Here is a 57,671-nt window from a genome sequence, read left to right on the forward strand (position 1 = left end):
AATTGTTCCAATCACTACACCTCCTAAAATTATCGAGCATACTTACTTTTATTCTAAAGAACAAACTACATTAATTCCAATTTTCACGCTAGGTAATAATTAAAACACAAAAAATACTAGCTGAAAGGCTAACAGCTAGCATGGAATAATATTTTATTTAAATAACTCTGGATATACAGCTTTCGCTACTAATTCTACAGCTTCACCAATACGTGGACCAGGTCGATTAGAGATATCTGTATCAAGAGACAACACCGCTTTGTTTTGAATAGCTGTCACTGTATTCCAACCATCTCGTCCAAGAATTTCCCCTATAGGATCTTCTGTATAGTTTACTGTCGTTAAAATAACATCTGGATTTTTCGCAATAACATCTTCCTCATTCACTTTTGCCCAGCTATTCAGGTCAGAAAAAACATTATTAACATTAGCTGCATCCAATATTTCTTGTTGGAAAGTACTAGAGCCTGCTGTATAAATGTCTGGCTTAGGGCTAACCTCTAAATAAACATTTTTTGGCGTTTTTACGTCCTTCACCTTCGTTTGGACTTCAGCAATTTTCGCTTTAATCTCTTCGTTTAATTTATTTCCTTTATCAGGAACATCCATCACAGCAGCAATTTGTTCGATATCTCCATAAACATCGTCGAAAGTAGTCGCAGATTGAATAACAAACACTTTAATTCCTGCGTCCTCAAGCGGCTTTAGTGCATCCTTATCACCGATTGTATAAGCAATGACAACATCTGGCTTTAACGCTATAATTCTTTCACTATTAAAGTTCGTAGTATCAGAGACACGTTCAATTTTTTGTGCTTCCTCTGGGTAAGTATCGTACTCAGTTGCTCCTACAATTTTATTGCCAACACCTAAAGCAAACAAAATTTCAGTATTACTTGGTTGTAAAGATACAACTGTTTTTGGTACTTCATTAAACTCTATTTCCACTCCACGGTCATCTGTCACTTTATAGCTTGTTTTCTCTGCTTGTTGTGTATCTTGCGAAGCATCTTTATTTTTTGTATCTTCAGCAGTGCCACAGCCTGCTAATACCAGTGCAAGTAAGAGCACTGATAGCCATTGGAAATTAAATACTTTTTTCATTGTTATTCTCCTTTTTCTTTTTCATTGGGTAGGATTTACTAATAAACGGTATTTCCGCTATTCCAGCTTGCTGATTCATAAACACAGCCATAACAAAACATACATTAGCTAATAAGCCAAGGTAATCGAAAAGAATAGCAGGAACCTCTCGTTCTTCTGATACTTTGTGTAAGATACGATATGATTTTTTCGCTTCACTGCGGCAAAGATGTAGAGCAGCAGCGGCCTCTGTTCCTTGTGGTAAAACAAAACTTTGAATCTCTTCCTTCACATGGCGAACGTAAAAATCATACCGCTCACTTAACCAAGATAAATCCTCTTCAGTTACTGCTAATTTCCCACGAACTGAGCCATTTACATGATAAGCCATAGGTAAAATAAGCAATAAATCCTCAGCAACAACTTGAACATCCTCTTTTTTTACTGCAGCTAATGCAACTCCTAAATGTGTTGTAAGGCTATCTGTTCGAATTTCAAAATCTACCGTTGAAGCTTTCTCACGCATAAATGGATAACAAGAATAACGGGCATCTTTTTTCACTTGCTTCCCCCCTACTTTCTATAATGAAAAATTCTTACTTGAAAGGCATAAAAAAATCGCTCCTTTTGCAAAGGAACGACAAAAATAACATAATAAGTACCATCAAACTGGACATAGCCTATGTATTTGCCGTATATCCTCCTAGCTTCCGAGAAGTTTTTATACGTTCAAATAAAGGTCGGTCTCCTGGCTTGTACAGTTCATCACATGAAACAAATGAGTTATAAAGGACCTTCCCATCTTCTTTGAGACAGTGGTAAATCTTTATATTGGCTGTACTTACAGTTGCGGAAACAGCTCCGGTTTTTCACCGAATTCCCGATTATGCTAACTAGCACCTTTATTCTGCAAGAATATTTCATTTGTAAAGCAGTTTATCATATATGCTTCAGAAAAAATAGCTATACTTAGAATGGATAACTTTAAAATTACAGCAATATTGCTACTTTAAGAGAAAAATTAAAACTGTTTAATAAGTTTACTACAATAGTGTTTCAATTGCTTGTTCAATATCAAGCTGTGAATCTGTTGGTTCAAAGCGAGCAACGGTTTTACCATTAGCATCTACTAGAAATTTTGTAAAGTTCCAGCGAATATTACGACCATCTAAAAAGCTTGGAGCAAGTTGAACTATTGCTTCTGCCAGCATTTTCTCCTGCATACTTGCCTTCCCAAACTCTCGGTAATCCACTTCATGCTTTAAATAATTAAAGAGTGGATGTGTTGCCTCTCCATTTACCTGTACAAGCTCAAAAATCGGGAATGTGACTCCATAGTTTACCTTGCATAGATGCTTAGTTTCCTCTCCATTTTCAGGATTTTGATGACCAAATTGATCACAAGGGAATCCAAGAACTACAAAATTCTCTTTTCCATATTTATCATACATTTTCTGTAAGTCTTCAAATTGATATGTAAATCGGCATTGGTTTGCCGTGTTAACAATTAACATTGTTTTTCCACGATATGTTTCCATCGATAAAATTTCACCATTAGGCTTTCGTACTAGATAATTATAAATGCTCATGCCATAACCTCTTTTTTTCATTCATTATAGTTGACTATTCTACAGTTCATCAAAGAATTTGCACAAAAAAACACCATCTCGCTACTTTGAACGGATGGCTGACTTATACTTCTTTTTATATTTAGCATCTTGTTCCTCATTAATTAAACGATGGGCAATGTCTAATAATTTCGAGTCATTCGTTTGATCATATAGCTTTTTAAATGACATAATAATATCCTGGCGAATAAGAGATGGCTGTTTTTCATCTATACATGTTTGAAATCTTTTAGCTAGATACGACACAACCAAATCTCTTTGTACCTGACCCGCTTGTCCAATTTTCCAAATTGCTTGTAATGCATGCCTCGCTGTAGCATATTGATCATCGTAAGTCACAGCCCAAATCTTTAAAAAATCCTCCAAGACCCTTTCTTCTGGATCACTTTTTGCAGCTAAAGCACATAAAATTTGTGCAGCACGTGCACGAGAATAACCATTATTGTATGTAAGTGCTTTTATTAGCTGTTCCCAAACTGCATATGTCCAATCTACAGGTTCCTGCATAATTTTCATTAATTCCTCGTAAGATTCATATTGAATATCGCGATCATGCTCTGTTAGATTACTAAAAAGTTGCAAAATCTCTTTTTCCATAATTTATCCCTACCTTTATTGTTTCAGAACGTAATAAAACTTGATTTATGGTACACTTAACTTAATTTTTTTCGCAAAGAAGGTGAGTTTATGAATAAATTTCATGCTAGGAAATTGATTTTTCGGTTGATTGTGATTTTATCACTACTTATAGCTGCCTATTTTGTTATCCCCGTATCCATGCCTTTAATACTTGCTGGGATTAGTGCATTTTTCTTAGAACCGATTGTCATGTTCTTTAAACGGAAATGGAAAATGTCACGGAAAATAGCAGTTGCTTTTATTTACATAGTGAGTGTTATTGTTATATCTATTATTTGTTATCTTTCTATTACACAAATAATGACACAAATAATTTTACTATCTAAGCAAGCTCCCTATTATATTTCTAAGCTATCAGATATGTGGCTTCATATGCAAGAAAATATTTCTAAATACACAGAAGACTTTCCACCTGAAGTAAGTGCTTCGCTTCAAAAAACCACAATGGATTTCATAAAGAAAGTTGAAGAATCCTTTTTAAGCTTCTTTAATTATAGCAAAGTTTCTGCCTTCTTTTCAGAGATACCCAGCCTATTTATCAGTCTTCTCGTTTATATGATTGCGCTATTTCTATTTATGCTTGATTTGCCTAAGTTAAAGCAAATCACTTATAAATATTTAAAGCCCAATACAGCAAAGAAAATAAAAATTATTTTAAATCGCCTAAAAGATGCTACATTTGGCTATATGAAGGCTCACTTATTTGTAAGCTTTATTATTGGAGGCGTCACACTCATTGGACTGCTGTTAATCCAACCGAAATACGCAGTAACAATGACGATTATTATCTGGTTAATAGATATTGTACCATTCCTAGGCTCTATCATTATTCTAGCGCCCTGGGGACTCTACCACCTGTTAATGGGAAACACCTCTATAGCTGTAAAATTATTCATCTTAGCTGCTATTTTACTTATTATTCGTCGAGTAGTCGAGCCTAAATTAATGGGAGACCATATCGGTTTATCTACTTTGCCAACATTAATTTCCATGTTCATAGGTCTACAGTTATTTGGTATTATCGGTTTACTTGTCGGCCCATTCGTTATTATTTTCTTTATTGCCTTGAAAGAGACAGGTGTCATCAAAGTAAATTTTAAAATTTGATATTAATCTAGCTTACTAGAAAAATCTCTCTTCCAGGATAGAAGTAGCAGTCTTGTTTCTTTTGAAAGAAAAGCAAAATAAAAAGGTCATCTTTGTATATTTTTCTCTACAAAGATGACCTTTTTCTTATGTCAACCGTCTATATAATAGTGAGGCCTATTGAATACGTCCGAAGCCTACTAAGTATTGATTCCACCAATCAAGTGATTCAATTACGACACCATTGTTTTGAGCATCGATCATTGTGTTGTTACCTAAATAAATACCTACGTGTGCTACCCCTGAACCATAGCTGAAGAATACTAAATCCCCAACACGTGCTTCACCTGCTGAAATGCGTTGTGTTGCTAGATATTGCTGTGATGCTGTACGAGGTAAAGAAACACCCGCTTGCTTATATGACCATTGTACAAGACCTGAACAGTCAAAACCTGTTGATGGGTTGCTACCACCCCAAACATAAGGACGTCCTAGGAATTGTTTAGCCGTTGAAATGGCATCTCCTGAAGAAACAGTACCAGCTCCTGACCCAACAATAATTTTTTGTGGTTCGCCTCCACCATTATTTTGAGTTGCTTGTATAACTGGTGTAGCTGCTTGAAGTGCACGTAAACGAGCTGCCTCTTCTTCAGCTGCTTTACGCTCTGCCTCTAAACGTTCTTCTTCTTGTTTCGTTGCAATTTCAGCTTTTAGTGCAAGTGATTTCGCTTCGTTCTCAGCTTTCTTCACTTCCATTTCGCTTTCTTTTTGCTGAAGCTCTTGGAATTGTTTTTGAAGTTCCTTTTGCTTTTCATCTAATGTAGCTTTTTGTTGCTCTAAGCTTGCTTTATCTGCTTCCTGTTGATCCACTAATTCTTGGTCTGCATCCATTAATGTTTTTACCGCTACGACACGATCCATTAAATCTGCAAAGCTTTTTGCCTCAAGAACTACGTTTAAATAAACACCTACAGTGTTGTCTTGCGCTTGATATGCAGCCATACGTTCACTTAAAATTTTTGAACGTTGCTCGATGCGTTTTTGTGTTTCAGCAATACTAGCATCCACTTCTTTAATATCAGCTTGTACTTGTTTAAATACCTTTACTTTTTCGTCGATCTCTTGTTGTAGTTTCGTTAGTTCTTCTTGTAATTTTTTAATTTGTGCATCTATTTCAGCCTTTTTCTCAATCATTTGTTGAGAAGTTTCTTCGGCATGTACTTCTGTTGGTTGAATTGTATTAAATAATAAGCCGCCAGCTAGTGCTAATGCTAGCACCATCGACTTACGCCATTTGTTACGCTTAGCCACGTTACCTTCATTTCCCTTCGTCTATCAATTTCGCTCTCGATATTCTATGTAATCACTTGAACGATTTCTATTTTAATTAAATGTTCTTATATTTATTTTAGCCTTTTAAAGTTTAGCATTTTCTACATAACTTTTATACTATTTCATGTCTATTTAATACATTAGTAAAACTCGAAATATTTCTGTAACATTCACACTTAAACTACATTATTCTACAAAACGCGATTTTCTTCTACACAGTGAAACTATTAGCTAAATCGACATTAGACCCAAGAGATGTTTTGTAATGGTTTTGTAATATTTCATGGTATCAAAGAAAAAAGGTAGGGAAAAAATTCCCTACCTATTGCTTCATCGACCTTAGTGCTTGTATAGATAATCTCACTAACAAAATAGCACATAAAAATAAACCTAAATATGCCGCTGTGTTCAAATAAACCGCATAAGAATCATGGATAAATTGTGAAATTGCTAAAAGAGCGACAGATATAATACCAAAAGTTATACCCACCAGCAGCAATACAAATTGAGAAAACAAATGTGTAATAAAACGTGCATTATGTTCATCCGAAAAGACATCATGATGTAAAATGATTTTTCCACTTTCAACTCGCTGAATGAGCTGATCGACTCTTCTAGGCATTTTACGTAAAGTCGGTATAAGCATAGATAATTCTTCTTGCAGCCTCTCCTTTGTGGCCATTGGTTCTTTAAATGGCTTAAGGAAAGAGGCACGCATATATGTAGCAGAAAAATCCTTTGCCTCTGTAAAAATATCAAAACGTGGATCTATTACCCGTAGTGTGCCATCTAACGTCACTAAGGAACGGAGAGCCAATCCCACCGCTGGATAAAATGCAAGTCCAAAATCTCTTACCACTGTAAAGAGCGCGTGAATTAGTTCTTCAGTAGGTATACGGTCAACATAGGAAATTTTCAGTAATATTTGATCGATTGCCTGTTCCATTCTCGCACGTTCTGCATGATCAGCATTTTCCACTAATAGTGTTAAACCATCGTATAAAACGCTTGAATCATTTAGTTGAATACCCATCAAAAATAACTTCAAGCCTTCTTGCTGTGTTGCACCTAAACGTCCTACTGCGCCAAAGTCAAGCAACACTGGTGTGCCATCTGTTTCATCTATGTGGATATTTCCTGGATGGGGGTCTGCATGAAAAATACCAGAGAATAGCATCTGCTCAAAAAATGAATACAGTACGGTTCTTGCAAACTGCCTACGATCAATAGACAAACGATTAAATTCAGATGCCCCATCTGCCACACTTTGTCCACGAATATACTCCATCACAATAACATTTTCATTACTGTAAGGCGTAAATATTTTAGGAATTCGAACCTTGTAATCACTTTTCGCCAGTGCATTCTTCACCTGTAGCGTATTACGTACTTCAATATCTAAATGAATCTCCTCACGTAGTCCATCTGCAAATCCCCCAGCCAACTCTCGAAAGCCTAATGATTCTGCCCACGTCGATTTTGTAGATAGCCAATTAGCAAATTCCTCTAAAATTTCAAGGTCATCGCGCATAATTCCCTTTACTTCTGGACGCAATAGCTTGACTACCACTTCTTCATAATCTTTAAGCCTTGCTTTATGCACCTGGCCAATAGAGGCTGCTGCAATGGGTTCCATTTGAAATTGGCTAAATATTTCGCCCATAGATTGCGGAAGAGACCTCTCTAAAATTTGTTTCACTTGCTCCTCTGATAAAGGTTTTACTCGGTGTTGGAGTCTTTCTAATTCATCAATAAAAATAGGTGAAAAAAGCTCTTTTCGTGTGGAGAGTACCTGGCCAAATTTGATGAAAATCCCACCGCATTGTTCTAGTGTTGCCCGCAAAGCAATCGCAAGCTCTTTTTCATTTTCCCGTTGCCTCGCATATTTAATCGTTTGTACAACACCGTTTGTAACAGCAATTTTTAATACCTGACGCAGGCGTTTCTGCTGTCGCCAATAGCTACGCAATCGTAATAATAAAGATTTTTGGCCGTTACGGCGATCTCCATTTGTAATGCCACTTGGGTCAAAAAGCTCAAATACCAAATAAAGCAACATCGAAATTAGCAGCATACTACCGATCCAAATTAGTGTGCTTACCTCAGTTACTGTTTGCATCATCGTTTCTGATAAAAAATCTGTATGGCGCAGATAAGAATACCAGTAAACAAAAGAGGTTAATGTCACACTAATAACGACTGACAGCACTCTTCTCACGAAATTAATATTTGAGCCAATTAATCGTCCACTCACAATATAAATCAAACCCGAAACTACCAGTATTTGGATTAAAAATTTCAATATGATCAACAGTGTCACCCCCCTGTGCCATTTCCATTTCCTACTACCGCTAGTATAGCAAATTTATGCACCAACTTTCTTGAACGAGGAACACCACCGAAAATTTATTTACCTCGCACCTTGATAAAATACCCTTTAGGGTATATTATTTATTTGTAGTATTAAAACTACATAATTCACCTATTTTTAGAAACAAAACCTTTATTTAAAAGCTTTTAAATACCCCAATATGTATTTAACGAGAAAAGGAGTGTTTATAATTGAGTAAAAAATTTTTAGTAGTCGGTGGCGTTGCAGGTGGTGCATCCACAGCGGCACGTCTTCGTCGTCTCGATGAAAAGGCAGAAATTATTATGTTTGAAAAAGGGCCGAATGTTTCATTCTCTAATTGTTCTCTCCCCTTCCATTTAAGCGGGATTGTTGAAGATAGCGACAAATTAATTTTAATGACGCCCCAAGGCTTTCAAACAAAATACAATATAGAGGCTCGTGTTCTGCAAGAAGTTGTACGTATTAACAGAGAGCAAAAAACCATCACCATTAAGGATTTAAAAACGAATAGAGATTATGAGGAAAGTTACGATACGTTAATTCTATCCCCAGGAGCAAGTCCTATCGTACCTGACTTAGAGGGCATCCATTCTAAGCACGTCTTTACCATTAGAAACGTGGCTGATATTGACCGTTTGAATCGACATCTACAAACAGATAATGTACAGGATATTGCAGTGATCGGCGGAGGCTTTATTGGCGTAGAGGTAGCGGAAAATTTGAATCTAGCAGGCTATAATGTATCTCTAGTTGAATTCGGCCAACAAATTATGGCCCCTTTTGATTATGATATGGCTCAAATTTTACACAAGGAAATGTTCGATAAAGGGGTTCAAGTCATTGTCAATGACGGTCTGGCAAAAGTTACACTAGATAATGTGACGTTAAATTCTGGCAAACAATTGAAAGCACAGGCAGTAGTATTAGCGATTGGCGTTCGCCCCGAAATCCGCTTAGCTAAAGAGGCCGGGCTAACAATCGGTGAACTCGGAGGTATTCAAGTTGATGCAAATTACGTGACGTCCGATCCTTCCATATACGCCGTGGGAGATGCAATTGAAGTATTCCATCAGCTTACCCATAAACAGACGCGCCTTGCTTTAGCCGGACCCGCTCAACGACAAGCACGTGCTGTAGCTAATCATATGTATAACATCCCTCATCACAACAAGGGAGTCATTGGATCTTCAAGTGTACAAATTTTCGACCTCGCATGTGCGACAACAGGCTTAAACGAAAAAACAGCCCTGGCAAATGGTTTTCAAGCGAAAAGTGTTTATTTGATAGCTCCCGACAAAGTAGGACTAATGCCAAATAGTAATCCACTTCACTTTAAGCTCGTTTATGAAACACCCACGGGTAAAATACTAGGGGCTCAAGCAATAGGTAAAGGTAATGCAGATAAGAGGATTGATGTTATAGCTACCCTCATCACAATGGGCGGTACTTTAGAAGATTTAAAGGAGCTAGAGTTATCTTATTCTCCAATGTTTAGCACTGCCCGTGATATTGTCAATTTGGCAGCTCTTGTAGCTCAAAATCTATTACACGGACACTTTAAGCAGGTAAAAGTTGATGAAGTGAGGAAACTCATTGAAAATCAAGCCTATTTCTTAGACGTTCGTGAAAAAAATGAATTTGAATCTGGTCATCTCATCAATGCACACAATATTCCTCTTAGTGAACTTCGGGAAAGAATGAATGAAATCCCAAAGGATCAAGCAGTATATGTACATTGCCGATCCGGTCAACGTAGCTATAATGCTGTTATGGCCCTTCAAAATAGCGGTTTTTCTAACATCTTTAATGTAAGTGGGTCATTCCTTGGCATTAGCTTATATGAATATTTTACAGATATCACAACAAACAGAGATAAAATAGTAACTGCGTATAATTTTAAATAACTTAAAAGGGATGCCAATTATCAGCATCCCTTTTCTTCGTTAGTTTGTAGACAAAACTTTCTCCCAGTCAATCGTACCATTTTTAACTTGTTCACGTTTTTCCTTATTCATGATGTCATTTGGACGCCCGCCTTTTGGCCAGTCTTTTTCATGGTTTGCCCACTCTGGACGATCCTGCGATAAAATAAAGGCAGCTAAATCTGCAGCTTCTTGATCTGTTAATGTTCCTGCTGCACCTATTGGCATATTATTTTGAATATAGCCAGCCATTTTTGACATACGTGCCATGCCTGCGCCATCATTAAATGAATTATCTCCCCATAAAGCCGGGCCAGTATTAGCACCAGTTCCTGCGCCATCTGCTGCATGACAGGCTATACAGGACTGCGCGTAAAGCTCCTCACCATCTGCAACATTTGGGATCGGCACATTCTTCATATCACTAGTGCCCGCCCATTCACGTTTTGCTCCAATCGGAACACCTTCAGAAATATAAGCAAAATACGCCACCATAGCCTCTAGTTCATCACTATTCATTTCGAATTTTTTACCATTCATACTACGAACCATACAGCCATTAATACGCTCCTCTATTGTAACCACACCACCCGAGCGTCCAATATACTGTGGATAATTTGCCATTACACCTACTAATGAGGAGGCTTGCTCATCATAGCCAGCACCAGCATGACAGCTTGTGCAAGATAATTGGTTGCCCACATATTCATCTGCCGCAACATGCGTGTTATTTACAAGTTCATAGCCATATAATATTGCTTCTTTCATTGGACCTTCTGGTACTTCCTCAATACTCGGCGGAGCATAGACCACTGACTGAGCAGCTGCTGTTGTTGGTAATTGTGTTTGCACTGTCGCTTCTTTCTCACTCACATTCGAATCAACTGTAATTTTGTCACTGACAAACGTCCCAACAAAAATGGCGCCTGCTAACAGTACTGTTCCTGCTACTCCTGCTACTATAGGTTTCATCTATAATACCCCCCTTTGTATTCTCACTTATATTTTAGCAACATAACAATTTATTGGATGTGATTTTTCTCACACCACAATAAAATAGAACCATTGAGATGATAAAAATGGATATTTTATACATTTTATTTTGTTCTATAACACAGAAAACAAGACTTAATACCTCTTGCAGTATTCATCTACTTCCCAAACAAAAAAAGCGTCGAGTACAAATTCGCACTCGACACCTCTTACGTCTTATAGTTTACACTGTCCATCAGCACATGCCGATTCTCCATTACCATTTATCGTTACTGTTGGCTGAATACCAGCTATTCCCGCAGCTTGATGCAAAGTCCGCACAAACACTTCATTCGGCTCAGCCCCTTTAATACCATAACGGTTTTCAAATACAAAGAACGGTACACTTCGCACGCCAAGTTGCTGTGCTTCATAGCGATCCTTGTCTAGCTCTTCACTAAAATCAGTTGAAGCTAATATTCCCTCCGCAGCTTCTCTATCCAAATCTAATTGCGCAATAACTTTTAATAAGAATTCATCTTTATTTAAATCTTCACCATCTTTAAAATAACCAGCCATTAGTAATTCAGTATATGCTGTCGCTTTACCAAATTGCTGCGTCCATTTAGCTAAACGATGCGCCTTTTCTGTATGCGCTGTTTTCATCTTAGCAAAATCATAATGCAAACCAACTTCCGTTGCTCTCGTAGCTATACCCTCGACCATATCTTTCACTTCATCTAGCGTGACATCATACTTTTTAGCCAGCGCCTCATAAAAAGATGGTGCATTCACTTTCGGGGTATCTGGGCTTATTTGAAATGCTTTATATTCTATTTCCACTAATCCTGTATAGCCTGCGATGTCAATCGCCCGTTCAAGTTCTTGCTTACCAATATAACAAAATGGACATGTAAAATCAGAGAAGACTTCAATTTTCATTACCATATCCCCTTTATAATATATCCATCCAAATTTTAATAGCTGTTGCTAATATAAGAACCGCTAAAATAATTTGTAGGAATTTTGTATTTAACTTGCCCCCTATTCTCGCACCTAGAGGAGCAGCTATTAGACTAGATACAATCAAGATGAGCGCTGGATAATATTCTACTTGCCCAGTCATTAATTTACCAATGGTACCTCCTATTGAGGAGATAAACGTAATAGCAAGGCTTGACGCAATAGTCATACGAGTAGGAATTCCTAATACCACAAGCATGATTGGTACTAATAAAAATCCACCAGCTGCCCCCACAATCCCGGAACCGATACCAACAACGAAAGCTAATAGGACCGCCAATGGTTTATTAAATGTAACAGCCTGCATTGGTCTATCATCAATTTGCTTTTTCGGTATGAACATCATCACAGCTGCAATTAATGCAAGAATTCCATAGACAATGTTAATACCAGACTCTGATAAAAATTTCGAACCGAAGCTACCTACAAAGCTTCCCGTTAATATGGCGCTCCCCATATAGATAATGAGTGATTTATTTAAATACCCACCTTTGCGATAGACCCAAACACCTGAAAGAGCAGCAAAAAGCACCTGAATCGCACTTATCCCTGACACCTCATGTGCCGAAAAGGCCGCAAACCCTAGTAATGGCGGTATATACAGTAGCATTGGGAAATTAATGATGGCACCGCCAATACCTAACATCCCCGATACAAATGAACCGAGAAAACCAATAAGTAAAATGGTTAAGATCCATGCAATATCCATTTATTTTTCCTTCTTTCTGGCTGTATTCAATAAAAGGAAAGAAGGGTTGTTCTACTGTAATAGACAACCCTCAATCAGCCCTATGCTTTTTGAATGAAAAATGTAATGACGCCAGCCTCTTCAGATTGATCTAAAATGATATGACCTCCAGCTTTTGCCCAAGCAGGAATATCCGCTAAAGCTCCTTTATCTGTCACCTGAACTTCTAAAACTTCCCCAGGCTTTAGGGTATCTATTGCTTTTTTTGTCTTCACAATAGGCATTGGACAAGAAAGGCCTTTTGCATCTAGTTGTAAACTTGATTTCATCATAATCTCCTTCTACTCGGCAAAGGTTGTAAGCGATTTTGCCGGTTCATCTTGTTTTATATCTTCATGCGCCTTCAATTCCCGAAATTTACAGGCATACTCATTGCACTTTAGCATGTTTTATCGTACTGCACAGCGATTTGGTCCAATTTCCATTTCTGTTTGCTCATCTAACCCAGGTGTTATTTTCCCCATATTCACCTGACGAATTTCCTGATAAGCATTGGGCTGTGGAGGTAATTCATCCGTTACCACACGTCTAAATTCTTCTTCATCTTGAATATTTAATCCATGGTTTTGTACAAATAAATCCCCTAGTCGTTTCGCAACCGTTCCATCTTCATTTAGCTCATCAATAATCATAAAATGTGCCGGTAAGACAATAAGTTCATCAGACAATTCTCGATAACGCTTGTAAAGCGTGTCTCGTAAATCTCCAACCCAATCATCAGCAAGGCCAGCTAAATCAGGACGTCCGATTGAATCGATAAATAAAATATCTCCAGTTAATAAATATTTGCTGTCAACAACAAATGAAGTAGAGCCTATCGTATGACCAGGAGAATAGATAGCTCCTACATCTATTTTTGATGCACCAATTTGAACAGTCGTGCCATCAGCTAATGGTGTATAGTGGAACACAACTTCCTCAGCGTCCTTAGGTGGCAAATAATAGGTTGCGCCTGTCATCTCTGCGATATGGCGCCCACCTGAAATGTGATCAGCATGTAAGTGTGTATCAAAAACATATTTAATTTGGACATTTTTATGTTCTGCAAAGGTTATAAACATATCTGTAAAACGTACAGCATCAATAATAGCTGCTTCACCTTCAGAAAGGACCATATAAGACAGACAACCCTTTCCTAAACGAACAAACTGGTAAAGCTCACCACCGCCTGTTAAATCTCCTATTTTGACTGGCTCTAAATATTCGCTCCAGGATTTCATACCTCCTGCTAAATAGGCAACCTCAATACCTGCCTCTGCTAACATTTCAGCGACCATTAAAGATGATCCTTCTTTTGCACATACGACTAAAACTTCTTTATCAGTTGGGATATTCGGTAAAATATTATCAATACCATCTAACAGTTCAAAATACGGTACATTTAAATACTCAAAGCGATGTCCGTCGATTTTCCAATCTTCGAATGCATCCGCATTACGAACATCTAAAATAAATAATTCCTCATTATGAATAACCTTTTTAGCTACTTGTGACGCACTCCATTTTTGAATTGACATCTCTTTTACCCCCATTGGTATTATTTTTATGTTTTTTATAGCGGAGAAGGGTATCCTCTCCGCTTTTAGAACACTAGAATGTAAGTGACGGTGCTGCGTCTTTCGCGAATTCAAGGAACGTTACGGCTCCCCCCACTTCAATACCCTCAATGAAATCTTCAGTAGTTAAACTCATTACATCCATTGTCATCTGGCAAGCAATAAATTTCACACCTAATTCTTGTGCCATCTCTACTAGTTGAGGGATAGCTGGCACATTTGCTTTTGTAAAACCTTCAGCATAATGTTCTGCTCCAGCTGGCATTGGTAATGCATGCATACCTTGCTTATGAATTAGATTCAAACCTTCAAATGTAAAGAAGATCGCTACCTCTTTCTCAGAAGCTGCTGCTGCAGTTGCGATATTAAACACCTTATACGCATCAAATAAACCACCGTTACTTGCAATAATTGCTACTTTGTTCGACATAATAAAATTCCTCCAATTTAAATGTTTTTTGTTAAATCGCCTGACCAAGATGTCATACCTGGTAGTACGTTAAATATTTTCGTAAAACCATGTGAAGCCAGCTTTTGCGCAGCCATGTCACTGCGTTTTCCAGTACGACAAATAACATATATCTCCTGCTCTTTATCAAGCTCAGAAAGTCGCGTCTCCAGTTCGCCCATTGGTATCGATTTTGCTCCCGCAATATGCCCAAAAGCGAATTCTGTTTCCTCACGTACATCAAGAATTAATCCTTTACGACTTGTGATTTGCTCTAAATCAATTGTTTGATCAAACATCATTTCTTCTATTTGGTCGTTTGTACATTTACGAATATAATGTTTCAGTACACCATCATCTTCTAAAGTACCAATATACTGATGACCTACAGTTTCAGCCCATGCTGCAATATCAGCTTTTGACCCTTTATCTGTCGCAGCTACTTCTAAAATTTGACCATCTACTAAATCAGCCATCGCTTTTTTTGTTTTCACAATCGGCATTGGGCAAGAAAGACCCTTGGCATCTAGCTGAAAATCCGCCTTCATAATTTTCTCAACCTCCACATACCTACAAGGGTATTATTTTACTCAAAAAAATATAGCAATAATCTATAACTGTACTTTACCCTCCCAAGCTAACATACCACCAGTCATGTTAGTTACATTAAAACCATTACTTTCTAATATTTGAGTAGCTCGAGCACTTCGTCCACCTGATCGACAAACCATAATATACGACTCTCTCTTATTTAATTCATGTAGTCGAAACTCTAATAAACCTAGCGGGATATGAATAACGCCTGGGATGTGACCAGCCTCCACTTCATCTACCTCTCGCACATCAATAAGATTCAGCTTCCCTCCTTGCTCCATCGTTTGCTGAACTTCTTTGGCTGTGATTTCTTTCATTTTTTCTCCTCCTAGTATGCACTCATTCCACCACGAACATTGGAAACACGCTCAAAGCCTTGCTTTTTCAGTTGCTTACAAGCCTGACTACTTCGCATGCCACTCTGACAAATAACTATGATCTCTTTATCCTTCGGTAGGTTTTCAAAGCTCGATCCAAGCGGAACATTTTTAAATTGCGAGATATGCCGACCTTTATACTCAGCAGGCGTGCGTACATCGATAAATATCTTATCCTTATCATTCAGCATATCTTTTAATTGGGCTGTAGATATTGATCGAACGCCCTTCGCTGGCTTCATTCGCCAAAAGAAAAAGGCTGCGACAAGCACAATAATAATCCATATTTCCATAGGATCAGTCCTCCCTTATATACGATTATGGGTATATCTTAGTTATCGACTTTTCACGACCAAATCCATTGCCTCTTGGATAGCAACATTCATTTTTTCAGCATTACCTTCAGCAGTCGATACACAATCTAATAAATTTTCACTTACAATGACACCAATCGTCCGATCAACAGCAGAACGCACGGCAGACAGCTGTGTAATCACATCTTTACAGCTTTGACCTTCTTCCATCATGCGTAAAATACCGCGCATTTGACCTTCCATACGTTTCACACGATTTGCAGTGTTTGGGCCATATGCCATTCTGTTACGCCCCCTTTCAAAACGGTTGAGTGAACTTCCTTACGAGATTCATATTATACCCCTATAGGTATATTGTCAATATGAAAGCTTCAAACTTTTTTATAGGGCTAAAATTCAGGGGCACAATGTTCTCCTCATTTCTTTAACCCCATCCATCTGCTTCCTTATTATTTCAATAAAAAAACCCTGCTACGAGTTATTACTCATAGCAGGGAAATCATTTTTATTTAGCTAATTGCATGGCTGGTCCAAAGAATTCATAGTGAATCTTCTCATCTTTCACGCCAATTTCCTGTAAATTTTTAATAACCGCTTCCATAAAGCCTACAGGGCCACATACATAAACATCTGCATTATCAGCTACTTTTTCAGCTAATAATTCTTTTGTAATAAGCTTGTCTTCATCAGAGTATAAAGCTGTATAGGATGCATTTGGTAATACGTTTACTTTCTCTTGAATGTCATCACTAAACGCTACAACTTTCTCATTACGAGCACATTGGATAAAGTTCACTTCATTCACTGCATTATCATTTAAAGATTGCAGCATACTGTTTAAAGGTGTTACACCGATACCACCACTCACAAATGTAATTGGTGCATCCGTTTCTTCTAACACAAATAATCCAGCTGGGGCACTTACATCCACTAAATCTCCAACCTGTAAGTGATCGTGAATATAATTCGACACTTTACCATTTGGCGTATGATCGCTTTCTCGTTTCACCGAAATACGATAGCCATCTTCTGCACTTGCTTGAGAAAGTGTGTATTGGCGGTTCATTAAATACTCTTCTCCTGGCACTTTCACTCGGATAGAGATGTATTGACCTGGTTCATAAGTTGGTAGCGGTGATCCATCTTCGTTTACAAAATAAATAGAAGTTACTAAGTCACTTTCCACAACTTTTTTCGCCACTTTTAATGGTTTAAATAGACGCCATCCACCATTGTTCTCAGTTTTTTGGTATAACTCTTCTTCTACTTGAATGAAAATATCTGCGATAACGCCATATGCCTCAGCCCATGCACCAATAATATCATCTGTTGCTGCATCACCAAGTACTTCTTTAATCGCTTTTAATAAGTTTTCACCCACGATTGGGTAATGTTCAGGTAAAATTCCTAAACTACGGTGTTTATGTGCAATAAGCATTACTGCTGGTAAAATTGCTTCTAAGTTTTCAATATGAACTGCTGCAGCGTAAACAGTATTAGCTAATGCTGTTTGCTGACGACCTTGTTCTTGGTTCGTGTGATTAAAAATATTTAGTAATTCTGGATGAGCTTGAAACATATTTTTGTAAAACGTCTTTGTGATTTCAACACCGTGAACTTCTAATACAGGTACTGTTGCTTTAATAATTTGAATTGTTTCTTGTTTTAACATATCGCTTACCATCCTTTCGTGATTACAATATAACGCTTTCATTCTCTTAAAGCAATATATAAAATACATCTTTAACAAAATAGACATATTTGATGTATTCTAAATACATCTTTAAAAAAAGGTTGAAGATATTATACTTCAATGTAAAAATGCTATAATTATTATGAATTATAGAAAGTAGGGTGTTCGGATGCGCTTAACTTTATACACGGACTACTCTCTGCGCACACTTATTTATTTAGGCGCAAAGGAAGATGGTCAATTATCAACTATTCAAGAGATATCAGATGCTTATAATATATCGAAAAACCATTTAATGAAGGTAACACACCAGCTTGGCTTATTAGGCTATATTGAAACTATTCGTGGACGGGGTGGTGGTATTCGCCTAGCCATCGATCCAAAAACCATTACTATTGGTGAAATTGTTCGTCATACAGAAGAAGATTTTCATCTTGTAGAATGTTTCGATAAAGAAAATAACCTATGTAAAATAGCTCCTGAATGTCAGCTAAAAGGTGTGCTGTATGAAGCTTTGCAAGCCTATTTGAACGTGTTAGATCAATACACCTTGGACGATTTCCTTCATTCCAAGGAAAAATTAATGGCTCTACTGCTCGGTAAATAAAAATACCCGCTCCACCTTTGTTGAACGGGTATTTTTTTATGAAGTTTGCTTATAATTGCTTTGTAAAGAAAATCATATCCAATGCACGAATACCATTTTCATAAATTGGTTCTGGGTAATGACTGAAGAAATCCTTTTCAATAGCCTCCATGCGAAAGCCTGCTTTTTGATAAAAAGCGATATTATCAATACTAGAGTTCGCCGTTCCAACCAATACTACCTGATAGCCTTCCTTACGGCACTTTTCAGTAAGTTGTCGTAATATCTCTTTGCCTATTCCCTTCCCTTGATACTTGGTTTCAATAGCAATATTCTTCAATTCAATTGTAGTGTCAGATTGAGGAATGACCAATGCCACTCCCACTAGCAGTTCTCCACAATTAATTTTATATAATGTACCCTTATCTAAATATTTCCGAACCGCTACCTCACTTTCATCCGCTAATAAAAGCTGGGGTAAAAAAGCTTCTCGGTTTCCTTCTACCTTTTCTAGGGATGTTCGATAACGGACATAGTCTTCTCGTTCAAAAACATTTAACACACATGGTTGCTTTTCCTTCACTTCTAACCACGAATGCTCCTCAGGATAATCTTTTTCCACCCCTACTCGAACAAAAGGTAGTTTTTCTTGGGCTTTTTGTGAACGGATATTAACCTTCCGTGCTCCTGCAAATACACGTAATAATCCTAGTTCAAAAAAAGCAATATCTAAGATAGCCTTTTTTGCTTCAAGATTATAGCCCTTTCCCCAAAATTGATAGCCAAGCCAAGAGCCAATATGACAGCTCTTTTTATGACGATCAATAAACATTAATGATGTCACACCAATGACTTGCCCCTCCTCATCTAAAATCACACGAGGAACGGTCTTACCTTCTTCTTCATCTATACGTTCACGCTTAATAAAATGAATCGTGTCTTCTACCTTGCCAGCAGGTAAGCCAAGGGCATCTCGAACCTGTGGCATAGAAGACAACGCATGCATAGCCTCGGCATATTTGATATCGTGTCTCACTAAAGTTACCGTCATCTTCTATTCTCCTTTATTTCTGTTAACAATACATTTTCTTTATTGTAAAGCTTACGAAAAACTTTTTCATCGACTGGAACATACATAAAATGTAATCATCTTTGTAGCCTTACAAACTACTTTAAATAAAGGCAACAAAAACTACAACAAAACGTGTTATAAAAAAGTTTACTTTATTAATGCTTTCAATATTCTCTCTATTAAAAAGTTAACTTTATTTTATGTATTACTCACTTTGCTACATTTTGCTATAAAACATTTATTGGAATTTAAATCAAAAGAGGAAGTGAATCGAATAAATATTTTGGAAGTTAGCTTCTGTAGCCTTAGCTACAACTATTGTCGGTGGTGAATTTAATAGCAATGCTATCGCTTCTGAATTAGAAACAATTGCAGTAGGAAATACATACGAGGTTCCTGCATCAGCTTTAGAAGAATCAATCAACTCAACTGATGAGTTTAAAGTTACAGTTACTTTTGTGCCTGCGGATGGATCTATCAACACTCAAGATCAACATATTAACACATTTGTTGGCTCTAGCATCGCGTTGAAGGGTCGTCATTGGGCAATTTCGAAAGGAGAGAGTTGTCCGTCAATGTAGGGGACGCTGTAGTTCAAGCTTATAAATCTAGCGGTGCACTACTTTGTACTTTATTATTTTTAAATAGGAGGATAGTTTGAAGTACTAAAAAGTAAAGAAAGTGAGCTTTACCTCACTTTCCTTACTTTTTTATTCTTTTGAGTTAATTGGTATTGTTATTTCTAGCTCTGAAATGTATTGAATGATCGGGTCACCGTTTTCATTCTCTTGATATGTTCCTTTTGGGTAGTCATTATAAAGATGGATATATGGTTTGATCGTAATAGCTTTTGGTAAGGTTTCAAATGGATGTAACCGTAAATCCATAATGAGATCGCTATTTCCTTTATTTGTCTCACGTCTACCATTGCCATGAATTAGTTTTAGTTCATGCCCTTGTTCATCATAAACTTCGATACTTATTCCTTCCCGGAAATCTACAGAAGTTGATTTATCAAGCAAGGCTATTCTTGTCGTAATACTAGTTGTAATAGGAGTTAGCATAATTTGTTCAATAGTAAACTGATTATTCTTGTACTTTCTACTTATATTAGGTTGTAGGTTTACATAGTTACCAATATCACTCACTGGAATATCCATTTTAAAAGGTTCAGAGATCCCAGTTATTGTAGCAGATAATGTCAAATTAAATTGCTTTGGAAAAGGACTTCCACCTTGGTTTTTCAAATCTGCAAATTCAAGAATTACGGAATTCTTATCCTTACTTGGTTGTTCAAAAACACTACTAAAATTGGTGTGATTCAATGGTTCACCATTTAGTAAAAATTCAATATTACTGATTTGCTCTGATAAATTTTCTTTGGCATTTTCACCTTCTTTATCATGGCGTTCGATCCCAATTGCAACACGTGTACCATCATACACTACTTCTGTTACATTTAATGTAAAGCCTTCATGCGTAGCGCTTATATTCAATTTTGTTGAGAGTCCCTTTTCATCTGCGGCGTGTAAACCAAGATCCCCTGTAAATTTAAAAACAGATGATAATAAAGGCACTTCTTTCATCGTCGCAGCCATCGTTGGTGAAATTAAACCTGTAACAATAATCAAACTAAAAATCATTGCTGCGGAGACGGTAATCATCATGACTCTTGGACGTAAGTTCTTACGAGTTTTAAATTTTTTAGACGGCTTTGTGTCACGGCTGCTTTCATATTTGTTCATTGTCCGATTTACTAAATCCACTTCCACAGGTGTTTCCCGAATAAACCTTTCTATCTGAGTTAACTCCTTAACCTCCAATCTTGAACGAGTGTCCATAAATATCCCCTCCTAACATATTTTCCTTCATCAATTTTTTACGTAATCGTTCATACTTTTTTCTTACTGTGGCTGCTTTCATATCCATAATGGCAGCAATTTCATCAAAGCTATACTCTTCAATAGAACGAAGTAATAAAATCCTTTTTTCATCTACATGTAAGTTTTCCAATAGCCTATGCACCATTTCATCATATTCAGGTATCGGAGCTTGCGTCTGCTTCACCTGTTCTTGCTTCATATTTAGCCAAAATTTATAGCCCCTATTTTTGGCTTTTATGACATCAATACAATGATGATGGGCAATTTTATAAAGCCATGCCGATAAGGAAACCGTATAAGAAAAGTTATGAATATTTTCTAATCCTTTAATAAAAATATCTTGTGAGGCATCCTCCGCCTCCTCTTTGGTTCCTAGCATATAGTAACAATAAATATAAATTTGCTTTTGAAAACAACGAATGATTTCTGCATAGGCACGTGTGTTACCTGATTGAACTTGCTCCACAATGGATTGAATATCTATATCAGCTCGCTCTTTTGATTGATTTAGTGCAGTCAAAGTTGTTCCCCCCTTTCCAATCTATATAACTGAAATTAATAGAAGTTTGTGACACTAGATAAAAAATCTTAAAAATATTATTGAATGTCAACAAGTTACTTGGAGAAATGTTTTACATCTTCCCTTCCTCGCCTATATAACTGAAATCAACAACCATTTGTGACACACATTAAAAAATTTTTTCACAAAAATAAAACGCTTAAGGATATCCTAAGCGCTTGAGTTTCTATTTTATTTTGGAGCTTGTTATAAACCCTTTAATAATTGGGATCAATACAACTATCAATACAATGGGTAGGAACCACCAGCCTAATGAATTTACCTCACCAAGACCAATCCGAACCATCTGAATCGATATAAAGGCAAATAAAATGAGGCAGATATTTTTCACCTGATTTAGTATTTTTCTGCTATTCAAATAAAATGCTGTTACATTACTTTCATTCAAACGTGACGGATAATTATGCATATGAGGTGCTTTTTCTAGCAGCCCCATTACAATCCATAAAAATAAACCGATGAATGGAAGAATAAATAATTCAATTTTTGAACCCCAGCGATCAACCTCACCCATCCCATTAAAATGACCAGGTATTTCATCAGGCAACTTACCCCATGCCAATATAATATAAAAGATGGATAAAATAAATATACTACCACCAATATAGTCCCATATCTTTTCTGATTTCGTTTTAGGTAACTTTAAAATTGGCCTATACATTTTCTCCACCCCTGTTCTTTTCCTTTACTGCTTCTACGTTATGACTACTATTAAAGTTTCAAAATTTATGAAAATTGACTTAATATTCAACATGCACCATTAACTATCCCTATTATTAGTAGCATTATAGCGGTAAAATCTACTTTTTTTATTACTTCATATATAATTTATACCTATTTTCAAACTGCTAATTACTGTAGAAATACTCATAATACTTTGTAAAATTCATATAATCTGATATAAATGATATATATACATATTTCATTATTTTGTAACATTTCTACTAATTACTGAGAAAGGATATTTCAACTATGCGATTTACTATCTACAAGAAATTATTACTCGGTTTTTTTATAGTTATTTTGGTACTCGTTACAACAATCGGCTTAAATATAAAACAGCTTGATTCTGTAAATAAGACCTATCGTACATTATTGGAGGAACAAACTACTAAATCTATAAGTATTCAGGAATTAAGGGTGATTGCAAAACAGGAAATTGTCAGCATGCGAGGCTACCTACTACTTGGAGACAAACAAAACTTTCAAAGTAATCAAGCCTCACGCGAAGAATTCAAACAAAAATCAGAAGAATTAATGGCTACTTTAGATTCAGAAAAATCAATTAAGCTGCTTGAAGCTATTAATAAAAGTGAGCAAAATGTTCAAGAATTTGCAGATCGTATGTTTGAGTTAAAAGCTGCTGGCGAAACAGAGAAGTACGAAAAATTGGATAGTACTCAAGGACGCTTAATTATTAAACAATTCGATGAACGTGTTGAAAACCTTTCTAATTATCAAAATGAATATGTAGAAGGTAAAATGGCTGCTACATCCAATCAAATTCAAGATATCAAGCTCCAAATGATGCTTCTTGGGGTCTTTGCAGTTGTCATAAGTCTGATAATTGCTATGGTGGTTGGTAGTCTAATGTCTCGTCCAATTAACGGTATGGCTAAGGCTGCGAAAAAAATAGCTGAGGGTGACTTAACAGCTGAACAAATTCGTATAAAGAATCGTGATGAAGTGGGTGATTTAGCGCTTGCGTTTAATCAAATGGCTACAAATTTAAAGGATTTAATTACGAATGTTCGCCAAAACACTGTACAAGTAAGTGGTTCTGCTGCTGAGTTAACAGCTAGTGCAGAGCAAACTATCCAGGCTACAGAACAAATCACTTCTTCTATTCAAGAGGTTGCTAGTGGCTCAGAGGCTCAAGGGAAAAACGCAACTGAAAGCTCAGAAGCAATGAAAAACATGACAAAGGGTATCCAACAATTAGCTTCTACTACTGCTGCTGTTTCTGAACTGGCAATCGAAACAAATTCAGAGGCTAAGAAAGGGAATGATTCATTACATCGTGTTATCTCTCAGATGACAACAATCAACACGGCTGTTTTAGAGTCAGCAAGTGTTGTTAAAAATCTAGACGGGCACTCCATTGAAATTGGCAATATCATTGGTATTATTACTGATATTGCAGAACAAACAAACTTATTAGCACTTAATGCTGCAATTGAAGCGGCTCGTGCAGGCGATCATGGACGCGGTTTTGCAGTCGTTGCAGATGAAGTGAAAAAGCTAGCAGAGCAATCAAAAAAATCCGCTGAGCAAATCGCTACCTTGATTTCTGAAATACAGCAGGATACAAACCGTGCTGTAACGGTGATGGATACTGGAACTCAAGAGGTTCAAATTGGTATGCAAGTAGTGAAGGTAGCAGAAGAAGGTTTCTCTAAGATTGTTGAGCTGATTGAGCAAGTATCCATGCAAATCCAAGAAGCAACGACAGTGTCAGAGGAGATGTCCTCTAGCGCAGAGCAAATCTATGCTTCCTTTGATGAAATTGCAACTATTGCACAGATGTCCTCATCTAATTTACAAAATGTTGCTTCTGCTTCCGAAGAACAATTAGCTACTATCGAAGAAGTAGCCGCTTCAGCAGCAACACTTTCAAATATGGCAGAAGAACTTCACACGCAAGTCTCTCGTTTTAAGGTAGAATAAAAAACTGCTCGTTTTCTTTAGGTTTATAGAAAACGAGCAGTTTCTTCATACAAAGAAAAATAGCATGATTTTTCTACCTATCGTATGCTAACCCTACTCACCATTTTCCCCCAGTAAATACATTCTTCACTACTTTATTTTACACTTCACCAAATATCAAATCTTTAATAAAATAGACATTACTTAAGACAGAATTAAATAAATTTTTAGAATATTATTGACAGGCAGTTAATATCCAAGTAATATTGCTTTCAACAACACATTGCAGGCCAAGATTGGAAATAGTAAAAGTGTTTGTGTACTTGTAGAGAGCCGATGGTTGGTGTAAATCGGTAGGCACACATTTTGAACTCGTCCATGAGCTACTCCCTGAACTTTTTAGTAAGGGATGTCGGTTTCCCCCGTTAACAGGATAGACAGTGATAGCTGTCGATAAGGGGACTTTTTCTATAAAGAGAAGGTCAATTAGAGTGGTACCGCGAGCATAAACTCGTCTCTATTTTTAAATAGAGACGGGTTTTTTATTTTTTTAATGACTTATTGGCCTAAGTGTAGATTTTAGATACTAATCACTAAAAAGGAGTGTTTGAAAATGGGAAGAAAAATTTGGGTGTTTGATACAACTTTACGTGATGGCGAACAGGTGCCTGGAGCAAAGCTAAATCTTTATGAAAAAGTAGAGATCGCTCAGCAGCTGAAAAAATTAGGTGTCGATATTATTGAGGCTGGATTCCCCGCTTCCTCTCAAGGTGATTTTGATGCAGTCAAAGCTGTAGCTGAAAAGGTTGGCAATACAAACGACATTATGATTACAGCATTAGCACGTGCTGTAAAGGCTGACATTGATGCTGTCTATAATGCTGTGAAGTATGCTCAAAACCCGATGATTCACATGGTACTAGGAACCTCTGATATTCATGTGGAGAAAAAATTCAGCAAGTCAAAAGATCAAATTTTACAAATAGGCGTGGATGCTGTGAAATACGCTAAAACATTATTGCCGCAAGTTCAATATTCCACAGAGGATGCCTCTCGTTCTGACTTTGAATATCTTTGGAAAACAATTGAAGCTGTTATGAGAGCTGGCGCAACGATGATTAACGTTCCTGATACGGTTGGCTTTGCAGAGCCAGAGGAATTCGGAGAAATGATTTTTAAATTAAATGACCGTATGAAAAACTTAGATGATAGCGTTCTTTTAAGCGTTCATTGTCACAATGATCTTGGCATGGCAACGGCTAATACGCTAGCTGCAATTAAAAATGGTGCAGATAAGGTAGAGTGTACAATCAATGGTATCGGTGAACGCGCAGGTAATGCTGCATTAGAAGAAGTTGTCATGGCACTTAAAACTCGTAGCTCCGTCTACAATGCAGAAACACGTATTAATACAAAAGAAATTATGAATACTTCACGTCTTGTTTCTAGCTTTATGGGCTTAGATGTACAGGTCAATAAAGCCATTACAGGAGATAATGCATTTGCCCATTCTTCTGGTATTCATCAAGATGGTTTGTTAAAATCGCGTGATGCTTATGAAATCGTCCATCCTGAGGATGTAGGTCTTGATGATATGGAGCTAGTACTAACAGCTCGCTCTGGTCGCCATGCAGTGAAAAATGCTCTTGAAAAATTAGGATTTACTAATCTTTCAACAGAGGAATTTGAAGGTATTTTCGAAGGATTCTTAAAGCTAGCCGATGCAAAGAAAGAAGTATATGATCACGATTTATATGTTATTGTTGAAAGCTATTATGAAAAACATGATGCCAATAATAAAAATGCTACACATTATAGTGAGCAATTCTTTGATTTTGATGATCTACAAGTCGTCAGCAATACAAGCTTCCCTTCAGCAAGTGTTAAGGTTCGAAAAGGCGGCGAAGTATTTAAAGCTAGTGCAGTAGGCTCTGGTCCAATTGATGCCCTCTATTCAGCCATTGCAGAAATTACAAATATGGATGTAAAACTAGTGGAATATAATATCAATAGTGTTTCACGAGGCAAAGAGGCTTTAGGTAAAGTAAAAATTACGATTGAGCATGAAGGCGAAAAGTATATTGCAAAAGCAGCAGATACAGATATTCTTAAGGCAAGTGCATTAGCCTATATTAATGCGATCAATAGCATTGTAGTGACAAAATTAACACCTGTTATGAATTAAATGAAAATAGCAAAGCAGTATGGCACTTGTGCCATACTGCTTTTTCAATCCTAGTGACTATCCCTAACTAGTTTTTGATATTCCTCTTCGATTCGTTCGATATCAAGACGTTCAAATAATGGTGTCACCTCTCGAATGACTTTAGGGAGATCTACTTGCTCATGCCACATCATTTCATTTATACCTAACATATTTCTTACTTTCTTTGCTGAAAACGGTAAGAAAGGATGCAGCAGCTGTCCTAAATTCGCAATGATATAGACGCAAGTTGCTAATGTACGATTACCTGCCTCTACGTTTTCTTTTACCTGTAGCCATGGCTGTTGTTCATCAAAATAACGATTAGCACCGCGAATATACTCAAAAATCGATTCTAACGCCTGTTTGAAATGACCACCTTCGATAAGAACACCCGCTTCATTAAACAATTGTACGGTTTGTTTTCGAATGTCGCTATCCACCTCCGCTTGTGGCACCTGACAAGCAAATGATTTCTCAATAAACTTCAATGTACGGTTTACAAAATTGCCATAGGCTCCGAGTAGTTCGCCATTATGGCTATAAATAAATTCCCGCCATGAAAAATCAGTATCACGATTTTCTGGCGCATTCATCGTTAAGAAGTAACGAATAGAGTCCGCATCATAACGACTTAAAATATAAGGAACCCATACAGCCCAATTCTGACTAGTAGATAATTTGCGTTTTTCTAATGTTAAATACTCATTAGATACGATATGGGTAGGTAATGCCTTGGATCCAATTCCCATTAAAATGGCTGGCCAAATAACTGTATGGAATGGAATATTATCCTTCCCATGTACATAGTATGAAATGGTCTCTTCATTCCATAAATCTTCAATAGCTATTTGATGCTCTTTTGCCCATTCCAAGCTTGCTGTTAAGTACCCTGCTACAGCTTCAATCCATACATATATTTTTTTCCCTTCAAAACCTGGCACTGGAACATCTATGCCATTCGGTAAATCTCTTGTTACCGCTCGGTCAGGAACTCCCTCTGCCAAGTATCGCTCCGTTAACCCTAAAGCATTGTCACGCCAACGTTTCTCGGCTTTCGCTTGTGCTAAATAAGACTCCAACCTTCCTTGAAATTGACTAAAGGTAAAATAAAAGTGCTCAGTTTCCCGAATAACAGGTTCGTTCCCACAAATTTTGCAGCGCTTATCAATTAAATCCAATGGGTCTAAAATTTCTGAGCAGTTATCACATTGATCTCCCCTTGCTTTCGCTCCACAATTTGGACAGAGCCCCTCGACAAATCGATCTGGTAGAAATTGTTTATCCGTCTCACAGTAAGCCTGTTCAATTTTCTTTTTGTATAAGAAATTATTAGCCAGTAGCTGTAAGAAAAGGGCCTTAACGGATTCATGGTGGTGCTCCGCATCCGTTCTTGTGTACAAATCATAGGTAAATCCTAAATCATGAAAGCATCTAGTAAACTCCTCATGATAGTGATTAGCTATAGCTTCTGTCGTTGTATTCTCTTGTGCGGCCCGTATAGAAATGGGTGTACCATTACAATCACTGCCTGATACATATAAAACCTGCTCGCCTTTTTGTCGGTAATATCTAGCCAAAATATCACCTGGTAATAATGCGGCAACATGCCCTAAATGCAAAGAGCCATTTGCATACGGCCAAGCGCCTCCAATAACAATCGTCATTCTAAATTGCTCCCCTCACAGAAAAAATGGTAAAAAAAAATCGCCCTAATCAAATCTGATTAGGACGAGTATACCCGTGTTACCACCTATATTTACAAATAGCTTACACTATTTGCCTCTATCAGTACGTCTTCACTCAAAAAAGAGATACTGCTGCTGTTGTAACGAGTGCCCATCTCGTCGTAATCTACTGGCTAAAAAGCTTTCGGTACGAAGCTCAAAGGTCATTTTCAAAAGGGTTCATTTACCTCATTTCCACCAACAGAGGCTCTCTACAAAATGCTAATCCAATTTACTTTTCCTTCTCAATGCTTTTTCTATAGGATTGGCATTATTTTACGCCTTCTTGTGAGGAAATGCAATGATTGTTGTAAAAGCGTCTTTTTTTTGATTCATTTTCTCGAGTTAATCTAATGTAACCTTTAGCAAATCAGTTAAATCATCAATTACTATATCTGCTTTTTCTAACTCCTTATCTTGTGCAAAGTCAAAGCGAACACCTATTGATAGTAATTGATTGTCCTGTGCAGCTTGGATATCCGAAGAACGATCTCCTACCACTGCTCCATAATCAATTTTATTTTCATCTACAACTCTTTTGACCAGATCCGATTTATGCCCACTTGCAATTGCTTGAATGCTATAGATTCCCTTTATAAAACGCTCCAACTGATAGGTTTCGACGATTGCTTGTAAATAGTCAACCTGTCCATTACTCGCTATGTATAACGGATAATTCTCTGACAATGTTGCAAGGGTTTGTTCAGCGTTTGGATACAAAGCACCTTTATGTCCACGTATTTGCTCAATCAGCTTTACATGGAATAATACATTGCTCTCTTCTCGTATCTCTAAAGCATGCATAGGACATAATGTTTCCCACACAACAGGTAAAGGAACCCCCATTATTTCTCTATATTTTTCTATAGGTGTTTCTCCCTGCCACAAGCCGTTTGTCCGCAGCACATCAAATGTTGCATCGAGCGCAGGCTCTAAAATAAGATTGGTTTGAAATAATGTTCCGTCCATATCAAAAATAAACGCTTTATTCATAAAATCGCTCCTTAATTAGTTATCCAAAAACACCATATGCTGCTTTTCTTGCTTATAATAATCCAAACGATCCTGCAAAGTTCCTGTATGAAATTCAAATTTATGGCCATCAGGATCTGTAAAGTAAATCGATTTTTTATCCTTTTCATCTCTTTGCCGACCTGCTAAAATATTGACCTTTAGCTGCACCAATCTGTCATACATTTTATCAAAGTCATCCTCAGTGATTGTGAAGGCAATGTGTGTATAGGAATGATGGATGTCATTACGGGGTATATCCTTTTCTACATTCAGAGCTAGCCACAGCCCATTTACATCAAAATAGGCTGTGCTGTTCCCCTTTACTAGCAACTTGGCATCGAATACTTTTTCATAAAATGTGATGGATTCCTCTAAATTAGAAACTGAAAACAATAAATGATTGATGTTTTGAATTGTCATGGCTGTGCTCCTATTGATTATTTCTTTCCCTTTTTCATTCCCTTGGCTATTTGCTTCCACTTGCGCTGCTCCTCAAGTTTTGCTTGCGTATTTGTTTTGCGCTCCATATAAGCCAATTCTCTTTGCAGCTTAAAATAGCTTTGTAGACGATATTGGTCCAAGTCCCCATCTACTATAGCTTGCTGCACAGCACAATAAGGCTCTTTTTGATGTGTACAATCACGATAACGACAAGCTGTCGCTAGTTCCTCAATATCTTGAAAGCTAGAAGCTAAACTATCCCCTTGATCCCACAGTTGAAGCTCACGCATCCCTGGCGTATCAATTAGACAGCCACCAGCAGGCAATACTACTAGCTCTCGATGGGTTGTTGTATGTCGTCCCTTGGCATCATCCTCACGTATACCCGCTACTTTCATCAGTATCTCACCACATAAAGCATTTGTTAATGTGGACTTCCCTGCTCCTGAAGACCCCAATAGTGCCCCCGTGACCCCCTCTGTGAATAGCTTCTGAATTTCCTTTAGACCTTCGCCCGATAGAGCACTCGTTACGAAGATATCCACACCAAAGGCTACAGACTCCACTTCTTGTACTAAGCTCGAAACATCCTCGCATAAATCAGCTTTTGTCAGGACAATAATGGGCTTTGCACCTGAATCCCAAGCAGCCACTAAATATCTCTCCAAACGTCGAATATTAAAATCTGCGTTCAAGCTCATAACAAGTAACACAATATCGACATTTGATGCGACAATCTGTTCTTGAATTTCCGTTCCTGCAACTTTACGTGAAAATACAGATTTTCGTTGGAATAGCTGATGAATAATTGCTCGTTCCTCACCAGGCATTTTCTCCACTAGCACCCAATCACCAACTGCTGGATAGTCCTCCCGAGCTAAAGAGGTATACGCATAATGACCAGCAATTGTCGCAAGCCATTCTCCCTCTTCAGCTAACACCCGATAAGAATGCTTATGCTCTAAAGTAACCCTTGCAGGCACACAATTTTTTAATTTAGCCTGTTTTTTCATTTCTATCATTTGCTCTTCAAAATATGTTGTAAAACCTAATGTTGTTAAATTCAATTTATTTTCCTCCTAAACGTATGATGCCTCAGCGAAAATAGTTGTCATCCGCAAGAGGCCCTATCGCAATTCACCTTTTGGAACTACAATAAAAAACCTTGTAGCTGCAATTCGGCAGTTACAAGGTTTCACAGGCACGTTTAAAAGATACACAAATACCCCGAGTTATGGCACGGCGTCACTTTGTATATTTTAGGCGTGTGAAATTGAACAAACCGAATTGCAGTTCGCTAATTACAGATCTATTCATCATGTCACATCACCTACTTTCCATTTAGTTGTTATCAATATAGCTAAATTTTCAGAAATTGTCAATTACAATATTATAAGCATTTATTCCAATCATCCACGCATACAATGAACAAAACCATTAAATGCGAGGAGATGTTGGATTGCCTAAAATCATTTCAATTAGCACATATCAACCACCTTACACATTACAGCAAGATAACGCAGAGGAACTAACGAAAGAGCTTTTTTATGCAAAAATTCCAAAACTAGAGCGCTACTTAAAGGTTTTTGAAAATGGTGGCATCAACACACGCCATTTTTGTGTGCCAGCTGAATGGCATCGTACGAATCACTCCTTTGAAGAACGTAATAATTTATATATTGAGTTAGCTACACAATACAGCGTAAGTGTCATTCAAGCATGTTTAGCTAATACAGCTTTTTTATCCTCACCTATTCCTACTGAGGACATCGATGCCATCATTTTTGTTAGCAGTACAGGAATTTCAACACCTAGCATTGACGCACGTGTTATGAACAAAATTCCCTTTTCAGATCGACTTAAACGCATTCCTCTATGGGGTCTTGGTTGTGCAGGAGGAGCCGCTGGTATAAGCAGAGCCTATGATTTTTGTAAAGCCCATCCACATGCAAAGGTACTTGTCGTTTGTGTCGAGTTATGTAGCCTCACTTTTCAGCCAAATGATTTTTCTAAAAGTAATTTAATTGGTGCTTCTCTTTTTGCCGATGGTGCAGCATGCATACTTGTTTGTGGGGATGAAGTAGCTATCGCAACAAAAAGGCCAACCCCTAATATTCTAGCTACAGGTTCCAAATGGATGCCAGATTCGGAAAATGTAATGGGTTGGGATGTGAAAAACAACGGGCTTCATGTCGTTTTCCAAAAAAGTATTCCTTCTATTATTACCAATTGGCTTGGACCTTTCATGGAGCAATTTTTAATGGCACAAGGACTGTATAGCGAACAATTGACTCATTTTATTGCGCATCCTGGAGGAAAAAAGGTATTAAAAGCTTATGAAGATACACTTTATCTATCTCCCCAAAAAACCGACATTTCTCGGGAAATATTGAGACGACATGGTAATATGTCATCACCAACAGTGTTATACGTATTAGAGCAGTTTATGTTAAATGAAGGACAAGTGGAGGATACAGGCTTGCTCGTAGCTCTTGGCCCTGGTTTTTGTGCAGAAGCTGTATTATTAAACTGGAGGGAGTAACATGATCTTCTATTTTATTTTTATCCTTGTCGTTCTACAAAGATTGACAGAGGTTGTTATTGCCAAGCGCAATGAGAAGTGGATGCTTTCTCAAGGAGCCTATGAAGTAGGTGCTTCACACTACCCCTATATGGTAGCCATGCATATTAGCTTTTTTCTGTTTTTAATAGTGGAAATCGTCACAAACAACAATGGTATCTCGCCCTTATTTCCGTTATTTTTTATATTATTTTTAGCTGTGCAGGCTTTAAGAATCTGGTGTATTCGCTCTTTAGGCACTTTTTGGAATACAAAAATCCTCATTTTACCTGACGCACAAGTTGTTCGTAAAGGGCCATATGAATATATGCGCCATCCCAATTATGCGGTAGTTTGTTTAGAAATCCTTTTGCTACCACTCATGTTTCAGGCATACTTTACAGCATTTTGTTTTACATTACTCAATATTACAATGCTTTCTGTACGAATACCTATAGAAGAAAAAGCATTACGAGATGCTACTAATTATAATCGTGTATTTCAAAAGAAGATTTCGGAGTCTTAGCCGAAATCTTCTTTTCTTCTTTATTGCCATTCCCAGTTAAAGGGATCTTGTAGACGTTCCCAAGGGTTCTGAAACTCTTCATTTGTTAACAAACAGTTGTCCAACTGTTTAGTGATGTCTTCTCGATCTAGATCAATGCCAATAATCACAAGTTGTGTCATTCGATCTCCGTACTCTTCATCCCAATCTTCCAATACTTCAGGGCTTTGCTGGAATACATCCTGCTGCTGGGCTTGAGAAAGAGCTGCTACCCAATAAGAGACTGGTTCAATTTTTGCAGATGACCCCGCTTGCGATAATAATAGCGCAACTTCCTGATGTCTTGCACTCCAAATAATACCCTTCGCTCGTACTATTGAGTCTGGCATGTGATCACACCACTCAACAAAGCGCATCGGATGAAACGGTCTTTTGCGTTTATAGGTAAAGGAAGAGATACCGTACTCCTCAGTCTCTGGTGTATGGTTTTCGTGACCAAGCTCCAACTCCTTTAACCAACCAGCCGATTCAGAGACACGTTCAAAGTCAAAACGCCCTGTATTTAAAATTTCAACCGGATCGATAACACCATTTGTTGTACGTATAAGTTTTGCCTCAGGCTGTAATGCACGTAAAATACGCTCTAATCGCTCAAGCTCCTCTGCGGATACTAAATCGCACTTATTTAAAATAAGGACATCACAAAATTCAATTTGATCAATGAGAAGGTCTGCAACATCACGCTCATCTAATTCACCAACAGCTTCCTTGCGCTCCAATAAGCTTTCCCCAGACTGAAAATCATGCCAAAAACGATGGGCATCTACAACCGTAACCATTGTATCTAATCGACAAAACTTCGTTAAATCAATGCCAAGCTCCTCGTCTAAATAACTAAACGTTTGTGCAACTGGAATCGGCTCACTAATCCCTGTCGATTCAATCAAAATGTAATCAATATTGCCTAGCTTCGAAAGACGTTCCACCTCCTGCAATAGATCCTCTCGTAATGTACAGCAAATACAACCATTCGATAGCTCCACAAATTTCTCTTCTGTACGTGATATACCGCTACCATTTGCGATAAGCTCCGCATCAATATTAATTTCACTCATATCATTCACAATAATAGCGACACGTAAATCCTTTTTGTTTTGCAATACATGATTCATCATGGTTGTCTTACCAGAACCCAAATATCCACTCAATACTGTAACAGGAATTTTCTTTGTCATTATTACAACTCCTTAAATCGTAATCATTACTATTTATAATTTGTAATTAAATCATATTACTTTGGAAAATGCAAAGCTTTTTATTACTAGTGAAATTAAACTTGACAATATCCAGCGAGAAATATATTGTTTAAATCGTAATAATTACTATTTAAAAGGAGGCCCTTCAATGCGTGTACAAGTAACACTAGCCTGTACTGAAACAGGTGATAAAAACTATATTACTACTAAAAATAAACGTAATAATCCCGAAAGATTTGAGCTTAAAAAGTACTCTCCTCGCCTGAAACGTGTAACCCTGCATAGAGAAACAAAGTAATATTGGAATGGGGATCAAGATGATATCTTCTGGAGCGGATCTAACCTGTTTTGGCGCGGTGCCTTCTACTATGTGAGTGGCTAGAGAGTCTTCCTCTATGAGCGGTTTGACCCTTCTTAGAAGCTTCCTATTCGAAGCAATAAAAAATGACTGTTTCAAAGGCATACTTTTGAAACAGTCATGATGAAATTTCCCCAGCTAAAGCTGCTCACTATTGATTTCTAACGCTAGTTCATTCAATTTCTGATCTAATTCATCGAGCATACGTAATCTAAAATCTATTTGCTCATCAATATTAACCCCTTGTTTTATTGATGTGCCATTATCCTTAGATTGTTTTTTTACTGCATCTAATTCATTGGATAGTCTCTCAATTTCTAGATTTTTCGTCTCTAACTCCCTTAATAAATGTCGATGAAGGCTGTCCGAATCTACTTTCTCTCTATGGTATTTTTCTAGTTTCTCTATAATATTCTCCATTTGTTTACCTGCTATGATTGTATAGTCACTTAATTTTTTATCTATGCTTTCAATTATAGATCTTTCATTTGTATTGATCGTAGCTTCCTTTGATGCTTGAATATTGTCCATCAATGACTTATTTTCAGCTCGTAATTCTGCCAATTCCTTTAATAAAGCCTCAATGGATGCAATTTGTTTTTTTCTTTGCGCTTCTCTTTTCTGAATTTGTTCATCGTAAGCTTGTAATTCCTTATCAAAGTCTCTTTTCAACTTTAGTAGCTCCATCGAAAGATCTTTTTTATGCCTTGTTAATTGAACATTTTCTCGTTCAAGTCGAAGAACCAAAGCGTAATAATCACTATCTCTAAGTCTCTTCACCTCATTTTTGTACTTAGCTAACTCGGCCCTTAAAAAAATAATCATTTGTTGGAGCTGTATTGGATCATTGTTTTTCACAATCTCATTGTCCATCATCACACCCCCTAGCCTGAATATCTTTTTAGTAAATCGACCACCTCTTCAAACTGCTCTCTACTTTCCTCTAGTAATTCATCCAGCTGCTTCATCCACTTTCCTTCTAATTGTGGATTCTCTAGTTGTTCAACATGACTCTTTTCGCCTGTAACAAGATAGGCAATTAATAGCTGTAATGTGCTTTTTTCAAGAAATGCAAAGCTATTATCTTGTTCATTACGACGACTTAGCTGTTCCTTCACTAATTGCTGAATTACACTACCAAACTCTTGTTTTGAGTTGTCACCCATTGTCTTCCTCCTGTGTTTGGCCCATTCCATTTAGATTTATAGGATTTAAAACTACAACACCTTCTGTGAGCTGATCGCAATATGTAAAACCCATAATCGTCCCTGAATATGATAAATTATGGGACCACTTTATTTGAAAATTGGTAAATGAAATGGTTTCATTCGGTTCGATTGTTGATTTACCAACCGGTCTCAGCCAATATTCTTCTTTGCTTGATTTGTCATTAAAACGCTCCCACTGACTCTGCCCCTGTGTCTTAAAATTGGGCGTGAAATTTTCATGAACATATCTCCCCGAAAAGTAAAACGGTGACTCCTTGGGTATTGTTATACACAGAGATGGGTTCGTGATGGCTGCACTTCCAATATTACGAATATGATAAGAGCCTAAACATAAACTCTCTTGCTCAGGATCATAGGAAATATTTAACGAAGTTGTAAAATAACTGATGAGGTTAATCCTATTCGGAATTGCTAATCCCTCAACCAACCTTTTAATATCATGAACATAGGCATTTGTTTGTTCTTTTAGTGCCTGTATCTTGTCTTCAATACGATCTGTCACTTTAAACCTCCTTATTATTTCCATTAAAAAAAGAGAGGATTACCCTCTCTTCCATAGTATGACTTTCTTCTTTTTGTTATCACAATTAACCAACAGTTGGGAAAATAACTGGGCATTGTTGTGGACGAACCGCAGTTGGACATGAGAATGGTAAGTCTGCTCTTGGTTCGCAGAAAGTTGCTAAAAATTCCACTGTAACTGGGAATGTAGATTGAATACTTTGACAAACAGCAACAGTAATTGTTAACGCAGAGAACGTGATTGTACCTGCTGCAGCACCTGTTCCAACACTAAGTGTTCCTGTTGTACAAACGAAGCAATCTAAATCTGTGTATAAAATTTCAACGTCTGTTCCCTTAGGTGCACATAATGTCACTTGCTCACAGCGAGAAACTGGAATATTATTGCTTGTGAAAACAGTACCATTAGGTAAAGTAACGACAATTGTTAGAATGAAGTTCTTTTGAACATTTAGGTGTTGCAGACAAACAGTTGATCCATCAATAGAGAATTGGCGATTCTCACGGTTCAGAATCACAATTGGATTTGTAGTTGCTGGAATTACTCGACAAGTAACAATAGCACCTGTTAAGTCAGTAGTTGCTGTAACACCTGGGAATGTAATTGGTCCAGTAGGTGAAATATCAAACGACATTTCTTTTACAATCCAGTCGTATACCTTATCAACATTTATACAGATTAGTTCCTGCGCCTGGGATGGCATATGCTCTTGCATCCTTTTGACACCTCCATAAAATTTTTATCTTTCGTTTGTAGCATATGTTTTTCAGCTATAAGTGCATGGGCTAACAAATAGTTACATTGGATATTTATTAAAATCAATCAAGATTTGTTTTCATACACTTCTCTCATTAACGATACGAATCAAAATGTTGAAAGAACCGTTATATTTGTAACAGAAAGTCAATATTTTTAATAAACTAATAATGGACTGAAAGGGGTGAACTACAATGGAAGAGTCAAAATTGTATACCACTCAAGAAATTGAAAATTTAAAGCAAAAAATTGAATCTTATAGAGAATCGTTAACCTCGTTAAAAACGGGGAATTCAATTGAAGATTTCCTTTATATGAAGCAGGAGTTTGATGGACTAAAAACACAGATGGCCCATTTAGAAGGGATCACAGAGACATTGGATACTAAACAAAATTCATATATAAAAGGATACGACGATCAAATTAGGGTTCTTTCAACACAGCTTGAGTCTTTGAATCAAACCATTGAAGGAATGAACCAAGAGATTTTATCAATTTTAAATAAACTATTGCCAGTTAAAGGAAATGATACAAAAACCGTACCTCCCTCCATTGACATGCCTGCTCAAACTTATCCTAATCTTTTACCTAGACAACCTAGAATGACCCAAACCGCAGATCAAACTACAATTACATCAGCACAACCTTCTTATAGACTATTACAAAGTGTGGCAGGAAAAGCCAAAAACCACCAACCTAATGTAAACATCGGGGGTCCCTCTCCTCAGAATGGTCTACCGGAAACTAAACCTGAAGAACGGCATTTTAATCAGCAATATTTCCAATCAATCAATACACACCCCAGCCAAATATACAATGGTTTATACAGAAACACGACAGTTGAATCCACCTTCCATTTTAAAAATGCCATGGATGCAAAGGAAGTTCCAGTAAGTGTTTATGATCCATCTGCCGTACAGCCAGCTTCAAGCGAGGAAAACATCGAGAATGATACTTTACAATCTTCTATTGTTAATGAATCAGATAGCACTAAAACTGAAACATTCAATAATCCTGCGGAGGTTGTAAAAACTGAGAATGAGCATAACAATCTGGAGAAGCCCATTGTAATTAATGACTCGATAGAACAAGTTATCTTAGAGCAACCTAGCGAGCCTGTTAGTCAAGACATTGAAGCAATAGCTAGTGAGCCTCTCAACCAAATCATTGCAGAGACAGTAGCAGAACCTACAGATATAGATCATTCTCCTTCATTGGAAACAGAAGAAGAATATGTTGAAGTGTATCATGCTGATGCAACCTATGAGGTTCATCCGTCCTTTGATGAAGAGATCATGCAGCTTGAACCTGTAAACAAGCCGATTGAGGAAGAACCTAAAAAAGGAAAAAACTCATTTTTCGATTTCTTTAAAAGATGGAGTTAACATTTTCTTAAACATCCACTATGTCAAAACATACATAGTGGATGTCTTTATGTGTCAAATAAAAGCTGTCATTAAGAAATCATTGAATTTATAGGTGAAGTAGATAATTGCCCTTAACCCCTAATCTGAAATGAATAGAATAATGAAGAAAGGGGGTGTAAAAATGTGTTTGAATAACTCAATGTGTGGCTGTTCTGGTAACGGTCATGGTAACGGGGAGTGTACTGCACTGGGACCATTTGTTGCAATTGACGCTGCATGTATTACTCCACCAGTAGCTACTGGTTCTATTATCCCATTCTCATCAGGAATAACTCCTGTTGCTTTAGTGTCTCTTGCTACTGGATTAGTTGGTACTGTGAGTCTTGTTGGATTTGGTACATCTGTTCCAGGGGTTGCTCTAGCTGGCGTTAATATTGATTTAACATCTTCTGCTGCTACAGAAGCATTTACGGTTCCACGTCCAGGTACTATTACATCTATTTCTGCTACAATCTCAGCAACTGCTGCTTTAACTCTAACTGGAACAGCGACTGTCAGAGCACAGATTTACCGCGCAGTTCAAGGAAGCAATGTATTCAGCCCTACTGCAGCATTTGTTGATTTATTACCAGCTTTACCACTAATAGCATTAGCAGTAGGTACGATTGCAAGTGGTAATGCAAACGTTTCAGTACCTGTAAGTACTGGTGATCGTTTACTAATGGTATTCTCTATGACTACTACAGGAGTTGCTGCTACACTTGCTGGTAACGCAAGTGCTGGTATTACTATCGTATAAAATAAACTTAAATAAAAAATGAAAACAAGTGATTTCCTCATTAGCAGAAATCACTTGTTTTTTCACAAAATATTTATTTAACCAATGCATTCTGAATATGTGCCAAATGATGCTTGCCATGCCATGCATACAGACCGATTGCATGCTCAAGAGTCGTCCGCCCTGAATCAGGATGATTAAAGGCTCTTTGTAATTGTTCATGTGATAAGCTTGTCAGTAAATAAACCCACCGCTCATGTAAGCCTTCAATTAAATTATAAGAAGTTGCTACTGGCATTTCTGAATCTGGTAGCTGTGCCCATTCCGCCTCATTGTATGGCTTAATGGTTGGCGTATCCTCTGTTAACGCTAGTTTAAAACGGATATAGCTATTCATATGGCTATCGGCAATATGATGGACTAGCTGTGTCACGGTCCAGCCATTTTCACGATAAGATTTTGCAAGGTCTTGCTCGCTTGCACCATTTAACGCCTCTGCAAGTTGTTTTGGTAATAAACGAATTTCATCAATCCATGCTAGTACTTGCTGTGAATTCACTTCTTTTGGGAATTGGAATTGTCCAATTGGATATCGTAAATCAGTCATATTGCTCTCCTCCGTTTTACTTTTTATATTACCAATTTAATATTTTACTTGCTACAACCATGCACTATAATTTTCTTCGTTCGGTAGATAATTCGTTCATCTCTTGTAGTTTAGTAGCATGATTGGAAGCTTCGTTTGCACTCACACACCTTTCTTTTACATACTTATACAATTTAGAAACTACAAATGTATAAAACCCTTATTTTTAAGTATAGGTACTTACAAAATAAGGGTTCTTTATTATTCCTGGATATCGTATATCAACGTATCAAAATATTTTCCATTTGTATACAGTAAAATAGCCCATTCACCAGACTGAGGAATTTTCACATGAGAAGGTGTATGTGCATCTGCTCCATTAACAGGTCCGCCAAGCCCTATGCTCCAGCCATCCACTAAAATCGGTTGTACGACTTTAGAGTCTCTATGGTATCCAATAATCGTTAACTCCGTATCCCGTACTTCATCTATTCCCCATAGATGCCACATCCATTTTTGTGTGCTTAAACTTGGCATATTCGCACCGATGACACCTGATTTATCGGCATTACCAATAATACCTCTATCACCAAATTCCACTGCCTTTTTATCCCAATCAACGGATGCAAAATCATCTTCTTGCACAAATTCAGGTAGATCCTCAGGTATTGTTACCTTTGCTTCATCTTTACAACCCACTAAGAATAATAGCACTATACATAAAAATACAATTCGTTTCATAACATCCCCCTTTCCTATGAAACGTTTGTTTCAACGATATTGTTACAGATAATTCTGTAAATTACGAAACTATTACTTCATCGTACTCTTTACAATATTCACTAATGGCTTTAATGGATGAAGAATTTTAATCCTAGTGCGATCTTCAAATTGTTGTGCTGCATCCACCATCGATAGCTGGGCAACCGATATGGATTTTTGCTCAGCAGATAAAGTATGCAAAGTTCTTAAAATAACCTCGTCATAGGCTTCTTTTTTCCCCTGCATAATAAGATCAAATGTATGTTCAATAACTTTCACTACCACATCTACTGATATTCCTTGATGCTTAGCATATTGGTGAAGTCTTGCCATCGTTCCTTCTACAGTTGCTGGATTTGTGAAAAGTATCGTTTGAGGCTGATGCTTACTACATATACTTTCAAAATAGGGCTCATCAATCTTTATGATGGGGATCGGGAGATTGGACAAAGTTTCATCTTTTAATAAAGCTATATAATTTGTACACGTTATTAAGATTGCATCCACATCACAGCTAATTATCCATTCAATTTGCTCCTTAACTTTATGTACTAAATCATTACTCCCTTTAGACACATGCTTTATAACGCCAGGGTCTACAAAATGGATTATCTCTATATCTTCATCGCTTTGAAAAGCCTGCTCAATGTATTCTATATTGGAATAATGAGCATGCAAGCAGCCGACCTTTTTTCTCAATTAAACTCCTCCTCATTGGAAAGTCTCTTTTCCATTGTTACTATTGCTAGAGAGTTACCATTACGATTCTTCACCATTTCCTCTTTCGTTACAACATAACCTAATGAACGATATAACTCAATATTACGCGGAACACTCATACGTACTTTGCACTGACTAATTGTTACCCCTTTCGATAGTGCATATTGTTCGAGCTGACAGATCAGTACTTTTGCTAAACCTTGACCTTGTCTTTCTGGGATCACTGAAAGTCTATAAAAATAAATCCCCTTTGAACTGAGCGTAAACCTTGCAATGGCAACTGGTTGTTTATTGATATACCCAATAAATGCTTGTTCATTTTGCTGCATTGCCTGTTCTATTGAATCCACCGTTTCACTTAGTGCACTGGATGGTGGAGTAGCTTTTTCATATTCTTGAAACGCCCGTAGCATCACCTGATGTATAACTGGGGCATCCTTGCTCTGTGCTAAAACAATTTCCATCCTAAAGCACCTCTTATCGTTTTTTATTCATAATAGTGCATGTTAAAACAAAAAGAAACCGTATTATTTCGAATACGGCCTACTACTTAGTATGTTTATCTTTCACTTTTGCTTCCTTTTCAATATGCTTTCTCGCTATTTTCAAACGTTGGATATCCTTTTTCTTAAGAGGAATAATCTCTTCCTTCATCATCTTAATATAAGAAATCATTAATAAAAGTAACACCACTGTAAAGGGTAATGCAGCAATTAACGAGGCCGTTTGTAATGCTTCAAGACCTCCTGTATACAATAAAACACCTGAAATAGCTGCCATTAAAACACCCCATACTAGCTTTGATAAAATTGTGGGATTTAAAGAACCTTTTGTCGTCATACTCGCCATAATAAAGGTGGCCGAATCAGCAGAGGTAATTAAAAATATTATGATTAAAAGTATTCCAATGGTAGATGCAATTGTTGAAAGCGGTAAGTGTTCTAACAGCTGGAAAAGTGCAACCGTTACATCATTATGAACAGATTGAGCGATTTGTGCATCTTGATGTAAATCAAACCACATTGCGGTTCCACCAAAGGTCGCAATCCAAAAGCAGGCAATAAGGGGCGGGATAATTAAAACCCCTATAATAAATTCTCGAATAGTCCTGCCTTTAGATACACGAGCTATAAAGGAGCCTACAAATGGTGACCAAGCGATCGCCCATGCCCAGTAAAAGATCGTCCAATCCTTCACCCAAGTCCCACCAACGTATGGCTGCATCCTTAAACTATATTGAATAAAGTTTGAAATATAATCCCCAATAGCTAATGTAAAGGTTTCAAGTATAAAGATTGTTGGGCCTGTAATAAAAACAAATAAAAGTAAGACAATTGCTAAAGTCATATTGACATTACTCAGGATCTTCATCCCTTTTTGTAGACCTGTTGTGGCTGATAGCATATAGCCAATAAACATGATAAGAATAATGGCCACTTGCAAGATAAATGTATCTGGCAAACCAAAGACGAAAGTTAAACCGCCATTTGTTTGTAATACGCCTAGCCCTATAGACGTTGCTACCCCCATGACGGTAGCAATTACTGCGAGAATATCGATCGTTCCTTTAACGACTCGATTTGTTCCAGTGACAGGCTCTAAAGCAGTGGAGATGAGCATATTTCTTTTTTTATTGAATTGTACAAAGGCCATAACAAGGCCCAATATGGCATAAACAGACCACTGGCTTAATCCCCAATGAAAGAATGAATATCCCATCGCAAGTCGGGCTGCATCCGTTGATAGCGGTTTTGTGTCACTGAAGGGTGGTGAAAAATAATGACTCATTGGCTCAGCTACTCCCCAGAAGACCAAACCTACACCAAGTCCAGCTGAAAAGAGCATGGAAATCCATGTTAGAAAACTAAACTCAGGACGACCATCTTCTGATCCTAAGCGAATTGTTCCGTATTTACTAATTGCCAGACCGAATAAAAATAAAACGATAATAAAGACGGACATTAAATAAAACCAGCCGAAATAATCCGTTGTCATATGAAATACGCTGTTTGCTACGTTCTTAAATTTTTCCGGTATCGTTGCTCCGATAATGACTAAGAGAAAAATTGCTCCACTAGAAATAAGAAATACTGGGTTTTTTAAAATTTTATTTTGCATACAGCGCCTCCATTTATCCCAGACAGATGACCAAATTTCCTTTATTATGCGTACAATTCAGTTATTTTATTAATAAATAAAAAAAGAAACCGCATTATCAAAAGACATGCGGTCTACCTATTAATGTGTTTTATGCATAAAACGCAGGGCTCTACTCATAACAGTTGGTACAATCGAAGCATGATTTTCATCTAAAGCCTCGTAAAAATCTACCGCCATTATTTTTTTTAAAACTGCTGCCATTTGTCGCGCATCATCCACCATAAAGGTTTCAAGTTCACCTGCGCTCATAAACAAAGTTTCGTCCATGTCCTGATGCTCGTTCAGAAATACTGAAGCACATTGTACTAGCTCATGCTCATTCCACCAAATAGATGGGCTAATAGCTAGATAGCGTTGGAAGCTGGATTGGTGGTGAAATAGTTGCCAAAGCGCAAAGTATCCTCCTAGGGAATGACCAAATAGAGCTTGCTGTACTTTATTTACTGGATATTGTGACTCAATCGTTGGCTTTAACTCTTCTTCAATAAAGCGACTAAAATCCACTGCTCCTCCAAGCTTTTCATGACCTTTTCCTTTAAATCTTTCTGGATATATATATGTCTCTGCTGGCGCTGTAAAATCATAAAATCTTCTATCACGCATATCATCGCCATGACCAATTCCAATAACGATAGCTGGAAGGACACCTGTTTTTGGTGCATTACGACTTTGTAGACGCACCGCTTCCTTTACAAGGTTAAAATAGGATGAGCCATCGAGTACATACAAAACTGGGAAGCCATTTTGTGGCGCTTCCTCCTCTGGCACATAGATATTAATCGTGTACAAATAATTTGTCAATTTTGAAGTCATATGTTGTGTAATGTAGTCTACTTTAGTTGTATTCATTAGATATCCTCCTTCAAAATTTCATAGCCATAACATACAGGTGTATTTGTTACAGGATCTTCCATAATGCGTGCATCAATATTAAATACTTTACGCATTACCTCAGCACTTAAAATTTCCTGTGGCGTGCCAGTTTGCATAATAGTACCCTTACGCATTGCAATAAGATGATCTGAATATCTGGCCGCGTGGTTAATATCATGTAGAACCATCACTACTGTACAGCTGTGGTGCTCATTTAAACTTTTAACAATGTCCAATACCTCTAGCTGATGTGCCATATCTAAATAAGTAGTAGGTTCATCTAATAGCAAGATATTTGTTTCCTGCGCTAAGGCCATCGCTAGCCAAACACGTTGACGTTGTCCTCCTGAAAGCTGTGCAAGGTCTCTATTTCGGTATTCCATTGTATTGGTAACCGTTAAAGCCCATTCAATCATTTCCTCATCCTTATTTGTTAAGCGATTAACATTGTTGCGATGTGGATAGCGACCATACGCAATTAACTCCTCCACTTTTAATTGACCAGGAGCAACAGGTGTTTGAGATAATATTGCTAACTTCTTGGCAATATCTTTGGTCGATAAATTTTGCATATTTTGCTCCTGCAAATAAACCGTACCTTGTTGTTTTTTTAAAATACGTCCTATCGTTTTAAGAAGGGTAGATTTACCACAACCATTTGGACCGATAATTGTCGTCACTTTGCCCTCTTCTATCGTTAAATTTAACCCTTCAAAGACACGTACCTGCTCATAACCTGAAGCCAGATTTTCCATTCTAAATGCAGTTTGCACGCCATTTCCTCCTATGCCTTAGATTTCACCAGTAAATACAAGAAATATGGAATCCCAATAATTGAAACGACAATACCTACAGCCAGTTCCGATGGTGCAAAAACGGTTTTACCAATAAAATCAGCTAAGATTAACAGACCTGCACCAATTAACGCACTTACTGGCATAACATAACGGTGCTGAATACCAACAAGCTGCTTGGCGATATGGGGAGCCATTAAACCTATGAATCCAATACTCCCTGATACAGATACACAAGCGCTGACAAGACCTACACTGGCTAATAACAGCTTCATTTTCTCCTTTTCAACTGCTATTCCTAAACTTGTGATGCTATCCTCTTCAAGCTGGAAATAATCGAGTAAATATGATTTTCTGTGCACATATAGTCCTAAAATCAAAAGCCAAGGTAGCATCGTAAGCGCAAAGATCCAATTCGAATTATAAATAGAACCCGCCATCCAAATAGCCGCTGATTCAAAATCTTGTGCACTCATTTTTAAGGATAGGAATAAGGACAAAGCTCCAAATCCACTATTGATAGCAATACCTGTTAAGATTAATCGCTGCATATCCAGATGACCATTTTTTAAAGCAAATGAAAAAATCAAGATAGCTGCAATTGTTCCACCGATAAAACCAAATAATGGCATCATTAAAATTGACATCCAGCTACTCATATCGGCACTTACTAGCTTTAATTGCAAGAAGAACATGAATATGACGACTGCTGCACCAGCCCCTGCATTAATCCCTAATATACCTGGATCTGCTAGTCCATTGCGTGTAATCCCCTGTAATACAACTCCCGCCATACCTAAGCCAATACCGACAAGTCCAGCAATAACAATTCGAGGTAAACGGAATTCAAAAATAACAAGATCAAACTTTGAATTGGACTCAATCCGCAACAATGTTTTAATGACATCCATTACAGACATATCAAAAACACCATTTGTAATATGTAAATAGCTCGCAACGAAAATCAATAAAATAAGCATCGACATGGTTAAAAAGAATAAACTTGAGGTTTTTTTATGCACGTTTTTCACCTCCGTGCTTACGAACTAAATATAAGAAGAATGGTACACCGACCAATGCGGTTAAGACACCAATTGGCGTTTCAAATGGATAATTGACAACGCGGCTCAGGACATCACAAAGCGCTAAGAAAAAGGCTCCAATAACAGCTGCACAAGGAATAATATAGCGATAATCAACACCGACAAGGAAGCGTGTAATATGTGGTATGACTAACCCTACAAAAGCGATTTTCCCTACAAGGGCAACCGCTGTCCCTGTCAAACATACGACAGCTAGCATGCTAATAATACGTACTGTTTTTGTTTTCTGCCCAAGCCCCATGGCAATATCTTCACCTAGCGAAGTAATGGTAATCGCTTTTGCCGATAATAAAGCCAAGATCAACCCAGTTAAACCAAATGGAATAGAAAGGATCAGCATATCCATATTTACCATATGTACCTTTGTGTTATACCAAGCACTTACTGTTTGTGATACTTGGAAATACATCGCAATGGCAGTAGCAATACTACTTAAAAATGTGCCAATGACCGTTCCAATTATGGCTAGCCTTACTGGAGATAAGCCATTGCGGATTAACGAGCCAAAACCAAAGACAATACCAGCTCCCAATGCAGAACCAAGCATCGATAATAAAATCATTTGATAGTTTGGTAGCCCTGGAAAAAAAACAACGGCTAATGTAATGACAAATGCAGAGCCATCATTTACACCCATTAATGAAGGCGAGGCTAAATAGTTTCGTGTAATCCCCTGCATGACTGCACCGGCAACTGCTAAAAATGCTCCAACTAGTAATACCGCGGCAACTCTTGGAATACGGCCTGTTCTTATAATTTGATGATCGACATCCGATGGATCAAATGCTGTCATCGACTGCCATACTGTAATGGCACTAATATCTTTTGTCCCATACATAACAGAAATAAGTGCCACAAGGGCAATAAGGAAAGGAGATATCGCTAATATTGAAAACGACACTTTGTTTGTTTTTTTCAACTTTCACACCTTTTTCTTTATCCATTTTGCGGTACACAATATCAATCACTTAAGTGTATACCCTTAACAACTGCCTGCAATGAAAAATGCCACATCTTACAAAAGGCCGGTAATAGCCCGGTGATATCACCAAATCTACTACCAGCCCGTTTATACTATTTAAGTAATTTTTCAGCTGCGACATCTAAGAATTTCACTTTAGACCAAGCAGTACCACCTTGTGCTAATGGCTCAATTGTGTTGACAAAAACTTGATTATTTTGTGTTGCCTTTAAGCTAGTGAAAATTGGATTCTTTTGTAGCTCCTCTAAAGCTTTTGGCGTATCCTTATTCTCTGAATCCTCGAATTGCAGGAAAATCACATCTGGATTTACTTGTGCTAATGTTTCAAGTGATAGTTCCGCTTGCGCCTTAGCTGTTGTAACAACTTCTGGTACAGGTGCTCCTAAATCTTCATATAGAACAGGGTTTAAATAAACGCCTGCTGGATAGATGTACATCACTCCACCACGAACACGGATGATTAATACTTGCTTATCTGCTAATTGCTCCTTGGATTTTACTTGGGCATCAGCAACTTTGGCTTCATAGTCAGAGATGATTTTCTTTGCATCATCTTCCTTCCCAGCTAATTGTGCAAGCAATGTTAAATTTTCTTTCCAATTTGTTGAAATATGTGAGTATGGAATCATTGTTTGAATTTTGTTGAGCTTTTCAGCCGTTTCTTCAGGGAATTTCGAAGTACCCACAATTACATCAGGATCCAGATTAAGAATGGCTTCTGCATTTGGCTCCATTTTATTTCCTACAAGTGTAGCTCCTTCAAAATCTGTTGCTAGATAGGCAGGAACTTTTCCACCTACTTCTAGAACACCTACTGGCTTAATACCAAGCATTGCCGCATCTTCCATTGATTCAAGACTGGCAGCGACAATGTTCTTTACTTCGGCTGGTAGCTCATATTGCTCGCCTAAGTACGTGATGGTCTGCGTTGATTTAGCTTGCTCTGTCTGTGATTCTGTTGCACTTGTCTCTGCTGTATTAGCTGTTGATGTTGATTCCTCTGCTTTGTCTGTTCCACATGCGGCCAGTAATAATGCTAATAGTGCTGGTGCACACATTTTAAAATATTTATTCATAGATATTCTCCCCTAACGAGCTCATATTGATAATGATAATCGTTTTCATATATAAGTCAATATATAATTGATACTCATTATCATTTACGGATACTATCCTAACAAAGTGAAAAAAGATTGTGAATGGACGATTTCGAAAATGACATGGATTTTTGCCGATTTAAGCAATAAAAAAACTGCTTCTTTTTTATAAGAAACAGTCAATTATACATATCTGGCTTCCTCTATTTTTAACTTGCGATAGGCTGAGGGAGATAAACCCGTACACTTTTTAAATACTCTGCTAAAATAAAAACAATCTACATATCCAACACATTCTGCAATTTCAGCTACAGGTATTCCACCATATTCTAGTAAGTCTTTCGCACGTCGTATACGGTATTCTGTTATATATGTACTTGGATTCATACCTGTATGCTGCTCAAATAAATAAGCAAAACGACGACGCTCAATGCCCAATTCCATCGAGATATTTGATACTGAGATTTGCTGTGCATAATTTTCATGTATATACTGTAATGCCTGTTCCATTAATTCGCTGGCACTATCTAAAACCTGCATTTTTGCCACTACAAGGATATCTTCCAACAAATTCATAAATAATGTCTTAGACTTGAATACAGCCATATTACCAGGAAAGGAATAGCTTTCTACTAATTGCTGAACATGGCTAATAATTTGTGTGTTAAAGCCTGTATTGATTAGAAAATGTTGCTCGGCTAGTGGATATAGATTTATTTCTTCTGTAGGTAGGCTGTAATGAACAACTGCATACTCCCAACCTTTATGGCCAGTCGCTCTCACTTCTATCGGCATCTGGGGGCCAGCATGGGCAATCATTCCCGGCTCCATCATATAGGGGGTTCCATTAAAGCTAAAGATCGCACTCCCTGCAAGTGGCACTACTAAACCACACTTTTCTGGGGCCGTTGTTCTACCAACATCCACTTCACCTGGCTCCATTTTTTTAGTAAAAACATCTGTAAATTTTACAGAAGCATGTGCAAAGTAATCAATTAAATATTTGATATCCATATGCAAACTCCTATACATGTATTACATTCTGAATCTGTGAAAAATGATGTAAATCATGATTGATTAATCCTACAAAATAGTCGATTATAGTCATTTCTGACTGCCCAATTTTAAATGACTGTTGCCATTGCTCATCTGTCCATTGCTGAATGTCCTGCAATAATTGACGCCTTGTGGAAATAAAATCATTCAATGTTTCCTCCATTGTTTGTTCACGGCTTTTCTTAGCTGCCATCGTATTCAAATGTGCTACATCTGGCCCTTTCGGCAGACGCTCATCTGTAAAGAGAAAAGGAATTCGGTAATTTTGCACAAACTTGTCCCATGGAGGAAGATGCCCAATTACCTCTGCAACCGACCATTTCCCAGGTTCAATGGGCATACGCCATTGTGCCTCAGATAACCCTCGTAAATTATCTATCCAATCTAAAGATTTTATATAGTGTTTAATGACATAGGTTATATCTTGTTGCAATTGTTCCCCCTCTTTCTTTTTTTATTGAAGATGAATTTTCAATTCTGGCCAACATAAATGCCATTGTTTTTGCTGAATTCTTTGACGATAAATCGCATAGGCATACTTATTTTCTAGGTAAAACGATGTTGGCTCTACTATGCCTGCTCCTAAAAGATGAATACCGTACGGTGCTGCAATCTCTAGTACCCCATCTGATAATTTTACTCCAATTGCCGTTGGGATTTCTGGGAAATGAGAGATTCCATCAACAGCAGACTGATATGGTTTACTACCATTTAGGACATGCATTCGTGCTTGATTTTTCACGGACCAAGGCTCGTTTGGAGATAACTTTCTCAGTTCTCGCTCATACTGCTTCTCTACTTCTTCTGCTAAATTTTCTTTATCAAAATATATCACATCAATATCAGCAATTGGTGTTCTTTCCTCCTTATTATGAAGGTAATCCCATACCTTTGAGCGAATAATTCCTGCGCATATCCACCAATCTGGTAGTTGCAAGTTTTCTACTGTGGATAAAATGCTCATCACCCAGTCATCAGATGCAATTAAGTTCTTCAGCTCTTCCTCCGATTGAAGCAACCTCATTCTGTCAGCCTCCATTAATATAAATTAAATTTATAAATCACTAAAAATTATATATTAGATTTATACATTAACACCATTTACCCTAAAGCTAATAAAAGAAAGGGAGAAGCTTATGAATAAAATGATCATGCTGTTATTATTTGTACTACTTAGCTTAGTTGGACTTTTCTATACAAACATTTCTTTAACACTCATATGTATCGGAATGGTAGCTGCTTTTATTGGTACACTTGCGGGAGGTGGTGGACTAATTACACTTCCTGCCATGATGCTTGTCGGTATCCCTATTCAAACAAGTATTGCCACAAACAAATTTTCGACAGGCATTTCGTCTTTATCCAGTATTTTTTATCTACTCTATCAGAAGGAGCTACATCTCACATCTATCATCAAATATATAGCTCTTGCTATTGTTGGGGGGATTTGCGGCTCACTTTTAGCGGTTTCGCTGTCTGAGCAAACTATGAACTATATGGCCTGTGTACTACTTCTTTTGGCTTTAGTCGTAACTTTAAAAAATAAGGCGTGGACGGAAGTTCCTGATTCGCTAGAACATCAAGCACCTCATTTTTGGCAACCATTTTTCATCGCTATGTATGATGGTGGTTTCGGCCCTGGCTCTTCGACATTTAGCATCTTACACTATCTACGTACTCATCATACTTACATAAAGGCTGTACAGCTCACTCGAGTACTCCTCTTCGGGAGCTGTACAGGAGCATTTATTGTGTTTTATCACACTGGCTTTATTCAATGGCACTATGCAATTGCTATGGCAGTTGGCTCCATTATAGGCTCCCAATTAGGTCTTATAGTGCTCCCATACATTCCATTAAAAATAGCCAAAACACTACTAACATTGATTATTATATTGTTGCTTGTTCAAGTTACATTGAAAATAATTTAATGACCACTACTCAAATGCTCATGAATTACCTTCCATTGATCGTTAACTAATGTAAAAATATTAGTTGCTCTACCGCTACCTGATACAAATTTTTCGTTATGATAGCCTTCATAGTGATATGTATAAAGACAGGTAGCCGTCGTTTCATCAACGGTTAACCATTTTACATCAGTAGCTGAATAAACCTCTTCTTTAATGACATTCCATGCATGCTTGAAATAAGCCTCAATCTCCTCTGTTGTTGTGCATGTTTTATCAGAGAACCAATAAATTGCTTGTGGATGCAAAATAGCCTTTACTTGATTAAAATCATGGGTATTTGTTGCTTGAATATAATGTTCCAATGCTTGTTGATGTGTCATCTTCACCCCTCCTTTTTTAACAATTTTATCCTAAAATTGACTTCTTAGAAATGATAATTGTTGCATGACCTTCTGCTTGGACAGCTACTGAAGAACATCTATAATGAAGTCAAAACTATAAAGACGGAGGATGTCTATGCTAGCTACTATTGAAAAACAATCCAATCACCATATTGCTACATTCAAACGACCATTACCACATTTAAAAAATGCCGTTTGGGCCGCCATGACTAACAATGAAAACCTACAAAAATGGATGAGTAATTTAGAAATCATTGAGCTACGTAAGAACGGGAAAATACATTTTAATATGAATGATGGAACAGGTAATTTTGAGGAAATAACCATCACAGATTATGCCGAGAAAGAAGTACTAGCATTTGATTGGGGAACGGATACGGTGAGATTTGAACTATCTTCTACTGACAAGGGTTCTTTATTGGTATTAGTGGAGACACTTCAAGAGCTGACAGAGCATACTCCAAAGGATTTAGCAGGATGGCATATTTGCCTTGATATGTTAACAGATTTACTAAATGGCGTAGAACATCAACATTTCCCCATGGATGAATGGCAGCAACGATTCAGTGAATACAAAAAAATGCTAAGTACTGTGAAATAAAATAAGACAAAAAATCCTAGAGCATTATTACTCTAGGATTTCTATTATTAATAAAAAGCTGTGGCTATTGCTAGTGCTTTTAAAGGATCTTTGATTGAATCGAGTGTGTAAACAAGCTTTTCATCCTGCCACACAATTAAATTACCTGATTGATAGACATCTAGCTGAGCCATGCCATATTGCCTTGGGATAGGCAGCATGTGGTTTTCTAAATACGTTACTGCCTGCTTAGCCAGTTTAACACCTGCATCAGGATTATCAGTTCGTGTATGAGTGGCAATTGCCCATCGCCCTTCATTCCAACCAGTCCATAATGATCCGGCACCTGCATCTTGATAACCTTTTATATTGTAACCAAGATCAACCTCTTGCCCACCATTTTGATTAAAATTATCAAACGCTATCTGTGTGCTTGCACCTTCCGCACTTTTATATTTCTTGACCAGCAATCTTCCAATAACAGTCCCTGATTTTTTTAAACGAATATCATTAATTGGCATGTTCTCTTTGCTCTCATAAAAGATAACTTCAACCTGGTCGCCCTGTGTCCTTGTTGTAGCTGTTAAAAATGAACCCTCTCCAATAGGTAACGTTGATGGCATTTTTAATGGAACATCAAAATGAATCTGCTCCTTTATTTGTTGAAGAGCTTCAGTTTGTGCTTGAACTGTATCACTTTTATCATTATTTGATTGTGTTACAGATGTATTGATTTTATTGTCATGCTCTGGTACATTCTTATCCCGTTCAGCACAAGCACTTATGCTACAAATGCTTAACAATAAAAAGAGAAATACTACCTTTTTCACCATGTTAACCCCCATTTAAGAAATGCCTTCTCTCCATATTTTCCCCTGGAAAAGGTTAACTTAAACGCTTCAGCTATTGAAGTTCATTGATGCGCTTCGTCAGCTCATTAAACTTCTGGTCAAGCATTGCGTAGTCCTTATCTTTTACTGTTAGAAAGCTCAATTTGCCTAAGATCTCTTGCCTTTCCGTTTCAAGCTTTAAACGGATAGCCGCTGTATCATCCACTTTATTCGGTGCGACTTCTGTCCACTTTTTTTTGATGTGCTGATCGTGAAGCTCCCAAACACTATTCGTGACTTTTTCTAGAAAATATCGATCATGTGAGACGACAAGCAATGTCCCATTATATTGGGAAAGAGTGTGCTCTAACTGCTCACGAGAGGGTAAGTCAAGATGATTTGTCGGCTCATCTAAAATTAGTACATTTTTATCCTCTAAAATATAAGCCATCAGCTTACACTTTACGCGTTCTCCCATACTCATTTTGCCTATGGGAGATGTCCAATGTGTCAGTGTAAACCCTAAATTCTTCATCAAGTTGCGAACTTTACCACGTTCTTCAAATGTCTCCTGATAAAAGTATTGCTCTGGTGTTTGATCAAGTGGTAAATCAAATACTTCCTGTGTCAAATAACCAATGTTTGCAGCAGGTGATAGCCATACTTCACCCTCAGCTTCTAGCTTGCCTAAAAGTATTTTCAAAAAGCTTGTTTTCCCACTACCATTCTTCCCTGTAATAGCTATCTTATCTCCAAATTGAGCTGTAATATTAACATCGTTAAATAATGTGCGTTTATCAAATTTTAAAGATAAATGCTTGGTTTCCAGTAAGCGCTTGCCAACTCGTTGATTCGTGCCTAAAGAAAAACGAATCCCTGCTTCTGGCTTCACCGCTTCCACGCTTGCCTTCGAAAGTTCAGCTTCTAATCGCTTTTTCTTAGATTTCACCTGCGAGTCTAAGCGCTTTGCTTTCACACGATGGTACTCCTTAAAGCCTTCCAATTTTGTTGATTGAGCGTGGCCTTTTTGTGACCAAGACGTCAGTTCCGACATTTGAGCCTCAATCCGTTCAATATTTTTTTGTTGCTTCTCATAGGCTCGTTGTTGTGTTAATCTTCGGTGCTCCCTATCAGCCATATAGCTTGTATAATTGCCATCATGTTCAATAAGACTCTTATCCTCAATAGACCAGATTTTTGTGGCCACCTTATCTAAAAAATAGCGATCATGCGACACCACGATGATCGTTCCCTCATAGTTGTGTACTTGTTTGATAAGAAATGCGGTACTTTGTTCATCTAAATGATTCGTTGGTTCATCAAGTAATAAAATTTGAGCATTCTGGGAAAAACCTTCTGCAAGACGCATTTTCAGCTTTTCGCCCCCACTTAACGCTGCAAATGACACATTAGGTACCTGCCACTTAGCCAGCAGATCAGCTTCTCTTGCGGATACTTCTAGTTTGTCAAAATGAGCTAGCTCCTGTTCAACAAATGTAATTTTTAAAGCCTGTGCTCCCTGAATTACTCCCATAGTTGGTGATAATGTACCTTGAATCAATTGTAATAATGTCGATTTCCCAGCACCATTCCTCCCTATAATGCCGATGACTTCGCCTTGTTTTACTGTGCCTGTCACATGCTCAAATAACAACATATCCTTTATTTCATAACGTACATCCTGTAATTTTAAAAGTTCCTTCATACTATCCATCCTCTCCAGTTGGAGGGACAAAAAAATCCCTCCAATTCATTTGGAAGGATTAGTCGCTACAATATCATACACAAATAAGCTCCAAAATTATTGTGAAAACAAGCTTTGGAGTAGCTAAATATCGGCAGTGGTTTGCAAATATAAAGCAATTATTATGAAAAATGGGCAGACTAATCCTATTTTTGTTGTTCGTGAAATATAAAATTTCCTATTCAAAAATTAAGATTAGTTATTCATTAGCCACCCATCTTCCCTTCATTTATCGTTATCGCCATTGTAGCATCATTTTTTTGAAAATAAAACTCCCTACCTTGAGCGTCTATCTAAAACATTCGTAAGAGCGAATTTGATTTCTTGAAATGGTACGGAAATACCAGCCATATCTTCGGCTCCATCGGAAACCAGCAATGATTTCCCTTCCTATAGCTGTAGGGAAAAACCAAAAACTTCTACCACTATTCAGCCAAATATACGTATTTCTAAACAAACAGGAACGTATACCACTTGATCCTACTCGCCAATCGGTAATCGGTGGCGAAAAACCTGGTGGTGTGCTCATTGGCATTTGTCCTGCTGGAGTGGATCCGAAAGGAGTTGGCCCAAATGGCGTTGTTTCAAAATCATTATAATCTCCCCAACCAGGTCTTCTAAAATTATCTTCTCTAAATGGATTATTAGACACACAAACCCTCCTTTTACATTATTCAATATATGTAAAAGGGCGAATAACCGTTGAGCCATTGCCCATTTATCGAAGGTAATACATTTCCTATTAATGTATAATGGAAGGGATATTTTTCAAAAAGGAGCGCTTATGAAAAAATTATTGTTACTTTTATTAGCCACGCTCATCGCAGGGAGTATGTGGATACTGCTTGCTAAAAATCCAGTATCTTCTTCCACTAGTATCCAAGCAAAACTTGCTGATGTGAAAGATTACAAATACTATTTAGATAAAGGCAATGATGCCATTGGTAAGAGCATGACGAAATTAGATTTAGTGATTGTAGAACCTATTGAAATGCAGCAGAAGTATATCGTCAATGCTCAAAAAAGCGGTACTTTAGTGTACGGCTATATTAATGCGATGGAGGCAGACAAATGGAATACAGCACTCTATCATCAATTGAAACAAGAAGATTTTTATCGAGATAAACAGGGTGAAAGAATGTATTTTGCCGAATGGGATTCTTTTTTAATGAATTTGACTTCTACGCACTATCAAGACATTTTGCTAGCAGAAATAGAGAAGCAAATTGTTCAGAAAGGCTTAGATGGCGTGTTTTTAGATACGGTCGGTAATATCAATTCTTATTTACCTGAAGATGAACAAAAAAGGCAAAATGAAGCCATGTTATCTTTTATCCAACAAATTAAAAAACGTCATCCCGATTTATCTGTTGCTCAAAATTGGGGATTTCAAACACTTGCTGATTATACAGCGCCATATGTTGACTTTATTATGTGGGAGGATTTTTCTTATCCTGTGGTAGGAAAAGATGAATGGTCACTCGATATGATGCAAAAGCTTGTCCACATACGCAATAAATTTGGTACACAGGTGATGGCAATTGGTTTTGAAGAAGAATTAAAAAGCCGTGCTTTAGCGGAGAAGTATCATTTCAAATTCTTTTATAGCCCTGCTGGCTCTTACTATAATAGCTGGCAATAATCCTTACCTCCCCCTAACAAACGACTGTTTTGGAGGATGTTTGTTTAAGAGCTCTTCTCAGGGGTAGACTAAAGGAAAATCAGCTTGAGGTGATAGGATTGGATATGACAAATACGTATGAAAAGCAAAAACCTAAGCACGAAAACCGCTTTCAATATAAGAAGCAGAACATGTGGACTGGGATCTTATTTGGGCTTGGGGTTGTGGCATTTATAGATGAGGTAATTTTTCACCAATTATTACACTGGCATCATTTCTATGATAAGTCTACAGCTGCTATTGGACTAGTTTCAGATGGATTATTTCATGCATTCAGCTTTTTTGCTACGATTGGATCTGCTTTTTTATTGGCTGACCTACATAGAAAACATGGGTTTTGGCTAAAAAGATGGCTAGGCGGTATTTTTCTGGGAGCAGGCACATTCCAGCTTTACGATGGCATCATACAGCATAAATTCATGAAACTTCACCAAATTCGTTACAACGTTGAAATACTCCCCTATGATATCGTTTGGAACATATTTGCGGCGCTATTAATTATTATCGGTATTGTCTTACTGCTCCAAACAAATCAAAAAGGACGATAGGAGGTGGCGCATCTTGCATTCTCATGAAGCTCATGCTCAAAACTTTCCCATCATGGTTCAGCTACTTCTGGCTTTGCCATTTTTTATAGCCCTTATATTGTATATCCTCGCTGTTATTATTTCGAATCAACATAAAAAACAATGGCCTCATTTTCGTACTATCTGTTGGATAATTGGGAGTGCCTGTGCTCTCATCACATTAATCGGCCCATTGGCTACTCTTAGTCATATCCATTTTGACGCACATATGATAGGGCATTTATTACTTGGCATGCTTGCCCCATTACTTATGGCATTAGCAGCTCCCATGACACTACTGTTAAGAACCTTACCAGTAAACAAAGCTCGTGTTCTTTCTCGGCTATTGAAAAATCCATATGTTCGTTTTATTTGTCATCCAATTATTGCTTCTATTCTAAATGTAGGCGGCCTATGGTTACTCTATACAACCTCACTTTTCAATTTGATGCATGAACATATACTACTGTATGTATTCATTCATCTTCACATTTTTCTAGCGGGTTATCTATTTACTATTGCCTTTATTTATTTTGATCCTACTCCACACTCATATTCTTATGTCTTTCGA

64 protein-coding genes, 1 riboswitch and 2 other annotated features (2 of these 67 only partly in view) are annotated in these 57,671 nt (G+C 37.4%); of the genes, 15 read left to right on the forward strand and 49 right to left on the reverse strand.

The genetic code is table 11. The features are described 5' to 3' along the window. The 5 genes from MHB39_RS21095 to MHB39_RS21115 form a co-directional block, all read right to left on the reverse strand. Positions 1–11, reverse strand: the beginning of a protein-coding gene (locus tag MHB39_RS21095) for a tyrosine-protein phosphatase (RefSeq protein ID WP_342545244.1). It extends 757 nt beyond the left edge of the window; only the first 11 of its 768 coding nucleotides appear in the window; its start codon is at positions 9–11; its stop codon lies off the left edge, out of view. A 142-nt stretch (positions 12–153) separates the two neighbouring features. Then, positions 154–1,104, reverse strand: a complete 951-nt coding sequence (locus MHB39_RS21100; protein WP_342545246.1) for a cobalamin-binding protein — start codon at positions 1,102–1,104, stop codon at positions 154–156. Further along, a complete protein-coding gene (locus MHB39_RS21105) occupies positions 1,088–1,645 on the reverse strand; it encodes a hypothetical protein (RefSeq protein ID WP_342545247.1) in 558 nt (185 codons plus the stop codon). The genes MHB39_RS21100 and MHB39_RS21105 overlap by 17 nt, the downstream gene beginning before the upstream one ends. Positions 1,646–1,803: 158 nt before the next feature. Further along, positions 1,804–2,002, reverse strand: a riboswitch (cobalamin riboswitch). Positions 2,003–2,126: 124 nt separating this feature from the next. After that, positions 2,127–2,672: a glutathione peroxidase gene (locus tag MHB39_RS21110; protein WP_342545248.1), complete on the reverse strand. Its 546-nt coding sequence runs from the start codon at positions 2,670–2,672 to the stop codon at positions 2,127–2,129. 81 nt (positions 2,673–2,753) lie between these two features. After that, positions 2,754–3,308, reverse strand: a complete 555-nt coding sequence (locus MHB39_RS21115; RefSeq protein WP_036079480.1) for a hypothetical protein — start codon at positions 3,306–3,308, stop codon at positions 2,754–2,756. A gap of 90 nt (positions 3,309–3,398) precedes the next feature. Between MHB39_RS21115 and ytvI the strand changes: the two genes are divergently transcribed. Beyond that, positions 3,399–4,457, forward strand: coding sequence for a sporulation integral membrane protein YtvI (gene ytvI / locus MHB39_RS21120; protein WP_342545251.1), 1,059 nt, complete (start codon positions 3,399–3,401; stop codon positions 4,455–4,457). Positions 4,458–4,613: 156 nt separating this feature from the next. Here the strand turns inward: ytvI and MHB39_RS21125 are convergent, their stop codons facing one another. Beyond that, positions 4,614–5,747 (reverse strand): C40 family peptidase, encoded by a 1,134-nt coding sequence (locus tag MHB39_RS21125; RefSeq protein WP_036079482.1) that lies wholly within the window; start codon positions 5,745–5,747, stop codon positions 4,614–4,616. A 343-nt stretch (positions 5,748–6,090) separates the two neighbouring features. After that, positions 6,091–8,079, reverse strand: a complete 1,989-nt coding sequence (locus tag MHB39_RS21130; RefSeq protein ID WP_016992905.1) for an AarF/UbiB family protein — start codon at positions 8,077–8,079, stop codon at positions 6,091–6,093. Positions 8,080–8,330: 251 nt separating this feature from the next. On the opposite strand from MHB39_RS21130, the gene MHB39_RS21135 reads away from it, so the two are divergent. Further along, positions 8,331–10,025 carry an FAD-dependent oxidoreductase gene (locus tag MHB39_RS21135; protein ID WP_342545254.1) on the forward strand — a complete coding sequence of 565 codons (1,695 nt, stop codon included), beginning with the start codon at positions 8,331–8,333 and terminating at the stop codon, positions 10,023–10,025. A gap of 39 nt (positions 10,026–10,064) precedes the next feature. Here the strand turns inward: MHB39_RS21135 and MHB39_RS21140 are convergent, their stop codons facing one another. The 11 genes from MHB39_RS21140 to hmpA form a co-directional block, all read right to left on the reverse strand. Continuing rightward, entirely contained in the window at positions 10,065–11,015 is a 951-nt protein-coding gene (locus MHB39_RS21140) for a c-type cytochrome (protein WP_016992904.1), read from the reverse strand. Between the two features lie 237 nt (positions 11,016–11,252). Further along, positions 11,253–11,957 carry a DsbA family oxidoreductase gene (locus tag MHB39_RS21145; RefSeq protein WP_342545257.1) on the reverse strand — a complete coding sequence of 235 codons (705 nt, stop codon included), beginning with the start codon at positions 11,955–11,957 and terminating at the stop codon, positions 11,253–11,255. A 13-nt stretch (positions 11,958–11,970) separates the two neighbouring features. Beyond that, a complete protein-coding gene (locus MHB39_RS21150) occupies positions 11,971–12,747 on the reverse strand; it encodes a sulfite exporter TauE/SafE family protein (protein ID WP_339280405.1) in 777 nt (258 codons plus the stop codon). A gap of 80 nt (positions 12,748–12,827) precedes the next feature. Next, complete coding sequence (locus MHB39_RS21155) at positions 12,828–13,058, reverse strand: sulfurtransferase TusA family protein (RefSeq protein ID WP_088364071.1); 231 nt, start codon at positions 13,056–13,058, stop codon at positions 12,828–12,830. Positions 13,059–13,175: 117 nt separating this feature from the next. Continuing rightward, positions 13,176–14,303 (reverse strand): MBL fold metallo-hydrolase, encoded by a 1,128-nt coding sequence (locus MHB39_RS21160; protein WP_342545260.1) that lies wholly within the window; start codon positions 14,301–14,303, stop codon positions 13,176–13,178. Between the two features lie 73 nt (positions 14,304–14,376). Next, entirely contained in the window at positions 14,377–14,772 is a 396-nt protein-coding gene (locus MHB39_RS21165) for a DsrE/DsrF/DrsH-like family protein (protein WP_016992899.1), read from the reverse strand. 17 nt (positions 14,773–14,789) lie between these two features. Further along, entirely contained in the window at positions 14,790–15,338 is a 549-nt protein-coding gene (locus tag MHB39_RS21170; RefSeq protein WP_342545261.1) for a sulfurtransferase TusA family protein, read from the reverse strand. Between the two features lie 63 nt (positions 15,339–15,401). Then, a complete protein-coding gene (locus MHB39_RS21175) occupies positions 15,402–15,701 on the reverse strand; it encodes a rhodanese-like domain-containing protein (protein ID WP_258859867.1) in 300 nt (99 codons plus the stop codon). Positions 15,702–15,712: 11 nt separating this feature from the next. Then, positions 15,713–16,054 carry a rhodanese-like domain-containing protein gene (locus tag MHB39_RS21180; protein WP_036079498.1) on the reverse strand — a complete coding sequence of 114 codons (342 nt, stop codon included), beginning with the start codon at positions 16,052–16,054 and terminating at the stop codon, positions 15,713–15,715. Between the two features lie 42 nt (positions 16,055–16,096). Continuing rightward, on the reverse strand, positions 16,097–16,357 hold the full coding sequence (locus MHB39_RS21185) for a metal-sensitive transcriptional regulator (protein WP_342545263.1): 261 nt from the start codon (positions 16,355–16,357) through the stop codon (positions 16,097–16,099). Between the two features lie 223 nt (positions 16,358–16,580). Continuing rightward, positions 16,581–17,747: an NO-inducible flavohemoprotein gene (gene hmpA, locus MHB39_RS21190; protein ID WP_016992894.1), complete on the reverse strand. Its 1,167-nt coding sequence runs from the start codon at positions 17,745–17,747 to the stop codon at positions 16,581–16,583. A 190-nt stretch (positions 17,748–17,937) separates the two neighbouring features. Between hmpA and MHB39_RS21195 the strand changes: the two genes are divergently transcribed. Then, positions 17,938–18,375 (forward strand): Rrf2 family transcriptional regulator, encoded by a 438-nt coding sequence (locus MHB39_RS21195; RefSeq protein ID WP_004231845.1) that lies wholly within the window; start codon positions 17,938–17,940, stop codon positions 18,373–18,375. A 49-nt stretch (positions 18,376–18,424) separates the two neighbouring features. Here MHB39_RS21195 and MHB39_RS21200 read toward each other — a convergent pair whose 3' ends face one another. The 5 genes from MHB39_RS21200 to MHB39_RS21220 form a co-directional block, all read right to left on the reverse strand. Then, a complete protein-coding gene (locus tag MHB39_RS21200; protein ID WP_342545266.1) occupies positions 18,425–19,405 on the reverse strand; it encodes a GNAT family N-acetyltransferase in 981 nt (326 codons plus the stop codon). 274 nt (positions 19,406–19,679) lie between these two features. Continuing rightward, positions 19,680–19,910 carry a hypothetical protein gene (locus MHB39_RS21205; RefSeq protein ID WP_342545268.1) on the reverse strand — a complete coding sequence of 77 codons (231 nt, stop codon included), beginning with the start codon at positions 19,908–19,910 and terminating at the stop codon, positions 19,680–19,682. 226 nt (positions 19,911–20,136) lie between these two features. Continuing rightward, a complete protein-coding gene (locus MHB39_RS21210) occupies positions 20,137–21,267 on the reverse strand; it encodes a DUF4179 domain-containing protein (RefSeq protein WP_036079507.1) in 1,131 nt (376 codons plus the stop codon). After that, entirely contained in the window at positions 21,239–21,829 is a 591-nt protein-coding gene (locus MHB39_RS21215; protein WP_036079510.1) for an RNA polymerase sigma factor, read from the reverse strand. The genes MHB39_RS21210 and MHB39_RS21215 overlap by 29 nt, the downstream gene beginning before the upstream one ends. 226 nt (positions 21,830–22,055) lie before the next feature. Continuing rightward, positions 22,056–22,550: a DUF1648 domain-containing protein gene (locus MHB39_RS21220; RefSeq protein WP_342545270.1), complete on the reverse strand. Its 495-nt coding sequence runs from the start codon at positions 22,548–22,550 to the stop codon at positions 22,056–22,058. 311 nt (positions 22,551–22,861) lie between these two features. Between MHB39_RS21220 and MHB39_RS21225 the strand changes: the two genes are divergently transcribed. Then, positions 22,862–24,556, forward strand: a complete 1,695-nt coding sequence (locus MHB39_RS21225; RefSeq protein WP_036079514.1) for a methyl-accepting chemotaxis protein — start codon at positions 22,862–22,864, stop codon at positions 24,554–24,556. A 262-nt stretch (positions 24,557–24,818) separates the two neighbouring features. Continuing rightward, positions 24,819–25,057, forward strand: a binding site (T-box leader). A gap of 91 nt (positions 25,058–25,148) precedes the next feature. Next, the gene (locus tag MHB39_RS21230; protein ID WP_036079516.1) at positions 25,149–26,720 is read left to right on the forward strand and encodes a 2-isopropylmalate synthase; all 1,572 of its coding nucleotides are present in this window, start codon (positions 25,149–25,151) and stop codon (positions 26,718–26,720) included. Positions 26,721–26,770: 50 nt separating this feature from the next. Here the strand turns inward: MHB39_RS21230 and metG are convergent, their stop codons facing one another. From metG to rsgA, 4 genes are all read right to left on the reverse strand, one after another. Further along, on the reverse strand, positions 26,771–28,405 hold the full coding sequence (gene metG, locus MHB39_RS21235; protein ID WP_342545273.1) for a methionine--tRNA ligase: 1,635 nt from the start codon (positions 28,403–28,405) through the stop codon (positions 26,771–26,773). A gap of 57 nt (positions 28,406–28,462) precedes the next feature. Beyond that, positions 28,463–28,723: a binding site (T-box leader), on the reverse strand. An 87-nt stretch (positions 28,724–28,810) separates the two neighbouring features. Next, complete coding sequence (locus MHB39_RS21240) at positions 28,811–29,458, reverse strand: HAD hydrolase-like protein (protein WP_112116794.1); 648 nt, start codon at positions 29,456–29,458, stop codon at positions 28,811–28,813. Positions 29,459–29,473: 15 nt separating this feature from the next. Further along, entirely contained in the window at positions 29,474–29,899 is a 426-nt protein-coding gene (gene fosM / locus MHB39_RS21245) for a FosM family fosfomycin resistance protein (protein WP_342545275.1), read from the reverse strand. 17 nt (positions 29,900–29,916) lie between these two features. Beyond that, positions 29,917–30,987, reverse strand: coding sequence for a ribosome small subunit-dependent GTPase A (gene rsgA, locus MHB39_RS21250; protein ID WP_048394110.1), 1,071 nt, complete (start codon positions 30,985–30,987; stop codon positions 29,917–29,919). A gap of 392 nt (positions 30,988–31,379) precedes the next feature. Between rsgA and MHB39_RS21255 the strand changes: the two genes are divergently transcribed. Then, a complete protein-coding gene (locus MHB39_RS21255; RefSeq protein ID WP_112116795.1) occupies positions 31,380–32,462 on the forward strand; it encodes a 3-oxoacyl-[acyl-carrier-protein] synthase III C-terminal domain-containing protein in 1,083 nt (360 codons plus the stop codon). 1 nt (position 32,463) lies between these two features. After that, complete coding sequence (locus MHB39_RS21260; RefSeq protein ID WP_036079526.1) at positions 32,464–33,006, forward strand: isoprenylcysteine carboxyl methyltransferase family protein; 543 nt, start codon at positions 32,464–32,466, stop codon at positions 33,004–33,006. A 20-nt stretch (positions 33,007–33,026) separates the two neighbouring features. Here MHB39_RS21260 and MHB39_RS21265 read toward each other — a convergent pair whose 3' ends face one another. Next, complete coding sequence (locus MHB39_RS21265) at positions 33,027–34,220, reverse strand: GTP-binding protein (protein WP_342545279.1); 1,194 nt, start codon at positions 34,218–34,220, stop codon at positions 33,027–33,029. Between the two features lie 169 nt (positions 34,221–34,389). Between MHB39_RS21265 and rpmG the strand changes: the two genes are divergently transcribed. Then, positions 34,390–34,539 (forward strand): 50S ribosomal protein L33, encoded by a 150-nt coding sequence (gene rpmG, locus MHB39_RS21270; protein ID WP_342545280.1) that lies wholly within the window; start codon positions 34,390–34,392, stop codon positions 34,537–34,539. A gap of 198 nt (positions 34,540–34,737) precedes the next feature. Here rpmG and MHB39_RS21275 read toward each other — a convergent pair whose 3' ends face one another. The 4 genes from MHB39_RS21275 to MHB39_RS21290 all read right to left on the reverse strand — a co-directional run bounded on the left by MHB39_RS21275 (position 34,738) and on the right by MHB39_RS21290 (position 37,066). Further along, entirely contained in the window at positions 34,738–35,472 is a 735-nt protein-coding gene (locus MHB39_RS21275) for a hypothetical protein (protein WP_342545282.1), read from the reverse strand. An 11-nt stretch (positions 35,473–35,483) separates the two neighbouring features. Further along, on the reverse strand, positions 35,484–35,765 hold the full coding sequence (locus tag MHB39_RS21280) for a hypothetical protein (protein ID WP_342545284.1): 282 nt from the start codon (positions 35,763–35,765) through the stop codon (positions 35,484–35,486). After that, positions 35,758–36,330, reverse strand: coding sequence for a hypothetical protein (locus MHB39_RS21285; RefSeq protein WP_258858858.1), 573 nt, complete (start codon positions 36,328–36,330; stop codon positions 35,758–35,760). Before MHB39_RS21285 ends, MHB39_RS21280 begins: the two co-directional genes overlap by 8 nt. An 85-nt stretch (positions 36,331–36,415) precedes the next feature. Next, positions 36,416–37,066, reverse strand: a complete 651-nt coding sequence (locus MHB39_RS21290; RefSeq protein ID WP_004231775.1) for a hypothetical protein — start codon at positions 37,064–37,066, stop codon at positions 36,416–36,418. Between the two features lie 235 nt (positions 37,067–37,301). Between MHB39_RS21290 and MHB39_RS21295 the strand changes: the two genes are divergently transcribed. Together MHB39_RS21295 and MHB39_RS21300 are read left to right on the forward strand one after the other, a co-directional pair. Next, the gene (locus MHB39_RS21295) at positions 37,302–38,492 is read left to right on the forward strand and encodes a hypothetical protein (RefSeq protein ID WP_339280418.1); all 1,191 of its coding nucleotides are present in this window, start codon (positions 37,302–37,304) and stop codon (positions 38,490–38,492) included. Positions 38,493–38,655: 163 nt separating this feature from the next. Beyond that, positions 38,656–39,273 carry an exosporium glycoprotein BclB-related protein gene (locus MHB39_RS21300; RefSeq protein WP_342545287.1) on the forward strand — a complete coding sequence of 206 codons (618 nt, stop codon included), beginning with the start codon at positions 38,656–38,658 and terminating at the stop codon, positions 39,271–39,273. Positions 39,274–39,346: 73 nt separating this feature from the next. Here MHB39_RS21300 and MHB39_RS21305 read toward each other — a convergent pair whose 3' ends face one another. The 13 genes from MHB39_RS21305 to MHB39_RS21365 form a co-directional block, all read right to left on the reverse strand. Beyond that, the gene (locus tag MHB39_RS21305) at positions 39,347–39,859 is read right to left on the reverse strand and encodes a YfiT family bacillithiol transferase (RefSeq protein ID WP_016993055.1); all 513 of its coding nucleotides are present in this window, start codon (positions 39,857–39,859) and stop codon (positions 39,347–39,349) included. Positions 39,860–40,099: 240 nt separating this feature from the next. Next, the gene (locus tag MHB39_RS21310) at positions 40,100–40,579 is read right to left on the reverse strand and encodes a hypothetical protein (RefSeq protein WP_333004690.1); all 480 of its coding nucleotides are present in this window, start codon (positions 40,577–40,579) and stop codon (positions 40,100–40,102) included. 72 nt (positions 40,580–40,651) lie between these two features. Continuing rightward, on the reverse strand, positions 40,652–41,299 hold the full coding sequence (locus tag MHB39_RS21315) for a hypothetical protein (protein ID WP_342545291.1): 648 nt from the start codon (positions 41,297–41,299) through the stop codon (positions 40,652–40,654). Continuing rightward, complete coding sequence (locus tag MHB39_RS21320; RefSeq protein WP_342545292.1) at positions 41,296–41,784, reverse strand: GNAT family N-acetyltransferase; 489 nt, start codon at positions 41,782–41,784, stop codon at positions 41,296–41,298. Before MHB39_RS21320 ends, MHB39_RS21315 begins: the two co-directional genes overlap by 4 nt. 82 nt (positions 41,785–41,866) lie before the next feature. Beyond that, positions 41,867–43,438, reverse strand: a complete 1,572-nt coding sequence (locus MHB39_RS21325; protein WP_339280421.1) for a BCCT family transporter — start codon at positions 43,436–43,438, stop codon at positions 41,867–41,869. 120 nt (positions 43,439–43,558) lie between these two features. Continuing rightward, positions 43,559–44,329, reverse strand: coding sequence for an alpha/beta hydrolase-fold protein (locus tag MHB39_RS21330; protein WP_342545295.1), 771 nt, complete (start codon positions 44,327–44,329; stop codon positions 43,559–43,561). After that, entirely contained in the window at positions 44,329–45,108 is a 780-nt protein-coding gene (locus MHB39_RS21335) for an ABC transporter ATP-binding protein (protein WP_342546946.1), read from the reverse strand. Before MHB39_RS21335 ends, MHB39_RS21330 begins: the two co-directional genes overlap by 1 nt. A 29-nt stretch (positions 45,109–45,137) precedes the next feature. Further along, positions 45,138–46,133, reverse strand: coding sequence for an iron ABC transporter permease (locus tag MHB39_RS21340; protein WP_342546947.1), 996 nt, complete (start codon positions 46,131–46,133; stop codon positions 45,138–45,140). Positions 46,134–46,161: 28 nt separating this feature from the next. Further along, positions 46,162–47,169: an iron ABC transporter permease gene (locus MHB39_RS21345; RefSeq protein WP_342545296.1), complete on the reverse strand. Its 1,008-nt coding sequence runs from the start codon at positions 47,167–47,169 to the stop codon at positions 46,162–46,164. Positions 47,170–47,324: 155 nt separating this feature from the next. After that, complete coding sequence (locus MHB39_RS21350; protein WP_342545299.1) at positions 47,325–48,308, reverse strand: ABC transporter substrate-binding protein; 984 nt, start codon at positions 48,306–48,308, stop codon at positions 47,325–47,327. A 204-nt stretch (positions 48,309–48,512) separates the two neighbouring features. After that, on the reverse strand, positions 48,513–49,343 hold the full coding sequence (locus MHB39_RS21355; RefSeq protein WP_342545300.1) for an AraC family transcriptional regulator: 831 nt from the start codon (positions 49,341–49,343) through the stop codon (positions 48,513–48,515). Between the two features lie 10 nt (positions 49,344–49,353). Beyond that, the gene (locus MHB39_RS21360; protein WP_066037970.1) at positions 49,354–49,818 is read right to left on the reverse strand and encodes a DinB family protein; all 465 of its coding nucleotides are present in this window, start codon (positions 49,816–49,818) and stop codon (positions 49,354–49,356) included. 21 nt (positions 49,819–49,839) lie between these two features. Continuing rightward, entirely contained in the window at positions 49,840–50,409 is a 570-nt protein-coding gene (locus MHB39_RS21365; RefSeq protein ID WP_342545303.1) for a nucleotidyltransferase family protein, read from the reverse strand. A 112-nt stretch (positions 50,410–50,521) separates the two neighbouring features. Here MHB39_RS21365 and MHB39_RS21370 point away from each other — a divergent pair, with 112 nt between their 5' ends. Next, positions 50,522–51,316, forward strand: coding sequence for a sulfite exporter TauE/SafE family protein (locus tag MHB39_RS21370; protein WP_342545304.1), 795 nt, complete (start codon positions 50,522–50,524; stop codon positions 51,314–51,316). On the opposite strand, the gene MHB39_RS21375 is transcribed toward MHB39_RS21370, so the two are convergent. After that, positions 51,313–51,678, reverse strand: a complete 366-nt coding sequence (locus MHB39_RS21375; RefSeq protein ID WP_066037968.1) for a nuclear transport factor 2 family protein — start codon at positions 51,676–51,678, stop codon at positions 51,313–51,315. The two genes, MHB39_RS21370 and MHB39_RS21375, sit on opposite strands and share 4 nt — an antisense overlap. Positions 51,679–51,814: 136 nt before the next feature. Between MHB39_RS21375 and MHB39_RS21380 the strand changes: the two genes are divergently transcribed. Further along, positions 51,815–52,300: an SRPBCC family protein gene (locus tag MHB39_RS21380; RefSeq protein ID WP_258858869.1), complete on the forward strand. Its 486-nt coding sequence runs from the start codon at positions 51,815–51,817 to the stop codon at positions 52,298–52,300. A 47-nt stretch (positions 52,301–52,347) separates the two neighbouring features. Here MHB39_RS21380 and MHB39_RS21385 read toward each other — a convergent pair whose 3' ends face one another. From MHB39_RS21385 to MHB39_RS21395, 3 genes are all read right to left on the reverse strand, one after another. After that, complete coding sequence (locus MHB39_RS21385) at positions 52,348–53,112, reverse strand: hypothetical protein (protein WP_342545308.1); 765 nt, start codon at positions 53,110–53,112, stop codon at positions 52,348–52,350. A 70-nt stretch (positions 53,113–53,182) separates the two neighbouring features. After that, the gene (gene abc-f / locus MHB39_RS21390; protein WP_342545310.1) at positions 53,183–54,814 is read right to left on the reverse strand and encodes an ABC-F type ribosomal protection protein; all 1,632 of its coding nucleotides are present in this window, start codon (positions 54,812–54,814) and stop codon (positions 53,183–53,185) included. A gap of 328 nt (positions 54,815–55,142) precedes the next feature. After that, on the reverse strand, positions 55,143–55,505 hold the full coding sequence (locus tag MHB39_RS21395; RefSeq protein WP_128568294.1) for a hypothetical protein: 363 nt from the start codon (positions 55,503–55,505) through the stop codon (positions 55,143–55,145). A gap of 132 nt (positions 55,506–55,637) precedes the next feature. On the opposite strand from MHB39_RS21395, the gene MHB39_RS21400 reads away from it, so the two are divergent. The 3 genes from MHB39_RS21400 to MHB39_RS21410 form a co-directional block, all read left to right on the forward strand. Beyond that, entirely contained in the window at positions 55,638–56,495 is an 858-nt protein-coding gene (locus MHB39_RS21400) for an endo alpha-1,4 polygalactosaminidase (RefSeq protein WP_312123901.1), read from the forward strand. Positions 56,496–56,599: 104 nt separating this feature from the next. After that, positions 56,600–57,082, forward strand: coding sequence for a DUF2243 domain-containing protein (locus tag MHB39_RS21405; protein WP_342441899.1), 483 nt, complete (start codon positions 56,600–56,602; stop codon positions 57,080–57,082). Positions 57,083–57,095: 13 nt separating this feature from the next. Further along, positions 57,096–57,671, forward strand: partial view of a cytochrome c oxidase assembly protein gene (locus tag MHB39_RS21410; RefSeq protein ID WP_342545314.1) — the 5' portion only. 225 nt of this gene lie beyond the right edge of the window; only the first 576 of its 801 coding nucleotides appear in the window; it begins with the start codon at positions 57,096–57,098; its stop codon lies beyond the right edge, outside the window.

This window comes from Lysinibacillus sp. FSL K6-4013, from assembly GCF_038630435.1.
GTDB lineage: Bacteria > Bacillota > Bacilli > Bacillales_A > Planococcaceae > Lysinibacillus > Lysinibacillus boronitolerans.

Coding starts and splice junctions, on each gene's coding strand:
- MHB39_RS21110 (WP_342545248.1), bottom strand. CDS start 2,672: ATGAGCATTTATAATTATCTAGTACGAAAGCCTAATGGTGAAATTTTA.
- MHB39_RS21165 (WP_016992899.1), bottom strand. CDS start 14,772: ATGTCGAACAAAGTAGCAATTATTGCAAGTAACGGTGGTTTATTTGAT.
- rpmG (WP_342545280.1), top strand. CDS start 34,390: ATGCGTGTACAAGTAACACTAGCCTGTACTGAAACAGGTGATAAAAAC.
- abc-f (WP_342545310.1), bottom strand. CDS start 54,814: ATGAAGGAACTTTTAAAATTACAGGATGTACGTTATGAAATAAAGGAT.
- metG (WP_342545273.1), bottom strand. CDS start 28,405: ATGACGATTGTTATTGGAGGCGCTTGGCCGTATGCAAATGGCTCTTTG.
- MHB39_RS21150 (WP_339280405.1), bottom strand. CDS start 12,747: ATGGATATTGCATGGATCTTAACCATTTTACTTATTGGTTTTCTCGGT.
- MHB39_RS21280 (WP_342545284.1), bottom strand. CDS start 35,765: ATGGGTGACAACTCAAAACAAGAGTTTGGTAGTGTAATTCAGCAATTA.
- MHB39_RS21305 (WP_016993055.1), bottom strand. CDS start 39,859: ATGACTGATTTACGATATCCAATTGGACAATTCCAATTCCCAAAAGAA.
- MHB39_RS21380 (WP_258858869.1), top strand. CDS start 51,815: ATGCTAGCTACTATTGAAAAACAATCCAATCACCATATTGCTACATTC.
- MHB39_RS21275 (WP_342545282.1), bottom strand. CDS start 35,472: ATGGACAATGAGATTGTGAAAAACAATGATCCAATACAGCTCCAACAA.
- MHB39_RS21365 (WP_342545303.1), bottom strand. CDS start 50,409: ATGAGGTTGCTTCAATCGGAGGAAGAGCTGAAGAACTTAATTGCATCT.
- MHB39_RS21155 (WP_088364071.1), bottom strand. CDS start 13,058: ATGATGAAATCAAGTTTACAACTAGATGCAAAAGGCCTTTCTTGTCCA.
- MHB39_RS21400 (WP_312123901.1), top strand. CDS start 55,638: ATGAAAAAATTATTGTTACTTTTATTAGCCACGCTCATCGCAGGGAGT.
- MHB39_RS21240 (WP_112116794.1), bottom strand. CDS start 29,458: ATGAATAAAGCGTTTATTTTTGATATGGACGGAACATTATTTCAAACC.
- fosM (WP_342545275.1), bottom strand. CDS start 29,899: ATGACAATTCAAAACATCAATCATTTATTGTTTTCAGTTTCTAATTTA.
- MHB39_RS21115 (WP_036079480.1), bottom strand. CDS start 3,308: ATGGAAAAAGAGATTTTGCAACTTTTTAGTAATCTAACAGAGCATGAT.
- MHB39_RS21170 (WP_342545261.1), bottom strand. CDS start 15,338: ATGAAGGCGGATTTTCAGCTAGATGCCAAGGGTCTTTCTTGCCCAATG.
- MHB39_RS21100 (WP_342545246.1), bottom strand. CDS start 1,104: ATGAAAAAAGTATTTAATTTCCAATGGCTATCAGTGCTCTTACTTGCA.
- MHB39_RS21385 (WP_342545308.1), bottom strand. CDS start 53,112: ATGGTGAAAAAGGTAGTATTTCTCTTTTTATTGTTAAGCATTTGTAGC.
- MHB39_RS21290 (WP_004231775.1), bottom strand. CDS start 37,066: ATGCAAGAGCATATGCCATCCCAGGCGCAGGAACTAATCTGTATAAAT.
- MHB39_RS21200 (WP_342545266.1), bottom strand. CDS start 19,405: ATGACGGTAACTTTAGTGAGACACGATATCAAATATGCCGAGGCTATG.
- MHB39_RS21225 (WP_036079514.1), top strand. CDS start 22,862: ATGCGATTTACTATCTACAAGAAATTATTACTCGGTTTTTTTATAGTT.
- hmpA (WP_016992894.1), bottom strand. CDS start 17,747: ATGTTAAAACAAGAAACAATTCAAATTATTAAAGCAACAGTACCTGTA.
- MHB39_RS21355 (WP_342545300.1), bottom strand. CDS start 49,343: ATGGATATCAAATATTTAATTGATTACTTTGCACATGCTTCTGTAAAA.
- MHB39_RS21320 (WP_342545292.1), bottom strand. CDS start 41,784: ATGGAAATTGTTTTAGCACAGAGCAAGGATGCCCCAGTTATACATCAG.
- MHB39_RS21195 (WP_004231845.1), top strand. CDS start 17,938: ATGCGCTTAACTTTATACACGGACTACTCTCTGCGCACACTTATTTAT.
- MHB39_RS21330 (WP_342545295.1), bottom strand. CDS start 44,329: ATGAATACAACTAAAGTAGACTACATTACACAACATATGACTTCAAAA.
- MHB39_RS21375 (WP_066037968.1), bottom strand. CDS start 51,678: ATGACACATCAACAAGCATTGGAACATTATATTCAAGCAACAAATACC.
- MHB39_RS21405 (WP_342441899.1), top strand. CDS start 56,600: ATGACAAATACGTATGAAAAGCAAAAACCTAAGCACGAAAACCGCTTT.
- MHB39_RS21300 (WP_342545287.1), top strand. CDS start 38,656: ATGTGTTTGAATAACTCAATGTGTGGCTGTTCTGGTAACGGTCATGGT.
- MHB39_RS21180 (WP_036079498.1), bottom strand. CDS start 16,054: ATGGAAATATGGATTATTATTGTGCTTGTCGCAGCCTTTTTCTTTTGG.
- MHB39_RS21160 (WP_342545260.1), bottom strand. CDS start 14,303: ATGTCAATTCAAAAATGGAGTGCGTCACAAGTAGCTAAAAAGGTTATT.
- MHB39_RS21230 (WP_036079516.1), top strand. CDS start 25,149: ATGGGAAGAAAAATTTGGGTGTTTGATACAACTTTACGTGATGGCGAA.
- MHB39_RS21325 (WP_339280421.1), bottom strand. CDS start 43,438: ATGCAAAATAAAATTTTAAAAAACCCAGTATTTCTTATTTCTAGTGGA.
- MHB39_RS21335 (WP_342546946.1), bottom strand. CDS start 45,108: ATGGAAAATCTGGCTTCAGGTTATGAGCAGGTACGTGTCTTTGAAGGG.
- MHB39_RS21175 (WP_258859867.1), bottom strand. CDS start 15,701: ATGAAAGAAATCACAGCCAAAGAAGTTCAGCAAACGATGGAGCAAGGA.
- MHB39_RS21220 (WP_342545270.1), bottom strand. CDS start 22,550: ATGTATAGGCCAATTTTAAAGTTACCTAAAACGAAATCAGAAAAGATA.
- MHB39_RS21340 (WP_342546947.1), bottom strand. CDS start 46,133: ATGTCGATGCTTATTTTATTGATTTTCGTTGCGAGCTATTTACATATT.
- MHB39_RS21370 (WP_342545304.1), top strand. CDS start 50,522: ATGAATAAAATGATCATGCTGTTATTATTTGTACTACTTAGCTTAGTT.
- MHB39_RS21265 (WP_342545279.1), bottom strand. CDS start 34,220: ATGACAAAGAAAATTCCTGTTACAGTATTGAGTGGATATTTGGGTTCT.
- MHB39_RS21310 (WP_333004690.1), bottom strand. CDS start 40,579: ATGAAACGAATTGTATTTTTATGTATAGTGCTATTATTCTTAGTGGGT.
- MHB39_RS21140 (WP_016992904.1), bottom strand. CDS start 11,015: ATGAAACCTATAGTAGCAGGAGTAGCAGGAACAGTACTGTTAGCAGGC.
- MHB39_RS21145 (WP_342545257.1), bottom strand. CDS start 11,957: ATGAAAATTGAAGTCTTCTCTGATTTTACATGTCCATTTTGTTATATT.
- MHB39_RS21350 (WP_342545299.1), bottom strand. CDS start 48,308: ATGAATAAATATTTTAAAATGTGTGCACCAGCACTATTAGCATTATTA.
- MHB39_RS21185 (WP_342545263.1), bottom strand. CDS start 16,357: ATGGCATATGGCCCAAACACTGCAAATCGTGTGAAACGTATGGAAGGT.
- ytvI (WP_342545251.1), top strand. CDS start 3,399: ATGAATAAATTTCATGCTAGGAAATTGATTTTTCGGTTGATTGTGATT.
- MHB39_RS21210 (WP_036079507.1), bottom strand. CDS start 21,267: ATGGACACTCGTTCAAGATTGGAGGTTAAGGAGTTAACTCAGATAGAA.
- MHB39_RS21260 (WP_036079526.1), top strand. CDS start 32,464: ATGATCTTCTATTTTATTTTTATCCTTGTCGTTCTACAAAGATTGACA.
- MHB39_RS21295 (WP_339280418.1), top strand. CDS start 37,302: ATGGAAGAGTCAAAATTGTATACCACTCAAGAAATTGAAAATTTAAAG.